The sequence below is a fragment of the Bacillus sp. TE8-1 genome, from assembly GCF_008368855.1.
In the GTDB taxonomy this organism is placed as follows: Bacteria; Bacillota; Bacilli; order Bacillales; family Bacillaceae_G; genus Bacillus_A; species Bacillus_A cereus.
Genome location: NZ_QPET01000005.1, coordinates 1 through 57671, shown reverse-complemented (window position 1 = coordinate 57671; position 57671 = coordinate 1). Strand labels below are relative to the sequence as shown.

Here is a 57671-nt window from a genome sequence, read left to right as displayed (position 1 = left end):
GATGGACCATAGAGCACCGACAAATGTATATAACGAAATATACGATGTATTTAATAGGAACAGAACGATAGATACAATTGTAAATATTAATAGTAATTGAACGATAGGCTTCTTCATTTCTATATAATTCCCCTAATCTTTTTTCAATATAGACTTCTTAAATAGAAGATGTAATATGACATCTTTATTATAAGGTGTTTTGCTTTTTTTACAAAATATAGACATTTCACCTATACTTTCCGCATTTGTCCTACATACAGTGTACTATCCCATTTTTTATCCCACTCTTAACGTATATGAAAATGAAAAAATCGAAAAGGAGCGGAGAAACATGAATTATATAGAAAATAATGGATTGTATTATCGAAATCATCATGGTGGGCACAATCATAACGGTGGACATCATCACCATGGAGGACACAATCACTATGATCACCATCACCATCATCATCACGGAGGCGGATGGGGCTGGGGTGGTGATAGTTCATGGGGAGGCGGATTTTTCCCTGGAAGCTTTGCAGGAGGAGTGTTAGGCGGACTGACAGCTGGTGCATTAACAGGTGCAACAAGTGGAGGGTATTATCCCGCTCCATATCCAGTAGCTTATCCATCACCATACCCTGTAACGTATCCAATGCCATACCCAGGTTATCAGCAAATACCATATTCGTATTAAACTAAAAAAGAGGCTATCCTCTTTTTTAGTTTAATACGGTATTTATTTATAAAATACTTCCAAAATTAAGGTGAAAATATGTTAATATTTTGTTATTGTAATTCAAAAACATATACATTGATGTAGAGTTTTATATTATTATTCGTGAATAGTTATGTAGTATGCTCTAATTTCTATTTCGTTATTAAAAACAAAGAGATCAGATGTGAGTGGTATTAGTTGGAAACAAGGCTTGCATAGAGACACTTAAAGGGATTGCAGTATAATAAGGCGCGAAATAATTAGGGAGATGAGAAGCTACTATTTATAATTAGAACGGTATAATATTGCTTTTTATTACAAATAATATTATGTTATTTTAATCGGTCTATTCAAAAAGATAATTTATGTAATGGGCTAGTATTAGAAAATGAAATATCTCTATTTCTATGAAGAGAAACAGGTTGTGTTTTAGTCAGATAGAAGCAAGGAGAGATGCGCATGCTAGAACAGAGAGGTCATGCATTATATGACTCTTCATTGCGAGATTTAAAGTTAGCATTAGATGAGTCTTCAATTGTTGCAATTACAGATCGAAAAGGTCTTATTACATATGTAAATGATAAATTTTGTGAAATCTCTAAATACAAAAGAGAAGAATTAATTGGAAAAGATCACCGTATTTTAAATTCAGGACATCATCCAAAAACCTTTTTTCAAGATTTATGGAAACGTATTTTGAATGGGAAAGTATGGACAGGTGAGATTCGGAATCGAGCAAAAGATGGTACATATTATTGGGTCAAAACAACAATTGTTCCATTTTTAAATGAAAAAGGAGAGCCATACCAATTTATCGCAATTCGAAATGATATTAGTAGTAGAAAAGAAGCGGAACATAGATTGCGGCTAAGTGAAAGTCGTTATAGGGAACTTGCCTATCATGATGCTTTAACGAGTTTGCCTAACCGTTTACAATTAATAACGACCGTTAACGAATTGATTGCAGATAAAAAAGAATTTGGTATGATTTACTTTGATTTGGACCGTTTTAAATTAGTAAATGATACATTAGGTCATATGATAGGGGATTTACTTTTAAGTGAAGTTGCTTCAAGGTTGCATTATGTACTAGGAGAGAAAGATGTTCTGGCTAGGCTAGGTGGCGACGAATTTGTGCTGTTAACAAAAAATCATAGACAAGATGATATGAGTCAGTTAGCGACATCTGTGTTGTCATGTTTTCAGGCACCATTTATGCTGGAAGGCCATGAAGTATACATTTCAGCTAGTCTAGGACTTTGTTCTTATCCACAAGACGGACAAGATGTGGAAACGTTATTGAAAAACTCTGACTTAGCTATGTATAGTGCAAAAGAACAGGGGAGAAACGCTGCGTGTTTCTTTACAGATGAGCTACGCGCGAAAATAAATCGTAGAATGAAAGTTGAGTTTGCTTTGCAAAAGGCAATTCGTGATGAAGAGTTAGATGTAGCATTGCAGCCTATTATTGATTTGAAAACGAAGAGATATTCTGGTATAGAAGCTCTAGTACGTTGTATGACAGAAGACGGACCTATTTCACCAAGCGAATTTATCCCTGTAGCTGAAGAGTCTGGACTTATTATAAAACTAGGAGACTGGGTATTAGAAAAATCATGTCGCTTGTTTAAAACATTGCCGAATTATCAAGAAGGACTAAAGTTATCTGTGAATTTATCTATACAACAATTAATGCAGAAACGTTTTATTTTATCAGTACGTAGCATTTTAAAGAGAACTGGCTTTCCTCCGAACCGTTTAATATTAGAAATAACGGAAAGCATTGCAGTCCGTCATTTTGATTATATTATTGCTACATTACAAGAATTAAGAAATATGGGTGTTTTAATTGCTTTGGATGATTTCGGGACTGGCTATTCTTCCTTATATTATTTAAAACAACTACCACTGGATATTGTAAAAATTGATCGTAATTTTATTCGTGAATTTCATTATGATCACGCACAACCAGAACGAACGATTGTAAAATCCGTTATTGAAATTGCTCATAGTTTAAATTTAGCAGTAGTTGCTGAAGGAGTAGAAACAGTAGAGCAAGAGAGTTTGTTACAATCAATGAGCTGTGATTATGTACAGGGATTTTATTATGCGAAACCTTTATCTGTAGGAGAGCTAAAAGAAAAGTTAATTACAGATTTTTAATAAAAAAGAGAAGCCAGCAGCTTCTCTTTATTTAATCCGTTTTTTGTGAGTCTTTCATTAGTACTGGATAAAGAATAAGACCTAATACGAACAATCCAATTCCTAAGAAGAATGTTTTTAAATCAGCAGTTCCCGTTTTGATAACCCAAATGGAGTATATCAACGCTAATGTCGTAATGATTCCATCTTTTACTCGAGATCCTGGCAGTATATCATACGTTTCTCCTGTAATAACTAATTTTAATTGGTACAAGGTAGAAACAAGGTATGGAATTAAATAGGCTAATGTTGCTACGACGATAGCGAAACTATACGCTTCTGAAACAGTACCAGAAATCGTTGAAAATAAGAAAATTTGCGTCATTACATTTGTAATCAATAGTGATTTTGAAGGACTACCTTTTTTATTTGTTTTCCCGAAAAACTTAGGGAAAAGTCCATTTTTTGCTGCCTGGTAAGGTACTTCTGAACTAACAACAATCCAGCCAACTGTAGATCCAAATAAAGATATAAGAGCGAGTAAAGCCATTATATATGCACCTTTATTTCCAATTGCTAAATTTAATGCGTCTACTAATGGTTTTTGAGACTCTTTTAAAGCATCTTGCGGAAGAGCTCCCATTGTAAGTAAAGTAATTGACATGTAAATAAGAAGAGCGATAATTAATCCGAAAATCGTAGCTTTTTTTACATCGCGCTGTGATTTTGCACGATTAGAAAGCATAACTGCTGATTCAATACCGATAAATGCCCAGAGTGTTGCAATAGCAGCTGAATTGATTTGTCCACCTAATGAGATTGATTGTCCTGCTTCATTCATAAAGGTTTGACCGTCTCCGAAATTAGAGGCGTTGAAAATGAACAATGTAATTACAATAAACATTGTAAATCCGATAATTTTTGCAATAGTAGCAAGTAGATTCATATTTCCAGCTCGATCAATATTTTGCGAAAGAATATATTGAATTCCCCACAGCATAAGGCTACATACGAGGAAAGTTAATCCTTTTCCGAGCTCCAGTGAAAATCCATTTATTGAAAAAAGAATTTGCTTACTTTGTAAAACTGGAAAGAATGTTGATAAATATCCAGCAAAGGAAATAATAACAGATGCTGTTGCAGCCCAGTTAGCAGCCCAATATCCCCATGCCATACTATATCCTGCAACTTTACCAGCTTTTTTTGAAGGAAACATCGCTTGAGCATAGCTTTGTGGTCCAGCTTTTAATTCTGGTTTCCGAATCGCTAAATTTCCAAATACAAGTGCAATCATAAATACTCCAAGGCCTGTAATACTCCATGCGAGTGTAGAACCCATTGGACCTGATACTTGTGCTAAATTTGCTGGAAGCATAAATACGCCACCGCCAACCATATTCCCGATAACAAATGCTGTTAAAACCCATAATCCCCACTTTTTCGTTTCCATTTTTGTTAACTCCTTTGTAGTAAGTTTTGCTTAAACATCATTTTTTACTAGCTTTTTGACAATAAAAAAAGAGCCATGTAGATAAAAAAATACCTACATGGCTCTTTTGCCAAAGCGTAGGTACAACGGGAATAACCCTTGTACCTACGCGTAATTTTTCCGCTAGGTTTCAAGGGTTACGTATGATGATGATGTTTTTGTGCAAATGTAACTACAGTTGTTGTATAAGTAAGCATAGTTCTTTGCTCCCTTTCTCCTCTGATTTTGAAGTTAGTATACTACATGTTTTTTTGAATGAAAAGAAAAATATAAAAATTTTTATAAAAATACGTTTTAAAGATTAAATATTTACCTATATTTTTCTTGTACTGGAAAATAAGTGAGAGATTGGCAGAAGAGTGAAGCATGTTATAATACATATAGAATTAGAAGGTGACAAGGGGCTATTGTAGATGATGAGTAAGTATGAACAAATTTATACAGAAATCAGTAAATCTATTGATAATAAACAATTAAAAGAGGGATGCAAAATCCCATCAGAAACAGAATTAATGAAGCAGTATGAGGCAAGCCGAGGCACGGTGAGAAAAGCTGTAGATTTACTGCAAGAGCGTGGATATGTGCAAAAAATTCATGGAAAAGGTGTTTTTGTTTTAAAGCGAAAAAATATTGAATTTAATTTTGGCGGTATTGTAAGTTTCCAAGAAGAAAATGAACGTTTGGGACGTCATTGTATTACGGAAGTTGTGGAAATGGACAAAGAAAAAGCCACAAAAGAAATTGCAAAATTATTAAATGTAAAAGAAAAAACAGAGATTGATCATATTAAACGTGTACGAAATATTGATGGAGAAAAAGTAATTTTAGATATAAATCATTTTGTATCTGAGTTTATTCCAGGATTAACGAAAGAAATTGCAACTGCATCGATTTATAAATACATCGAGAAAGAGCTTGGGCTACATATTAGTTATTCGCAGAGGGTAATTGAAGTACAGCCATGTACAGAGGATGACAGAAAGTATTTAGATTTAAATGGAACAGACTATGTTGTCGTTGTGAAAAACTTTACACATTTGTATGATGGAAGTCAGTTTGAATATACAGAATCACGCCACCGTTTAGATATTTTTCACTTTTCGGATGTGGCACGCAGGAAGTAAAGAGGTGGAACAAAATATTGTTTCATCTCTTTTTTTTATAAAAAAAAAACACAAACTCGTATATACGAGTGTTGACTAACTTATATATACGAGTTAATATGTAATTGTAAACGGTATCAAAAAAAGAAAAGAGGGACGGGAATATGGGGAAAGACTATCGTAAAACAGCAGAGGAAGTGTTGCAGTATATTGGTGGGAAAGACAATATTGAACAAGCTGCACATTGTGTGACGAGGCTCCGTATCGCTTTAAAAGATGAAAGTAAAATAGATAATGATAAATTACAGTCTGTTTCATTAGTGAAAGGAGCGTTTCATAACGCTGGTATATTTCAAGTTGTAATTGGTCCAGGGGATGTAGATCGTGTTTACGCTGAATTGATAACGCTTGCAGGTATGAAAGAATCGACTGTAGCTGACGTAAAAGACTCTGGAAATCAGAAGTTAAATCCAGCTCAAAAGTTTGTAAAAATATTTTCGGATGTATTTATGCCGATATTACCAGCGATCGTAACAGCTGGTTTACTAATGGGTATTAACAATCTATTAGGCGCAAAGGACTTATTTTTTGATGGGAAAAATTTATTAGATGTTTATCCGAACTTAGGCGGGCTTTGGGATTTAATTAATATGATGGCCAATACAGCATTCGTATTCTTACCAGCACTTGTCGGTTGGTCAGCAACGAAGCGTTTTGGTGGTAGTCCAATACTAGGGATTGTTATGGGATTAATGCTTGTGCACCCGGCCTTATTAAACGCTTGGGACTATGGAAAAGCAGCGACTGGTTTAGAGGGTCAAAAGATTGAGTACTTCAATATTTTAGGACTATTCCAAATTGAGAAGGTAGGATATCAAGGACAAATTTTACCCGTTTTAGTAGCAGCATTTGTATTAAGTAAAGTGGAAATTTTCTTAAAGAAACATGTACCAAATGCAATTCAATTATTAGTTGTACCAATTACAACAATCGTTGTGACAGGTGTGTTAGCACTAGGAATTATCGGTCCGGTTACACGTCATATTGGAGATTTATTAACAGTAGGATTAGTAGGTGTATATGAAACAGTACCAGTAGTTGGAGCAGTATTATTTGGAGCGTTATATGCACCGCTTGTAATTACAGGTATGCATCATATGTTTATTGCAATTGATTTACAATTGATTGCACAACATGGCGGGACATTTATTTGGCCGATGATCGCTCTTTCTAACATTGCGCAAGGTAGTGCGGCACTTGCGATGTTCTGGATTTCTAAAAATCAAAATGATAAAAGTATGGCATCAACATCAGCCATTTCAGCATACTTCGGTATTACAGAACCAGCGATGTTTGGGGTGAATTTACGAAATAAGTTCCCGTTCTATGCAGCGATTATAGGGTCTGCTGTGGCAGCGATATTCATTACATTAAATGGTGTATTAGCGCCTGCTATCGGAATTGGCGGATTGCCAGCATTTATTTCTATCATTCCGAAATCGATTCCAATGTTTATTGTAGGAATGATTATTGCAGTTGTAATCCCGTTTACTTTAACATGGTTATTTGCAAAAAGAGTCAAACAGAAGTAGGAGGAAGTTAAACATGAAGGATTGGCATAAAAGTGTAGTCTATCAAATTTATCCGAAGAGCTTTAATAGTTATTACAATAGAGAAACCGGGGATATAAAAGGTGTTACAGAGAAACTAGATTATTTAAAAGAACTCGGAGTGGATTATATATGGTTAACACCGATATACCAATCACCACAAAATGATAATGGATATGATGTAAGTGATTACTACAGCATTGATCCATCTTACGGAACGATGGAAGAGTTTGAAGAACTTTTAGCAGAAGCGAAAGTACGTAACATTGAGATTATGCTTGATATTGTTGTAAATCATAGTTCGACTGAACATAAGTGGTTTAAAGAAGCGAAGGAAGATAAAAATAGTCCATATCGTAATTACTATATTTGGCGTGATGAAAAAAATAATTGGCAGTCTAAGTTTGGTGGATCTGCTTGGAAATATGATGAGAAGACGGAGCAATATTATTTACATTTATTTGATGAAACACAAGCTGATTTAAATTGGGAAAATGAAAAACTTCGTGAAGAAGTATATGATATGATGCGTTTTTGGCTGGATAAAGGAGTAACAGGATTCCGATTAGATGTCATTAACTTAATTTCAAAAGACCAATGTTTCTTAAACGATGAAGGTAGTACTGCGACAAGTGATGGACGCAAGTATTATACAGATGGTCCGCGTGTTCATGAATATTTACAAGAGATGAACCGAAATGTTTTTGCAGGAAAAGATGTCATTACAGTTGGAGAAATGTCATCTACGACAATTGATAATTGTATTAAATATTCTAATCCTGAGCGTAATGAATTAAGCATGACGTTTAGTTTCCATCATTTAAAAGTAGATTATCCGAATGGTGATAAGTGGACGAAAGCAGAGTTTGATTTTATTAAATTAAAAGAGATTATGTCTAGCTGGCAAATTGAAATGCAAAAGGGCGGAGGATGGAATGCGTTATTTTGGTGTAATCATGATCAGCCTCGCATCGTGTCACGCTTTGGTGATGATGGAAAGTACCGAAACGAATCTGCAAAAATGTTAGCGACAGCCATGCACATGCTGCAAGGAACGCCTTATATTTATCAAGGGGAAGAAATCGGTATGACGAATCCTAAATTTGAGTCCATCGAGCAATATCGTGATGTGGAATCGTTAAATATATACGATATAAAGCTAAAAGAAGGGCTATCAAAAGAAGAGATTATAGGGATTTTAAAGCAAAAATCTCGTGACAACTCCCGTACTCCAATGCAGTGGAATGAAGAGATGAACAGTGGCTTTACAACAAGTACACCTTGGATTTCAGTGGCTGAAAACTTTAAAGAAATAAACGTAGAGAAGGCATTAGAAGATAAAGAGTCCGTATTTTATCATTATAAAAAGTTAATAGAACTTAGAAAAACGTATGATGTTCTTACAGAAGGAGAATATGCTATTTTGGATGAAAATCATCCTAAGATTTGGGCATATACACGTACTGTAAATGATGAGGTATTACTTGTTATCAATAACTTCTATGGAGAAGAAATAACGTACTCTGTACAAGCGCACGTTCAATTAGATGGAATGAAACAAGAAGTACTACTGTCGAATTATAAAGATGCCAGCAAGGATATTGCAAAACTTAACTTAAGACCATATGAATCAATTGTGTATCGATATACGAAATAAAAGGTTGTATGCCTATGCGGCATACAACCTTTTATTTTAGTACACCACTATACAAAATGTTTACCTCTACCTCAGGTTTGAATTTTACTTTTGCATAATCTTTATTCCAATTTTTCTTCTTCCATAAGTCAGGGTGGTAGGCGATAAGGTGTCTGCCGATACCGAAAGCATCACAGTTTGCTTTTTGTAACTTTTTCGTTATCTTTTTAGCTTCTTTCGTAAGTTGTTTAGACAATTCTTTATTTAGTTTTTTTCTTTCATCCATTTTGTAAAGATTATCTCTCGGAGCTTCAAGCGCTATAACTTTTAGTTGGAGCTTAATGTGAGCATAAACATTTCCTTTTTTATCTGTTGTTATTTTTAAGTCGCGTTTTAACTTTCGATTGCTAATTTCCATTGTTAAATAATCAGATGTTTTCTCTGATTCATCGCTAGTAAGCTTTTGGGTTATACGGGCACTTGTTCCCATTTTTCCAGTTAATAATACGAATAAAACAGATTGTTTCAAAGATAAATGCCCAGTTAATTTATCATTATTAAATAAAGCTAGACCGTTTGTAATCACTTCTTTTCCTTTTATTTTTATAGAAGGGAGGGTAAAGTCTTTACCGGGATCTAACATTTTTGTAGCAGCTGTTTCTAAAGTTTCTTTTGGAAACACACTCATATCTTCTAAACTTTTCACTTTTTTCTTTAGAAAATCTCCAATTAGTAAATTTCCTACTTTCTTTTTTTCTAGTATCTCGGATGTTTCACCATCTACTGCAATAAGTTTTACTAAAGCAGTTGGGTTTGTTGGGTCCCGAAAGCTGACATCTAAATAAGGTAATATACCTTTTTTTAGAATTTTGGTTCCAAGTAATTGAACACCATATTTAAAATAACGAATATTTCCGGTTACATTTTTTTTTAGGGCATCGCTTGTATCCCTTATGTTATGCCCGGTGGCTGAATGTATTTCATTCTCGAATGAAGATTGTTCGCCGCTTGAACTTTTTACGAGCTCAATTGTTTGCTGGAGTTTATTCTTTTCTGTAATATCAGATCCAATACTATAAGCTAATCTCGCTTCTCTTAATGGTTCTTGATCCCAACAGCCAGAAAGGAGGGAACTAGTACATAATATAAAAAGTAATTTAACTCTTTTTTGGAACATACTGTTCTCCTTTCTTATTTCTTATTACTGAATAAAGTAGAAATAAAAGAGGGAGGACAACGATGAAAATATACGTGAACTTATCAGTGAAAGTTGAAATTACTTTTAATTCTTCAGGTGTATCTATAAATAAGGCTACACTAAAAGCAATAATACCGACGATTGGAACAGCTTTTTTATGATTAGCAAGATTGAATATATGCCCAACTCCGATTGAAGCAGCGCAATAATAACTAGCAATAGAAGCCACAACTGTTATCATCCATATTGGTATAAATAGTAAATCAGTCCGGTCTATAATCCCGATATGTAAGGAGCGTAATAAGTAAGCAACTGGTTCTGGAATAAGCTCGATTTGTTTTGGACTAAATACGATAAAGCAAATCCAAACAGTAAAAGTATAAAAAAGTGTTACAAATCCATTAGCGATAGAAATGGCCTTCAGTTTTGCGACAGAACTGCCATTTACTTTTGGAAAAGCGATAAGAATGATTTCAAAACCATACATAGCTGTAATTGTTTCCTTGGATGCTTGAATTATATTCCACCAGCCGGCTTCTGTAATCGGAAAAATATAAGAAAAATCAGCTCGTGAAAACCCTAGTGCAATTAAAAGAGCCATGGGCAAAATGAGAATAGAAGCCATGACATAAAATCGTACGATGACTTTAAATGTATTATAGGCTATATAGCAGCAAGCTATCGTAAATAGTAAGAGAATTGCGTACCAAGGGGTCGCTTGCAAAACCCACACTTTAATGACATTACAAGCATTTAACATAACTGTCATACCGATAAGAGTAAAATAAAAAACATAAGCAAAGCCTAATAGTTTTCCAAACTTATTACCAAATAGCATACAAACACTTTCATACATATCTGCATCAGGGAATCGTTTTAAGAAAAGCCACATTAGTAAAATAATAAGCTGAATCGCAAGCCCGGCGATGAGCGCGGAAATCCATCCACCACCTTTTGCTATTGGGTGAAGACGGTTAGGCAGGGAAAGTATACCCACTCCAATTTGGCATTGAATAACGAAAAAGGTAAATTGAACTAGCGAAATTTTACTTTGCGTGTTTGTCACCGTTCTCATCCTCTCTCGTTACATGTTGGCGCTGCATTTTTTTCGGTTTTGGATCATGTGGTCGTTCCCAAAATGACCAAATTGGTAGTCTTACAAAAGAATCTTTCATATCTTTAATCCGCATTGGTGCAACAGGAGAAAGATATGGTGTATGAAAAGAATGAAGCTGACATAGGTGAACGAAAGTTATAATTAGACCGAATGATATTCCTACATATCCAAATATGGCAGCAAGGAGCATTAATGGAAAACGAAGAATTCGAACAGCTGAACTCATATCGTTTGATGGAACGAGAAAAGATGAGATTGCAGTTAAAGCTACAACGATAATCATCGTATAAGAAACAAGTCCGGCTTTTACAATTGCATCACCAATTACTAAACCGCCTACAATACCGATTGTTTGTCCAACTCTGCTTGGCAAACGAATACCAGCTTCCCGTAATAACTCGAAAATTAGCTCCATTAAGAGAGCTTCAAAAATAGGAGGAAGTGGTACTTTCTCTAATGAAGCTTTAATTGTATACACAAGTTCAAGCGGCAATACATCAGGATGAAAGGCTACGGTTGCGATATATATAGCTGGTAAGAGAAAAGCAATCAAGAAACTCACTAAGCGAATCATTCGGACGAAAGAACCGACAATCCAGCGGTTATTATAATCGTCTGGTGATTGATAGAAGGCAAATAACGTAACAGGAACGATAAGCGCTGTTGGGTCTCCATCAGATAAAATAGCAACTCGTCCTTCCATTAAATTTGCTGCGACTCTATCTGGACGCTCTGTATTTAATTGCTGTGGAAATGGTGAGAAAGATGTATCCTCTATAAATTCTTGTATATATCCCGGAGGCATAAGTGCATCTGTCTTAATCGTTTCTAACCTTCTTTTTACTTCTGTAACTAAATCGTCATTCGCTATGTTTTGCATATAAGCAATTGCCACTTTCGTATGCATTTCTTCACCAAGTGTGAAATATTTAACGACGATATTTGGACTTTTTATGAGTTTACGAATGGAAGCTAAATTGGTTGCTAAATCTTCTACAAAACCAGTATGTGGTCCACGTACAATGCCTTCATTATCAGGCTCAGCTATATCTCTCTTTAAAGATAAAGCTGTTTCAAAAATACAAAAACTGTCGACTTGTTCATGAAAATATAATGATTTTCCTTGTAATAAAAGTTGCACACCGTAATTTAAATTTGTTTCTTTTTTCATATTTAATGTGGCAAAAGCTTTATCTAAAGACAAATCCGACCGAGTTAATAAAGGCTCAAGAGCTAATTGATGGATTAAATTGGGGTCTGCTAAAGATTCGATATATAAGATTATTCCTTTTCCGTTTTGAAAAGGGAGATCTAATTTTTTTATATCATCAGAATGAGAAAGTTTATTTTCAATGTAACTAATGTTCTCCGGAAGTGATGGAAACATATGCTTTTGTTTTTTACTCTCTTGTTGTTCTTTTTTCTCTGTCATAATTTCCACCTCTTTTAAAGTGCAATTGTTTCTGTTAATTTTTGTCGTTTGTGAGAAATTTATGCTTGAATTATTTTTTTAAAAGAGGGTTGAAGGTTACGTTACATTGTCTTTTGTGCATTATTCAATTTCATAGCAGTACTTCTAACATTTGTGTCGAATTAAGAAGATATATAGGAGGGATATATATGGAAATAGCTGTAGAACGTGTTTTTACGAAAGAGATTTTAAAAAGAGCAGCGAATTTGTTTCATGTAACAGTAGAAGAAAAGCCACTTGGAGATTTTGAGAATTATATTTTTAAGGCGAAGGGTGATAATGATGAAGATTACGTATTACGTTTAACACATTCTTCTCATCGTTCTAAACAAGAGGTAGAGGCTGAACTAGATTTTTTACGATATGTTGCGGAGAATGGGGCAAAGGTAGCAGGACCTCTTTATTCAACGTCTCGAAATCTCGTAGAAGAAATCGTAGCAGAGGATGGGACTTTCTTTTTCGCTTCTTTATTTATATATGCAAAAGGTGAGCAAGTAAAAGGAGCAGAATCGCCTTATTGGGGAGATGCTTATTTTGAAGCGTGGGGAAAAGCGATTGGGCAACTGCATCGCCTTACAATGGATTATCCTAAAACAGACTACCGTGATACGTGGGAAGAAGACGAAAGTGGAATTGTTAATGAATTAGAAGATGGTCAAGTGAAAGAGATTGCAGCGGTATTAATGGATGAAATTAAGGCTCTTCCAGTTGAAAGAGAAACGTTCGGTCTTATGCACGGTGATATTCATCAAGGTAATTTTCATTATGATGGTAAAGAGCTAACAATCTTTGATTTTGATGATGCTGCTTATAATTACTTTATACATGATTTAGCGATGGTTTTATACTACTCTGTTCTATTTACACCGTGGACAGCAGAAGAGAAGACAGATTTTGCTCGTAAACAGTTACAAGTGTTACGAAAAGGATATGAGTATGAGCACAGGCTGGCGGATAGTTGGTATGAATCGTTACCACTATTTTTACGTTTACGTGATATAGGTTTATATGGAACGCTTCAAAAGAAGTTTAAAGGGAAAGATATGCCTGATAACTTCTTGAAATTATCAGAAGAGCTATACGAAAGAATTATTAAAAGAGAAGCAATTGTGAATATATAATACATTTAGTTCAAAACAAAGTATATAAAACAAATATATACTTTGTTTTTTTATACAAAAATATGTTTACTTTATTAAAATAATATTGTCCTAGATTCGGTATGCACTTATAATTTTATATATATTCTGAATATTCTTTATAAAAAAGGAGGGGGAATGTTGGAAACTTTCGTAAATTGGTTAAATAATATTGTTTGGAGTCCAGCACTTGTTTATTTATGTTTAGGAGTAGGTTTATATTTTTCTATTCGAACGAAGTTTTTACAAGTAAGGCACGTAGGAGAAATGGTGAAGCTGACATTTCAAGGAGAAAAATCAGAGGCTGGTGTTTCTTCATTCCAAGCGTTAGCACTTTCGTTATCAGGACGTGTTGGAACAGGAAATATCGCTGGGGTAGCAACAGCCGTTGCATTCGGTGGACCAGGAGCTGTATTTTGGATGTGGGCAGTAGCCTTTTTAGGAGCAGGATCAGCTTATGTAGAATCAACACTCGCGCAAATATATAAGACGAAACATCAAGGACAATTTCGTGGTGGACCTGCTTATTACATTGAAAAAGGTTTAGGTGTGAAATGGTATGCTTTAGTATTCGTTGCAGCGACAATTCTTGCAACGGGGCTTTTACTACCAGGTGTGCAAGCAAATAGTATTGCTGTAAGTTTAGAAACTGCTTTTGGTATTAATACTACCGCATCAGGGGCTATATTAGTTGTCGTATTAGCTCTTATCATTTTCGGTGGAGTAAAGCGAATTGTTAACGTAGCGCAAGTTGTCGTACCGTTTATGGCAATAGGCTATATTTTAGTAGCTTGCGTCATTGTTGCTATGAATATTGAAAAATTGCCAGAAGCATTTATGTTAATTATAAGAAGTGCATTTGCATTAGAAGCTGCTTTCGGTGGTATTATCGGTTTAGCAATCTCTTGGGGGGTAAAACGTGGTATTTATTCCAATGAAGCAGGACAAGGGACTGGACCACACGCAGCAGCAGCAGCCGAAGTATCACATCCAGCTAAGCAAGGTTTAGTGCAAGCATTTTCCGTTTACATTGATACATTATTTGTTTGTTCAGCAACAGCATTTATGATGATTATTACAGGCATGTATAACGTATTTGATGCAAGCGGAAAAAACTTTATCGTTAATAAACTAAATGGTGCTCAGCCAGGACCAGGATATACACAGGCGGCGGTAGAATCTGTTTTTCCTGGATTTGGAAACGGTTTCGTTGCAATCTCGTTATTATTCTTCGCGTTTACAACAATTATGGCGTATTACTACATTGCAGAAACGAATATTGCATACTTAAATCGTGATAAAGACCGTCCTTGGATGTCTATGGTACTAAAGTTTGTATTTTTAGGAGCTGTATTCTATGGCTGTATAAAAACAGCAGCAACAGCTTGGGCTTTAGGCGACATTGGGGTAGGAATTATGGCATGGGTAAATATCATTGCGATTTTACTATTACAAAAACCTGCATTAGTCGCATTAAAGGATTATGAAAAACAGAAAAAAGAAGGAAAAGATCCAGTATTCGATCCAGGGCCATTAGGAATTAAAAATGCTGATTTTTGGGAGCATGAATACGGGAAAGATAAGAAAGAAGAAGTATCTTAACAGAATAGAAATGAAGAAGCAAAGGGGAAACCCTTTGCTTTTTTTTATGGACAAATTGAAGCTAAAAGTTATTTTTGGGACTATTTTTGAATATAAAAAGAATGTACATGCATTGTTAGGGGAAGGGGGAGTATGTTGATAGAATTTCGTAATGTAAATAAATATTATGGTAACTTTCAAGTTTTGAAAAATATTAATGTGCAAGTGAAAAAAGGGGAAGTGGTAGTAGTTGTCGGGCCTTCAGGATCAGGAAAAAGTACATTGCTTCGATGTATAAATCAATTAGAGGCAATTACAGATGGAGAATTAATTGTACAAAATACAGAGGTACACAATAAAAAAACGGACATGAATGAATTGCGGCGAAATATTGGGATGGTCTTTCAACATTTTTATTTATATCCACATAAAACGGTTCTTCAAAATATTACATTAGCACCGATTAAAGTAAATAAAGTTTCCAAAGAAGAAGCAGAGAAAACAGCAATGTTTTATTTAGAGAAAGTAGGAATCCCGGAGAAGGCTAACGTATATCCGCATCAATTATCCGGAGGACAACAGCAAAGGGTAGCAATTGCTAGAGGACTTGCAATGCAGCCGGAAATTATGCTATTCGATGAGCCTACGTCTGCTCTTGATCCAGAGATGATTGGAGAGGTACTTGATGTTATGAAAGCACTGGCTAAAGAAGGGATGACAATGGTCGTTGTCACGCATGAAATGGGATTTGCTAGAGAGGTAGCAGATCGGATTTTATTTATGGATGATGGTCAAATTATTGAAGATACAACACCGGCGCACTTTTTTGCAAACCCTGAACAAGAAAGAGCTCGTTTATTTTTAAGTCGGGTGCTAAATCATTAGAGGAGGAATTTCATGCTTAAAATGAAAAAGTTATTTATTTTAATCGTATTTTCATGTTTATTCGTGCTTGTTGTTGCTGGATGCGGAAGTAAGAAAGATGAGACAAAGGAAACAAATACGAAGCAAGGCGGGGCTGTTGAGCAAATTAAGAAACGAGGGAAATTAGTAGTTGGGGTGAAGAATGATACGAATTTATTTGGATTAAAAAATCCTTCAACAGGGCAGGTAGAAGGATTCGATGTTGATGTCGCGAAGGCACTTGCGAAAAAGATTCTTGGAGATGAAAAGAAGCTAGAGCTGAAAGAAGTAACGTCTAAAACACGTATTCCAATGCTGAAAAATGGTGATATTGATGCAATTATTGCAACAATGACAATTACGGAAGAACGCAAAAAAGAAGTGGATTTTTCAGATGTATATTTTAAAGCAGGACAATCGTTACTTGTGAAAAAAGGAAGCAATATTAAGAGCGTTGATGATATAAAACAAGGCGTTAAAGTATTAGCTGTAAAAGGGTCAACATCTACAAATAACATTCGTCAAAAGTCACCAGAAGCGACTGTATTAGAGTTTGAAAATTATAGTGAGGCATTTACAGCGTTAAAGGCAGGTAAAGGTGATGTGTTAACGACAGATAATGCGATCCTTTACGGAATGGCAAAACAAGATTCTAATTATGAAGTAGTAGGAAAAATTTTCACAGATGAACCGTATGGAATTGCAGTGCAAAAAGGGGCAGATGATTTAACGAAAGAGATTAATACTTTAATTAAAGACATGAAAGCAAGCGGAGAGTATGACAAATTATATGAGAAGTGGATTGGACAAAAACCAGAAAAGTAGATAGTAAAAGTGAGAGGATGAGAGTACTCATCCTCTTCTTGTAAAGAAAGAGGGGAGAATATGTGCCTGATTTTTCTATATTAACGAATAACATTGATATGTATTTAGAAGGGTTTAAATATACAGTTATGTCTAGTGTAATTGCATTGATAGGTAGTTTTATTTTAGGAGTAATTTTGGCAGTAATGCGTATTGCACCTATTCGTATTTTAAATTGGATAGGATCAGCTTTTGTGGAGTTTGTAAGAAATATTCCACTCGTATTAATTGCATTTATATTCTATTTTGCTTTACCTGTAATAGGAATTACTTTAAATGGTTTTGTAGCAGGAACAGTTACGCTTACGGTATATACGGCAGCTTTTATTGCAGAAGTAATTCGCGCTGGTATTTTATCAGTTGCGAAAGGGCAGATGGAAGCTGCTCGCTCTTCAGGGCTAACGTATGTGCAGGCGATGTATTATGTTGTCTTACCCCAAGCAGTGAAAATTGTAATTCCCCCTTTAGGAAACCAGTTTCTCAATTTAGTTAAAAACTCCTCAATACTTGGAATTATTGCTGGTGCTGATTTAATGTATCAAGGAGATTTAATTTCAACGAAGACGTTTGTTACGTTTGATGTTTATATATTTGTCGGGATGTTTTATTTAATATTAACAATTCCGCTCAGTATGCTAGTGCGTTATTTAGAAAAACGCTTGGCAAAGGAGGCGGTGTAAATGGATTTCAAGGGAGCAATTACAGGAGATCATATTCTATTTTTATTAAAAGGATTACTTATAACATTAGAGGTAGCGCTCATAGCAATTGTACTTAGTTTTATTATTGGAAGTGTAATCGGTATATTGCGCTACACGAAAATACCTGTCGTCTCACAAGTATTAGGAGTTATAGTTGAAGTGATTCGAAACTTACCACTACTGTTAATTATATTTTTCACGTATTTTGCACTTCCAGAAGCAGGCTTGAAATTAGAAATTATAACAGCTGCAATTGTTGCTTTAACAATATTTGAGGCAGCAATGATATCTGAAATTGTTAGAAGTGGTCTATTGTCTATTGAAAAAGGGCAGGTTGAAGCCGCAAGATCTTCGGGATTAACGTATGTTCAAGCGCTGTGGCATATTATTTTGCCACAAGCATTAAGGAGAATGGTTCCGCCGCTTGTCAGTCAATTTATTTCATTGCTGAAGGATACGTCGCTAGCGGTTGTTATATCACTCCCTGAGCTTATGCATAATGCTCAAATTATTAGCGGGCAAAATGTGAATTACATGATTCCAACATTTATATTAGTAGCTTGTATGTACTTTATCGTAAATTATAGTTTATCAATTTTATCCAGAAGATTAGAACTTCGTTAACCCTTACAATATATGTAAGGGTTTTTTCCTTGTTTCTCCTTATTTTCCTCTAAATAGAATCTAAATCTTACGATAATTAGATTTTTTATATTATTTTATCAGAAAAGTTTTAATTTTATATAGAAAATGTAATCGCTTTCGTGTATATTTTTATTATCAGAAAATTTTAACAAGATATAGGGGTATGGTAGGGGGAGGATTTAGATGCAGCAACCAACGAATGAGAAATTACATCGCACGATGAAGAGTAGACATTTATTTATGATCGCACTTGGTGGTGTAATCGGAACTGGTTTTTTCTTAGGTTCAGGTTACACTATTAATCAGGCTGGACCAGGGGGGGCCATCCTTTCATATTTAGTAGGCGGATTTATTATGTATTTAACAATGCTTTGTCTTGGAGAGTTAACGGTAGCGATGCCGGTTTCAGGATCTTTCCAAAAGTATGCGACGAAGTTTATTGGACCAGGAACAGGCTTTATGATTGGCTGGTTATACTGGCTCGGCTGGGCAGTAACAGTGGGTCTAGAATTAACGTCAATCGGTTTAATGATGAAAAGATGGTTTCCAAATGTTGATGTTTGGGTATGGTGCCTTGTATTCGGTGTTATTTTATATGCTTCAAACGCAATTTCGGCGAAAAGTTATGCCGAATTAGAATTTTGGTTCTCTAGTATTAAAGTAATTACAATTCTTGCATTTGTTGTGCTTGGTGGTAGTGCGTTATTAGGATTTATATCATATGACGGAAAAGAAGCAGCACCTCTTTTCTCTAACTTTGTAAGCGATGGTGGACTTTTCCCGAATGGACTAGCTGCCGTATTACTTACAATGATTACAGTTAACTTCTCGTTCCAAGGAACAGAGTTAATTGGAATTGCAGCGGGAGAAAGTGAAAATCCAGAAAAAACAATTCCACGTGCAATCCGTAATACAGTATGGCGCATTATGTTATTCTTCATTTTAACAATGACGATTTTAGTAGGATTAATTTCTTGGAAAGAAGCAGGCGTAATTGAAAGTCCATTCGTAGTCGTATTTGATAAAATTGGTATTCCATACGCAGCTGATATTATGAACTTCGTTATTATTACTGCGTTATTATCTGTAGCGAACTCTGGATTATATGCAGCGACGCGTATACTATGGTCACTTGCAAATGAGGGAATGGCACCAACTTCCTTCCAGAAAGTAAATAAGCGTGGTATTCCAATTACAGCGCTAGTCGTAACGATTGCGGTAGCTGGATTATCTCTATTCACAAGTTTCCTTGCAGAAGATACAGTATACATGTATTTATTATCGATAGCTGGTTTATCGGCTGTTTCAAGTTGGATCATTATTGCTCTATCGCAACTTCGCTTTAGAAGTCAGTATATAAAAGGCGGAGGAAAGTTAGAGGACTTAAAGTATAGAACACCACTATACCCAATTGTCCCGATTTTAGCCTTAATTACAAATAGCATTGTTGTTATTAGTTTAGCGTTTATTCCTGAACAAAGAATGGCGTTATACTGTGGTATTCCATTTATCATTTTCTGCTATATATATTATTATATTAGTAAGAAACGGCAGAAACCGATGAAAGTGGAGATGGAAAAAACAAATGAAACTAACAATCAAACACGATGATATAAAGGCAGATTTATCGTACGCTCAATTAGCGATTGGAAAAGAAAACGGGTATTCACCGTTACAATTACTCATTTCTTCTATCGCAGGATGTAGTGCAATTGTCTTTCGAACAATTTTAGAAAAGAAACGTATTACATACGATACGTTTACAATCGAAACTGAAATTGGTAGAAGTGAAGCGTTATCGAAGCCAGTTGAAAGTGTTCATTTGCACTATAAAATTAAAGCGCAAAACATTACAGAAGAGCAACTGGACAAGGCGCTGCAACTTGCAGTGAAAAATTGTACGATTGTTCAATCTGTAAAAGATAGTATAAAGGTTACGGAAACAATTGAATTAATAAAGTGAAACTGTAATCAGTGGGAGTGTTTATCCCCCACTGATTACTAGTTGAACCAATCGGGCTTTTACGGGCAGTTGATCTCCTATTTCACTTCTTTGCTTTACAGCAGAATTTTGAGATAGGGATCTTACTGCCCGTTAATGCGGGATAAAATGAAACATAAAAACGTGAGAATACGGCTCTCACGTTTTTATGTTTTTAATAAAGGGGGAAATATGATGGAATGTTTAGGGTGTAAATTAGCAAACGAAGAGGAAAAAATATATAAAATATATGAAGATGACTATGTAACATGTTTTTTAGATCATGCGCCTTTCTACCTAGGACATACTTTAATTGTGCCAAAGCAACATGTTGTAGAAGTAGATGAATTAAATGATGTTGTAGCAAAATCCGTTATGGATGCTTCTAAGCTTATTGCAAAAGCGATTAAGGTATTATATAAACCTGACGGAATTACGATTTGTCAAAATGGTGGAATCTTTAATGAACTTACGCACTATCATATGCATGTTGTACCGAGATATAAAGAGCGTTCATTTGCTGAGTTTTATACGGTAAAGCCGGGAGAAAAGAAGAATCATAATTTGGAAGAAATAAAGACGTTGTTAAAAGAAGAGATAGAGAAAATACTGCACACTAAAAAGGCGTAAGAGAATTTCTCTTACGCCTTTTTAGTCTTCATACATACTTAAAACTTCTTTCGCACGCATACGTAAACCATCTATCAATTCTGTCGGTTCTAAAACTTTTGCATCTTTTCCGAGTCTATAAAATAAAGGGGTAATAAAATTGATTTCTCCTTTATCAATTGTTGAATTTATATATCCTGTCCCATCCTCGTTTATTATAACGAATTCCTCAAGATAAGGGACGCTTTTACATTGGCGTACGCCTTCTGTTGTCAGTAAAACATGTAACTGAGTAGGGATGTGTACTACGTTAGAGTTAGAGGCAAACCACTCTTCTAAATTCATGAATGTATCCTCATTTTCTTCCGTTGATAATATGGAAAGAATACGATCGATGCGATACAGTAATACTTTTTTTCTACTGAAGTCATAGGACGGTAAGTACCATAACCCGTCGTGAGCATATACACCAATCGGATGAACATGTTTTGTTTTTATCCCTGATTTAGATTCGTATTGAAAGTGTAAATTTTTATTTTCAATAGCCGCTGTTAACACTTCGTTTAAAAGTGGGGTCTCAATTGTTCTCTTCGGATTCCAAAAGGCGATATAAGAACGTATTTTATCAACTTTCACTTTCGCATCATGTTGTAGAGAGCTATATAGTTTATGAGTGACAGAATTGATTTCTGTATTAAAAGGCAAGTCTCTGTAGTAGCTTAAAGATTGAAAGGCAAAAAAGATGGAGACTGCTTCTTCTTCCGTAAATAAGATAGGTGGAATGACCCTAGTTGTTAATACTTTATAGCCGCCGTTACGACCTTGTTCTGCGTAAATGGGCAACCCCATATCACTTAAATCTAAAATGTATCTATGGACAGTACGAACGGAGATATTAAATTCATCAGCTATTTCTTGCGCTGTAAATGTCTTTTTGGCAGAAGCAAATATAAGAATATCTAATAAGCGTTTAGCTTTTGACAAATGTATCACCTTTTTTCTTTTTAACATGACATAAATTGTCATGTTTTATTGTTAGTATATTGTTTACATCATATGTTATCAAGATGAGATGCAAGGAGGAAAAGATATGTCACGTGAAATAGTTTTATTTATTGCGGCGAGCTTAGATGGATATATTGCGAAAGAAAATGATGATTTAGAGTGGTTAATGGAAACAGAAGGAGAGGGAGATAACGGTTATACAGAAATGTATGAAACAATTGATACAATAATTATGGGAAAGAAAACGTACGACTATGTAGTAGAGCATACGGAAACATTCCCGTACTTAGATAAATCATGTTATGTTTTTTCTCGTTCAGAAAAAGGTTCAGACGGAAACGTAGAGTTTGTAAATGAAGATGTAGTGGAGTTTACAAAAAGGTTAAAAGCAAAAGAAGGATCTAAAATATGGATGGTTGGTGGAGGAGAGCTACTGAGAGAATTCTTTAAGAATAATCTAATTGATGAATATGTTGTTACGATTACACCGCATATATTAGGTTCTGGAGTTCCGTTATTTCAAGACAAGAATCCGCAAATTAATTTAACTTTAACGGATACGAAACGTTTTGGGCAATTTGTAAATTTATATTATAAAGTAAAATGATAAAGTGAAACTTTAATCAGTGGGGGGTTTTGTTCATCTCCCACTGATTATTAGTTGAACCAATCGGGCTTTTACGGGCAGTTGATCCCCCACCTAACTTCTTTGCTTCCGCTGAATTTTGATGTAGGGGTCTTACTGCCCGTTAATGCGGGATAAAGAAACACGACTACTGATGGTAGTCGTGTTTCTTTACAGATGGTAATGAAATGATAAAACAAGATCCATGATCAACTTCACTCGTGACAGTAATCGTCCCGCCGTGTAGCTCTACAATTTCTTTCACGATAGATAGTCCTAAACCAGTTCCACCTGTAGCTCGTGATCTTGCTTTATCAACTCGATAAAAGCGGTCAAAAATGTGAGGGAGGTCTTCAGGTGGAATACCTTCGCCTTCATCTTCAATTGCAATGGAAATATGTTTATGTTCTTCTGTAACAGAAATGTTTATATGAGAATGCTCTTTTGAATGTCTATAAGCGTTATTTAAAATATTCACCACAACTTGTTCGAATCGTTGTTCATCTAAGTTTACTAGCAGTGTAGGAGGACAAGAGAAAGAAACTTTACTGTACCTTTCTTTATACATGGCGTTTACTTTTTCACATATACGCGTAAGGAAGGTGTGTAAATGCACTTCCTTTACTTGAATAGAAAAGTTATGTTGTTCCATTTGTGCAAGTGAAAATAAATCTTGAACTAAGTTTGTAATGTAATCAGACTCATCTTTTATAATTGATAAATATCGCAAACGTTGTTCAGAAGGGGTGCTTTCTTTTAAAGCAATGTCAGCATAACCTCTTACGTATGTTAACGGTGTTCGTAATTCGTGAGCAACACTTGCTAGAAATTCACTTCGCTCTGTTTTCATATAATGCAAATCATTTGCGAGCGTTTGAATAGATGATGCCAGTTCACCAATTTCATCATTACGAGTAGTCGTTAACGAAACGGACAAATCGCCTTTACTCATTTTTTCAGTTGCATGTTTCATGTGTAACAATGGTTTTGTTAATAAACGTGATAATAGGAAAATTGTGATGACTGTGAGTAGAAATGTGATGGCACCAGCAATAATGAATTGTTTCGTTAATCCATTAACTAACTTTTCAATTGATTCTGTTCCAAGAAACATGTACACATAGCCTTCATGTTTTCCATCTACTACAATGGGGCTAACTGTACATATATAATTAGATGTTTTCCAATGATTTTCTATAATCGCTCCATTATGGTCTGTTCGAGTTTGCATTTTACTAATATGATCGTTTATAGTCGTGTTTATTTCGTTAGATTTAGCTAGTATTTCTTTATTTGCATTTGTAATAACGACAGTTGTTTCAGCTTCAGATTCCATTAATGCTACGTGAGAGATGGTTTGCTCATCGTAATATTTTTCAAGTACATCTCGATGACTATTTCCTCGCTTTAATAAAGCTGTCATTTCTTCATTTACTCTAGTGTTTACAAGACTATAATAGAGCAAAATAAAGAGAACACTTTCAATTAAAAGTGTAACAATTAAAAAATAAAATCCGAATTGAATTGAAATTCGTTTCATCGTTTTGCCCCTTACTGTTCAGTATCAATCCATCGATAACCTATTCCATACACGGTTTTTAAATGATGATCAATAGGAAAATTTGCTTTTCGCAATTTATCACGTAAATTACGAATATGTGAATCGACTGTGCGATCTTCTGTATTTGTGTTTAATCCCCAAATTCGTTCGATGAGCTGATCACGGTTTAATACGTAGTTCACATGGCGTAAAAATAATCCGAGTAAAGAAAATTCAATTGGTGTGAGAAGGAGTTCTTCATTATGGACAGAAACGAAGTGTTTTGTTTCATCCCATACAATACCGTGATATTGGATTTGTTTATGTTCATTTGTACGTCTTAAAACGGCTTCAATTCTTGCGAAAAGTTCTTCTTCATGGAAAGGTTTCGTTACGTAATCATCGGCTCCAATTTTTAATCCTTGAACGACATCTACTGTTTGATCACGAGCTGTAACCATAATAATAGGAATGTTACTAAAAGATCGGATTTTTTTGCACGTTTCCCATCCGTCCATCTTTGGCATCATAATATCGAGTAAAACAAATTTAAAGTTTCGATTTTCTATATGTAAAATAGCTTCTTCTCCTGAAGTCGCACATACGCAGTTATATCCAATTGGTGTAAGATAAAGCGTTAATAATTCAAGCATTCTCGGTTCATCGTCTACGAGCAGTATATCAATCATAGAGAGCCCTCCATATTTATAATCGTTACTTAAAGTGTAATGCAAAATCATGAAGAAATGGTGCAGATTATGATGTGTCTGCATAATTTCTTCAGAATTGCTTGTTATTGTGGAGTTGAAATTACATTTTAGGTAATCATATTGGCTCAAAAATGATTAATACGGAGGCGGTATAGTGAAAAAAATGACCCGAATTTTTGGGATAACAATAATTACAGCAGTTGGTCTTGCTGCATGCGGACAAACGAATACAGACCATAAAAACCATGAATCTACAAAAGAGAAGAAAACAGAGCAAAAGGAAATGAAAATGAATCAGGAGGTAACGGCGCCAAAAGAAATGAACCAAGGTGCATCTAATGATTTATTAACGACAAGTTTAAAAAATGTAACGAGATTAAACACAAACGACCCTTTGCAAATGGCAGTATTAACTTCGCAAACGATATGGCCAGCAACTCATAAGGAGAAGCAGCCAGGTGCTGTTATTTTAGTACCAGCAAGCGAGTGGCAATTAGGTATTGCGAGTGCAGATCTTATTCATCATCCGAATAACGGGCCGATTTTATTTATAGAAAAAGAAAAGATACCGGAAATGACGTTAAAAGAAATAAAACGATTAAATCCAATCGGAACGAAAGATGGAACACAAATTATGGTGATGGGGGATGTAGGTACTAGCGCGCTTGAACAATTAAAAGGTTATAAAGTAAAACAAATAAAAGAAACGGACCCAGCTATATTTGCGAAGGATGTTGATAAGGAGTATGCCGATATAACAGGAAGCTACCCAAATAGTGTTATTATCGGTTCGTCTGAAGAAGAAGGACGTTTATATACAACACCAGCTGTAAACTGGATTTCTCATATGCCAGAACCGCTTTTATATACAGAAAAAGATAAGGTGCCAGAAGCGACAATAGAGTCATTAAAAATGAGAAAAGATAAAGCAAATATATATGTATTAGGGCCAGAAAAAATTGTTTCAAAAGAAGTAGAAAAAGAGCTAAGCAAATACGGGAAAGTAACGCGTATTAGTGGAGAGGCCCCTACAGAAAACTCGATTGCGTTCGCTAAGTTTAAAGATGAAAAAACAAAATTTGGCTGGGGATTCACAAAACCTGGTCACGGTTTATCATTTGTTTCAAGTAAAACACCAGATTTAGCAGTTGCTGGGGCACCTTTTTCACATATGGGTAAACATGCACCTGTTGTATTATTAGAAGAAGGTAAAGCTTCACAACCAGTGTATGACTTCCTTGCAAGCATTCAGCCGAAGTTCAAAGATGATCCAACACTTGGACCATATAATCACGGTTTCTTATTAGGAAGTACGAGTGATATTTCATTTGAAACACAAGGAATACTAGATGAGAGGTTAGAAATTGTTCAGGAAAGTGGTCAAGGACACGGTGGACATTAATGAAATGAGAAAAGATGCTACTGATATAGCGTCTTTTTTTATTTTCCTCGACAAAATATGACAAAAAAGTTGTAACTGTTTCTGTTATGATAGTTTCGGAAATCTTACATTTTACATAATCGGAGGAAAAGAAATGTATAAAAAATTGGGTACTATTGCTTTAACAGGTGCACTTGCTTTTAGTTTAGCTGCTTGTGGTGAAACTGAAGTTAAAGAAGTGAGTAAAAACGATGCTCCTAAACAGGCTGAAAAGAAAGATAAAAAGGAAAAAGCTGAAAGCAAGATTTATAAAATTGGAGATACTGTAGAAGTTAATGGTCTACAACTTACTTTCAGTTCAGCTAAATTCGTTGAGCCTAACGAATACGTAAAAGCTGAAAAAGGGAAAGTACTAGAAATCGCTTTTAACGCTAAAAATAATGGCAAAAAAGATATATATTTTGGAACTTCTGAATTAAAAATTGCTGATACTAACGGCAACCAATTCAAAGAGTACTTTGGTGGGGAAAATACGTTTATAAATGAAAATATTGCGTCAGGTAACCAAATTACAAACAAAATGTTATTTGATGTACCAGAAGGCGATAAGTTTGTTGGTACATTTAAACCTACATTTACATTTGACGAGAAATCAGTGAAATTTGAATTTGAAGTTGCTAAATAAGGAGAGATTGAAATGAAAAGAACAGCTGAATTTGTATTAGGTCTTATTGGAGGTATTTTTGGTATTATTTGTGCATTTGTTGCTTTATTGATCGGCGGTATGGGAGCTGCTTTTGAAGCTGATGGAGCGAATACTGTTATTGGTTTAGGTTGGGGAGCTGTGGCTCTATCAATCTTAGGAATTGTTGGATCTGTTATGGTAAGAAGTAAAGCGAAGGTTGGCGGTATTATGATGACTGTGGCTGCTATCGGTGGATTTATTTGTATTTCTATAATTTACTTATTACCAGGCGTATTACTATTAATCGGTGGGTTAATGGGTATATTCCGTAAGGATAAAGCAACTGTATCTGCATAAAATGAGCACTCGAAAGAGTGCTCTTACTATTTTCATTAAATTAGTATAAACTCCTCTAACCCTAAACTATCCAAACTAAACCTCATATATGAAGTGGAAATATCTATAGAACTTTAAATGAATTCCCTTGGTAGCTAATATCTTGATCCGTGGATTATTCAATTAAATGAACTAAATTACATGTGCATTTTTCATCCATCCAAACAAAGTTCTCTTCATTTGACATACTGTAGAATCCGAAATCATTGTACGTTAAATCAACAATAGGTGATAGTATATTTAAAGTTTCCTAAAAAAGAAGCTACGAAGGTGACATCATTTTTAGGAAACTTTTACATAGCAAAAAATCTTCTACTCGTTATATAATAGCTTTCGTGCAGTCGGCTAGATTTTCTTATGGAGAAAATCAAATTATAAAGGAGTAGAGGAGTGGTATTTTGTTTCAAACGATAAAAAATGACTGGTTTTCTAATGTGAGAGGGGACGTGTTATCAGGAATTGTCGTTGCTTTAGCGTTAATCCCTGAAGCGATAGCCTTCTCTGTTATTGCAGGCGTGGATCCGACAGTTGGACTATACGCAGCCTTTTGTATTGCAGTTACCATTTCATTTGTTGGCGGGAGAACTGGAATGATTTCAGCTGCAACAGGTGCAATGGCATTATTAATGGTAACGCTTGTTAAAGATCATGGTTTGCAATATTTATTTGCTACAACAATATTAACAGGTATTGTCCAAATTATTTTTGGCGTGTTCAAACTGAGCTCATTTATGAAGTTTGTTCCGAAATCTGTTATGAGTGGTTTTTTAAATTCACTTGGAATTTTAGTTTTTACAGCGCAATTGCCACATTTTAAAAATGCAACTTGGCAAATGTATGCACTCGTTGTATTAGGACTTGCAATTATATATTTATTTCCACGTATTACAACGGTTGTACCTTCTACGCTTATTTCAATTATTATTGTGACGAGTATTGCACTTATGAGCGGATTACAGTTGAAAACAGTAGGAGATATGGGAAGCCTGCCGAAAGAATTACCGTTCTTTAGTATTCCTGACGTGCCTTTTACACTTGAGACATTAGGGATTATTTTACCGTATGCAGTTATGCTTGCAATTATCGGTTTACTAGAATCATTATTAACAGCTTCAGTTTTAGATGATATGACGCATACGGAAAGTAATAAGCATAAAGAGGCACGCGGACAAGGGATCGCAAACATTGTTGCTGGTTTCTTCGGAGGAATGGCAGGTTGTGCAATGATCGGTCAATCTGTTATTAATATTAAATCAGGTGGACGAGGTCGCCTATCAACATTTGTAGCGGGCGGATTTTTAATCGTATTACTATTCGTTTTAGGAGATTATGTCGTTCATATTCCGATGGCAGCTTTAGTTGCAGTTATGATTATGGTTTCAATCGGAACGTTTGATTGGAACTCTGTAACAACAATTCATAAAGTACCAAAAGGAAACTCATTTGTTATGATCGTAACAGTTGTGATTGTCCTAATTACACATAATTTAGCATTAGGTGTAATTATCGGAACAGTAATTAGTGCGGTTTTATTTGCATTCAATATGGCAAAGATTCACGTGAAACATTTATATATTGAAAATAAGAAAATATACGAAATTCACGGTCAACTTTTCTTTGCATCTACAGCCGATTTCATAACTAATTTTTCATTTAATGAAGATGTAAAAGAAATTGAAATGAATTTTACTCATGCGCACGTATGGGATGATTCAGCAGTGGCATCAATTGATAAAGTTATCATGAAGTATGAACAAAGTGGTGTGAAAGTAAGTATAACAGGATTAAATGAACGTAGCTCAAAACTTGTTGCAAATTTAGCTACTTATAATAAAAGAATTGCTAGTTAAAAGCCTCCTTTTTAGGGGGCTTTATTATATAATACGAGTAGGATAACGAAAAGGGGATTCAGCATATGTACAAACAAATTATATTAGCATGTGACGGTTCTGAACATGCACTTCGAGCAGCGGAACATGCAACATATATTGCAAAATGTAGCGAAGAAACAAATGTTGAAGTTGTGTACGTAGTAGATAATAGAACGGCAAAATCAGATATTATACAAGGTCAAACAGATTTAGAAACAATATCAGCTAGTCGAAAAGATAAATTAAAAGAGATTGAAGGTTTATTAAAGAAAGAGAACATTTCTTATACAATTACGATATTACATGGTGATCCTGGAGATACAATTGTTCAATATGTAAATACAGGAGATATAGATCTTGTCATTGCTGGAAGTAGAGGGCTCAATACACTGCAAGAAATGGTGCTGGGAAGTGTAAGTCATAAAATAGCAAAGCGTGTGAAATGTCCAGTGATGATTGTAAAATGAAATAGAATGTAACGAAGATCTTAGTATAACTGAGGTCTTTTTTTATGTATAAATGACTCTTATTTGTGGAAATACTAGATATATAAGTTGAAAAGATGTTAACTTACAAATTTGTAAGTTAGTTGTTAGAGAAATCGATGTTATGAAATTTTTCCCATTGGTAAAATAAAAGTATCAAAGGGGAGATAGGGAGGATGGAAGCAATGAAATCATTTCAAAATTTGTCATATAGCCAAGGTGTCAGTCTTATTTGTTTAGGGGGATTTGCTGCATCTGTTACGTTAGCTGTTTTAATAAAGGTGTTTCATCAAATCTTTTAATCTTATAGTAGGGAAGGAATTGGTTGTTATCATTAGTAGGAACAGCAATGAAAATAAAAAATAGCTCTTAGCATGTATGTAAATGCTAAGAGCTATTTTTATGGTTGTTATATATTATTTAAGCTTGTTTTGATTTTACTGACCCTGTATTTAAAGTAAGAGCAAGGAAGAACATTGCAAGTACGCAAGATGCAAGTAATAAGATGAATCCGCCATCCCATCCGAATGCATCTACGATAAAGCCCATAGCTGCACTAGCGAAAGCTGCTCCGCCTAAGTAACCGAAGAATCCAGTTAAGCCTGCTGCAGTTCCAGCAGCTTTCTTTGGTGCTAAATCTAGAGCGTGTAGACCAATTAACATAACCGGTCCGTAAATTAAAAATCCAATTGCGACAAGTGCGATACTATCAACCATTGGATTACCAGGAGGGTTTAACCAGTAAACAAGAACTGCGATAAATACACCAACCATAAATAAAATACCAGCAGGTGCACGACGTCCTTTAAATAGTTTATCACTCATCCATCCGCAAAGAAGTGTACCTGGAATACCAGCCCATTCATATAGAGCGTAAGCAGTACGTGAGCTACTATGAGTAAAGCTTTTTTCTTCTACTAAATAAGTAGGAGCCCAGTCTACAACGCCGTAACGTACGAAATATACGAAAACGTTCGCAATAGCGATGTACCATAAAAACTTATTGTTTAATACGTATTTAAATAAAATTTCCTTTACTGAAAGCTCGCGTTCGCGATCTTTTACTTTTTCATCTGGTGGATATTCCCCAGTATGTTCTTCAATAGAAGGTAGTCCGCAAGATTGAGGCGTATCTTTCATCGTAATTAATACATAAATACCAACTAAAATTGAAAGAATACCTGGGAAGTAAAAAATACTTTTCCAGTCATCTGCGAAGAAGTATAAGCCTAATGTTACAAGGGAAGGCATAAGCGCTCCGCCAACATTATGAGCGACGTTCCAAATGGACATTTTTGTACCACGTTCGCTAATAGAGAACCAGTGAACCATCGTACGACCACAAGGAGGCCATCCCATACCTTGTACCCATCCATTTAAAAACTGAAGTACAAACATAAGTATAATGCTCGTTGTAATGAAAGAAAATGAGCCGAAAATAATATTAATGATACCTGATAAAAATAGCCCAGCTGCTAAAAAGTAGCGAGGATTACAACGATCGGATACGATACCCATAAGAAATTTACTTAATCCGTAAGCAATAGAAACTGCTGAAAGGATAACCCCAAGTTCCCCTTTACTAAAGCCTTGCTCGATTAAGTATGGCATTGCTAGTGAAAAGTTTTTTCGAACAAAGTAGTAACCTGCATAACCGATGAAGATACCTAAGAATACTTGTAAACGTAATTTACGGTATTCGCTATCAACGCGATCAGCTGGTAAGCGTTCCGCGTGGGGCGCAGGTTTAAATAATTGTGTGAAAAACATAAAATGAAAATCCTCCCCTAATTAATTCGAAGCGTTTTAAGACAGAGAACATAAAAAGGCCATGAAATATAAAAAAGTTTCCTTTTTTATGATTCATAGCCGTGTACTCCGTTTCTCCGTGACTGTCAATATTAACTTCGTCGAAAATTATACAACTTTGTGACAAAAATGTAAACGTTTTTATGAATAAAAGTATTGACGGATTTTATTCGTGGGATTAATATTTAAATACATTAAATATTTTATTGTTTAAATAAGAGGTGGATAACATGCCAAATGATATGACGCATATCGATAAAATTCAAGCTCTTGCCTTTTCGATTGGAAAGAAAATGCAAACGGAGTTATTAGAACAAATGCAAGCGACAGGACTTACACCACCGCAGTTTTATATTTTAAAGATTCTAGATCATTATGGGGCTTCAAGAGCGACAACATTAGCGAAAAAGATGTATGTGAAGCCTAGCGCGATTACAGTGATGATTGATCGTCTAATCGATCAAGAACTTGTAGAACGCTATCACGACAAAGATGACCGTCGCGTTGTCATCATCGAGTTAACGAAAAAGGGGAAAGCTAGAGTAGAAGAGGCAATGACAGCTCGTAACGAGCATATTGCAAAATACTTTTCACATTTAGAGTTGCAAGAAAGAGAAGATTTATTACGTCTCTTTGAGAAGTTAGAAACCATTATTTGCGGGACACAAGAGAAAAAAGAGAATAACTAAGAGGAATTGAGGAGATTACATGGAGCAACAAGAAAATCAAAATAGAAAGTTGTTGTTAATCGGTTTAATTATCGCGATGCTATTTGCTGCATTAGATGGAACAATTGTCGGTACAGCAATGCCACGTATCGTCGGTGACCTAGGTGGATTAAGCTTAATGACATGGTTAACAACAGCTTATATGTTAACATCAACGACAGTTGTACCAATTGCAGGTAAATTAGCTGATTTACTTGGTCGTCGTAACGTATATATAACAGGGCTAGTTATTTTCATGATTGGTTCGGCGTTATGTGGTATGGCAAATGGTATGACAGAATTAATTATTTTCCGTGGTATTCAAGGTCTTGGTGGCGGTATTATGATGCCAATGGCTATGATTATTATTGGAGATATGTTCACGGGAAAAGAACGTGCGAAATGGCAAGGTATTTTTGGGGCGTTATACGGCCTTGCTTCTGTAATTGGACCACAAGTTGGTGGTTGGATTGTAGATGCAGTGAACTGGAGATGGGTATTCTACATTAACTTACCGGTTGGTATTTTAGCAACAATCTTTATTGCAATGGGATTAAAATCACATAAACAAACAGGACCAATTAAAATTGATATCGCTGGAATCTTTACGATGATTCTCGGTGTTGTAAGTTTATTACTTGCGCTAACGTTTGGCGGAAAAGATTATGCATGGGATTCTTGGCAAATTATCGGTTTATTTGCACTAGCTGTAATTGGTATCGTTAGCTTTGTTATCGTTGAAACGAAAGCTGAAGAGCCAATTTTACCAATGCACTTCTTTAAAAATCGCACATTTACAATACTGAATGCGATTGGATTCTTTATGAGTATTGGAATGTTCGGTGCGATTATGTTCGTACCATTCTTCATGCAAGGGATTGTAGGAGTAAGTGCTGCTGAATCAGGAACAATTATGACTCCAATGATGATTACAATGATTGTGATGAGTATTATCGGTGGGCAACTTGTATTAAAAGTTGGTGTAAAACCACAAATTATCGCAGGTATGCTTATTATGGCCGGTGGTTTCTGGTTATTAACAACGATGGATATGCACACAACGAAGCTTACAGCTACTTCTTATATGATGGTTATCGGTTTAGGAATGGGTCTTGTAATGCCTACATTAACATTAGCGTTACAAGAAAGCTTCCCGAAAAAAGACCTTGGTGTCGTAACGTCATCAAGTCAATTCTTCCGACAAATCGGTGGTACATTTGGTATTACAATTTTAGGGTCAATTATGAATAACACTTCAGGTACGACATTAACAAAAAATTTAGTACCTGTATTAGATACATTCCCGAAAGAAGCGGGACAAATGGTAACGAAATTTAAAGATATGATTCACACAGATCCACAAGGTTTATATTCAATGCTATTTAGCCCAGAGGCATTAAAACAAATGCCAGAAGCGTTCGCTAACAGCATTGTACCTATTTTGAAAAACTCTTTAGTAGACTCGCTTCATACTGTATTCTTAACAGGATTAGTATTTATCGTAGTAGGTGCCATCTTTACGATTTTCTTACAAAAAATTAAATTATCAGATCGTAAAAAAGATGCTAAAGAGCCTGTTGTAGAAGAAAAAGAAAAAACTGTATCATACTCGTAATGAAGAAGCATCGCCTTATGGCGGTGCTTTTTTGAGTATAACCTTAAAAGCTTTTTAGTGAGAAATGATTGACGTATTTTTAGAAATACGTTATATTATTTTCTGTAAACGGTTACATGAAATGAGGAGAAAAGAGAATGAGTACGATCAAAGACGTTGCGAAATTAGCGGGAGTATCTGTTGCGACCGTTTCCAGAGTTCTAAATAAAAATGGATATGTTCACGAAGATACATTAAAAAAGGTAGAACGTGCAATTGAGATGTTAGATTATAAGCCTAGTACAGTAGCGCGTTCACTGTATAATAAAAAGTCTCGTTTAATTGGCTTAGTTGTTCCAAATATCGTGAATCCATTCTTTCCGGAAGTTGCACGTGCCGTAGAAGATGTAGCACATAAACAAGGTTACACAGTTGTCCTTTGTAACTCTGATGAAAGTTTAGAAAAAGAGAAACAATATATTGATGTACTTAGACAAAATAATGTAGATGGATTTATTGTAGCAACGAATCCACAAAATAGTGTTAATTACATGAATTTATCTGTTCCAGTTGTTGCGATTGACCGTATGTTTAATGAGCGTATTCCTACTGTATATGCAGATAACTATGCAGGAAGTCAGGCTGCGACAAAGTTGTTACTAGATAAAGGATGTAAACATATTGCACATATTCGCGGTCCACGTGATGTGAGTACTGCAAATGAACGTTTTGAAGGTTTTGTAGACGTTATTACGCAAAATAATCTTTCTTATATGATTGCAGAGAGTACGTTTGATCCAGCAAATAGTGAGCGTGTAGCGATGGAATTATTAGAAGAATACCCGCATATTGATGGTATTGTCGCTGGGAATGATTTAATTGCGATCGGTATTGTAAAGGCGGCACTTCAAAAGGGGATTGCCATTCCAGATGATTTACAAATTATCGGATTTGATGGCATTTCTTTAACGGAAATGATGTATCCATCTATTACGACAGTTGCACAACCGATATATGAAATGGGGAAAATTGCAACAGAGTTGTTGTTAGAGCAAATGGAAGGAAATACATTAGAAGAGAAACATTATCGTTTGCCGATTGAAATTATAGAACGAAATACAACGAAGTAAGGAGATGAAACAGATGCCAAATATTGCAGTAGTAGGAAGCATTTCAATGGACTTAGTGGCTGTTTCAAAAAAACGCCCGAAAGCAGGAGAAACAGTAATTGGTGAAGCGTTTCATACAATCCCAGGAGGGAAAGGGGCAAACCAAGCAGTTGCTGCAGCTAGGTTAGGAGCAAATGTAGCAATGGTTGGAGCGGTAGGAAATGATGATTATGGAACAGTAGTTAGAAAAAATCTAGAGAACGAACGCATTTTTATCGATTATGTGGTACCGGTTACAGATGGAACGACAGGAATTGCTCATATCGTTTTAGCAGAAGAAGATAACAGTATTGTTGTCGTACAAGGGGCAAATGCTCTTGTAAATAAGTCAGTTGTAGATCGCTCCAAAGACCTTATTGTAAAAGCGGATATGGTTGTTCTTCAACTAGAAATTCCACTTGAAACAGTAAAATATGTATTGGCTATTTGTGAGGAACATAATATTCCTGTTATGTTAAATCCAGCGCCAGCACAAGTTTTATCAGAAGACATTTTAGAAAAGGCAACTTATATTACGCCAAATGAACATGAGTGCCGCATCGTATTAGATGATTTTACATCACCAATTGAAGATTTATTGGCGAAGTATCCCAATAAATTATTGATGACAGAAGGTTCTAACGGTGTTCGTTTCCATAATGGCACGGAGATTGTACATGTTCCTAGCATTGCTGTTGATGTAGTGGATACAACTGGAGCTGGTGATACATTTAATGGTGCGTTAGCAGTTGCACTTTCTGAAGGAGAGACACTTCAAAAAGCAATTCGTTTCGCGAATATTGCCGGTGGTCTTTCTGTAACGAAACTTGGAGCACAGGGCGGTATGCCAACGAGAGATCGAGTACGTGAAGTGCAGGTGATTGTTGGATGAAAAAGCATGGTGTATTAAATAGTGAAATCGCAGCAGTCCTTGCTTCACTTGGGCATACAGATACGATTGTAATTGCTGATTGCGGGTTACCGATTCCGGATGGAGTAAAACGAATTGATTTAGCTGTTGAGATTGGAAAACCTAGCTTTTTAGATGTATTGCAAGTGGTAGCTGATGATATGGCAATCGAAAAAGTGACGTTAGCAGAAGAAGTCATTATAAATAATGCGGAAGTAAATAAAGAGATCGAACAGAAATTAATAGAGCCAGCATTTGAGTATGTATCTCATGAACAATTTAAAGAGCATACAAAGAAAGCGAAGGCAATTATTCGTACAGGCGAGGCTACGCCTTATGCAAATGTAATTTTACATGCAGGCGTGATTTTTTAATAAAGGGAAGTGATGGGAATGCATATTGAAATGAAAAACATTTCAAAGGCGTTCAATGGCAATCCTGTTTTGAAGAATGCACAGTTTATGATTGAAACAGGAGAAGTCCATGCATTGATGGGGGAAAATGGAGCGGGTAAATCAACGCTCATGAAGATTTTAACAGGTGTATACAAAAAAGATGGTGGGACAATCACAATTGATGGGCAAGAGCGCACCTTTAAAAATGCGAAAGAAGCTGAAGAGTACGGCATCGCATTTATACATCAAGAACTAAACATATTGCCGAATTTAACAGTAGCTGAAAATATGTTTCTCGGTAAAGAGTTAATGTATGGGAAAACAGGTATTTTACGCACTCGACAAATGAACGCGATTGCGCAGCAGCAACTAGCGGAGTTAGGGTTGCATGTAAGAGGCGCTATGTTAGCAGAGGAATTATCGGTTGGACAACAGCAAATTATCGAAATTGCGAAAGCATTAATGACAAACGCGAGCGTTATTATTATGGATGAACCTACTGCGGCACTGACGGATCGTGAAATCGAAACGCTCTTTACAGTAATCAATAAGTTACGTAAAGAAGGTGTTTCATTCGTGTACATTTCGCATCGTATGGAAGAGATTTTCTCAATATGTGATGCTATTACGATTTTGCGTGATGGAGAATACGTGGGAAAGAGATTAATTCCAGAAACATCATTTGATGAAGTAGTGAGTATGATGGTGGGGCGCAGCATTGGTGAACGTTACCCAGAGCGAAATAGTCAAATTGGTGATGTCATTTTTGAAATGCGTAACGGAACGAAGAAAGGGAAATTTGAAAATGTTTCGTTTCAAGTGAGGAAAGGTGAAATCCTTGGTGTAGCTGGTTTGATGGGGGCTGGTCGCACTGATATTATGAAAGCGATATTTGGTTATGAACCTTTAGACTCTGGACAAATTTTTATAAATGGACAAGAAGTAAAGATTGATAGTCCAATAGATGCAATTAGACAAAGAATTGCTTTCATTACAGAAGATAGAAAGTCTGAAGGATTAGTGTTAGATTTTTCAATTCGAGAAAATTTAGCTTTACCGAATTTAGAAAGTCTTTCAAAGGGAAGTGTTCTAAGCAACGAGCTAGAACAACAGTTTACAGAGGATATGATGAAGCTTCTTAATGTGAAAGCATCTAGCGGAGAGCAGGCAGTGAAATCTCTTTCTGGTGGAAATCAGCAAAAGATTGTAATCGCAAAATGGCTAGGCATTCATCCGCAATTACTCATTTTAGATGAGCCAACAAGGGGTGTTGATGTTGGAGCGAAAAAAGAAATTTACTCTATTATGAATAAGCTTACAGAGCAAGGCGATGCCGTTATTATGGTATCATCTGAGCTTCCGGAAGTTTTAGGGATGAGTGATCGAGTTCTTGTTATTCATGAAGGAAAAGTCGGCGGAGTTTTAGGGGAAGATGAGGCATCACAAGAGTCTATTATGGCACTAGCTACAGGGGGAGAGTAAGGATGGCTAAGAAGGGGAATGTATTACAACAACTCGGTTCTTTAATCGGTTTAGTATTAATTATCGTCGTAATTACAGCTTTAAATCCAGCGTTTATTGAAATTCCAAATTTATTTAATATACTGCGTCAAGTATCGATTAATGCGCTTATTGCATTCGGAATGACCTTCGTAATTTTAACAGGGGGTATTGACTTATCGGTAGGTTCTATTTTAGCATTATCAAGTGCACTTGTTGCTGGAATGATGGCAAGTGGCATGGATCCGTTCCTTGCAATGGCAGTTGGACTATTAGCAGGTCTTGTAATGGGAATTGTAAACGGTATCATCATTGCGAAAGGAAAAGTAGCTCCATTTATTGCAACTTTAGCAACAATGACTATTTTTCGTGGGTTGACGCTTGTTTATATGGACGGACGTCCGATCACTGGTCTTGGTGATCATTTAATGTTCCAAATGTTTGGCCGCGGTTATTTTCTTGGTATTCCGGTACCAGCTGTTACAATGATGATCGCTTTCGCAGTACTGTACTTCATTTTGAAGAAAACGACATTTGGCCGTCGTACATTTGCAATTGGTGGAAATGAAGAAGCAGCAGCACTATCAGGTATTAATGTTACGAGAATTAAAGTAATGATTTACGGTCTTTCCGGAATTTTGGCAGCGCTTGCAGGTATTGTCTTAACATCACGACTAGATTCTGCACAGCCGACTGCAGGTACTTCTTACGAATTAGATGCAATTGCAGCAGTTGTATTAGGTGGAACAAGTCTTTCTGGGGGAAGAGGATGGATTGTTGGTACATTCATCGGTGTACTTATTATCGGTGTACTAAATAACGGTTTAAATTTATTAGGTGTATCTTCTTTCTTCCAACAAGTTGTAAAAGGACTTGTAATCTTATTAGCTGTATTAATTGATCGTAGAAAAGAAGCGTAATGGAGGGACAGTTCATGAAGAAATGGTTACTTATACTCGTTGCATGTATTATGGTCATTACTGCTGGTTGTTCAATGGAACCGCCAGAATGGGCAAAGGATTCTAGCGATAAAGGTCGAAATAAAACTATTAAAGTTGGATTCTCTGTTTCAACTTTAAATAATCCCTTCTTTGTAACTTTGAAAAAGGGGGCAGAAAAGAAAGCGAAAGATAGTGGCATCGAATTGATTGCTGTTGATGCGCAAAATGATGCAGCAAAGCAAACGAACGATGTTGAAGATTTAATTCAAAAGGGTGTCGATGTAGTTGTTATTAATCCGACCGATTCAGATGCTGTTGCTTCAGCAGTAAGTGCGGCAAATGCAGCAAATGTTCCTGTTATTACAGTAGACCGCGTTGCGAATTCAGGTAAGGTTGTTTCTCACATTGCATCTAATAATATTGAAGGTGGTCAAATGGCTAGTGATTACATTCGTGAATTAGTCGGCGAAGGAGCAAACGTTGCTGAGTTAGAAGGAATCCCTGGATCGTCTGCTGCTCGTGAACGTGGGAAAGGATTCCATAACGTAGCCGATAAGTCTTTAAAAGTAGTTGCCAAACAAGCGGCTGATTTTGATAGAGCGAAAGGATTATCTGTTATGGAAAATATTTTGCAAGCAAATAGCGATATTAAAGCCGTGTTTGCTCATAACGACGAGATGGCATTAGGTGCACTTGAAGCATTGAAGTCTGCTGGAAAAACAGATGTAGTAGTTGTTGGATTTGATGCAACAGAAGATGCTGTGAAAGCGGTTAACGATGGGCGTATGGCTGCAACAGTCGCTCAAAAACCAGAATTAATCGGAGAGAAGGCGATGCAAACAGCAAAAGAGATAACACAAGGTAAAAAAGTGGACAAATCTATTCCGATTGAATTAGAGCTTATTAAGAAAAATAAATAAATATAAAATGAAAATTAGGAAGGAAGAATAACAAATGAAATTCTTTATTGATACAGCAAACATTAACGAAATTAAAGAGGCAAATGCATTAGGCGTATTAGCTGGAGTAACGACAAATCCATCACTTGTAGCAAAAGAAGGCGTAGATTTCCACGAACGCATTCGTGAAATTTGCAACGTTGTAGAAGGACCTGTAAGTGCAGAAGTAATTAGCTTAGAAGCTGATAAAATGATCGAAGAAGGAAAAGAATTAGCGAAAATTGCTCCAAACGTTGTTGTAAAAGTTCCAATGACAACAGAAGGTTTAAAAGCAGTAAAAGCATTCTCTGACTTAGGAATTCGTACAAACGTTACATTAGTATTCTCAGCAGTTCAAGCGTTACTTGCAGCTCGTGCTGGTGCAACATACGTTTCACCATTCTTAGGTCGCTTAGACGATATCGGTCATAACGGTATGGACTTAATTCGTCAAATCGCAGAAATCTTTGCGATTCATGGCATCGAAACAGAAATCATTGCAGCATCTGTACGTCACAGTGTTCACGTAACTGACGCAGCATTAAACGGTGCACATATTGCAACAATCCCAGCAAACGTAATTGCTTCATTAGTGAAGCACCCATTAACAGATCAAGGAATTGAGAAATTCTTAGCTGATTGGGAAAAAACACAAGAGAAATAATAGAAAAGCAAGAATCCTAGTTTAATTGACTAGGATTCTTTTTTATTTAAAAGAATTTTCATGCAATTTTGCATATTGTCTTTTAAATTTATTATATAAGATATTTAATATATATCACATAACTCTTTATTTTTCATATTTCGATATAAAGTGAAACTTTAATCAGTGGGGGCTTTGTTCATTCCCACACTGATTATTAATTGAACCAAGGGATAAAAAGATAGAGGGTCTGACCAGAAAACTGGAGGGCATGATTCTATAACAGAAAGCTTAACGTTTATAGAATTATGCCTTTTTATATAGGGAGGGTAGTAAACGGGGATTTCGACAAAAATGTACTTATTTATCTGAATTTTAAGTTTTATAAAAGGAGAGAAATGGAATGAGAAGAAAAGCGCCATTTAAAGTGTTATCGTCATTAGCAATTGCGGCAATTATCGGATGCACATCTGTAATGAGTGCTCCATTAACATACGCAGAAACGCCAGCAAAAGAGAAAGATAATGTATCTACAACACCAATTGATTACAATTTAATTCAAGAAGATCGTTTAGCGGAAGCACTGAAAGAAAGAGGAACAATTAATCCAGCATCTTCTAAAGAAGAGACGAAAAAAGCTGTTGAGCAATATATTGAAAAGAAACAAGGAGATCAGGCGAATAAAGAAATTCTTCCAGATGCTCACTCACAAGAAACGTCTGATTTCACAAAAAAAGTAAAAGAGAAAAAGATGGAAGAAAAGGAAAATGTAAAAAAGGCTGAAAAAAATGTTAGCCTTGAGCAAAAGCCAGAACCAAATAAAAAGCAATTGAATGGGCAAGTTCCAACTTCAAAAGCAAAGCAAGCTCCATATAAGGGATCTGTTCGATCGGATAAAGTATTAGTGTTACTCGTTGAATTTAGTGATTATAAACATAATAATATTGATCAAACACCAGGTTATATGTATTCGAAAGACTTTAGTAGAGAACATTATCAAAAGATGTTGTTCGGTAATGAGCCGTATACTTTATTTGATGGTTCAAAAGTAAAAACGTTTAAACAATACTATGAAGAGCAGTCTGGTGGTAGTTATACGACAGATGGATATGTAACGGAGTGGCTAACTGTTCCAGGAAAAGCATCTGATTATGGAGCTGATGGTAGCAGTGGTCACGATAATAAAGGTCCAAAGGGTGCACGTGATTTAGTGAAAGAAGCTTTGCATGCAGCTGCTGAGAAAGGACTAGATTTATCCCAGTTTGATCAATTTGATAGATATGATACAAACGGGGACGGGAATCAAAATGAACCTGATGGTGTAATTGATCATTTAATGGTAATCCATGCTGGTGTTGGTCAAGAAGCTGGTGGCGGTAAATTAGGTGATGATGCGATCTGGTCACATCGTTCAAAATTAGCAGTAGATCCAGTAGCGATTGAAGGTACGAAATCAAAGGTAGATTACTTTGGTGGTAAAGTAGCAGCACATGATTACACAATTGAACCAGAAGATGGAGCTGTAGGTGTGTTTGCACATGAATTTGGACATGATCTTGGATTACCAGATGAATATGACACGAAATATACTGGAAATGGTTCACCAGTCGAAGCTTGGTCATTAATGAGTGGAGGTAGTTGGACAGGGAAAATCGCAGGAACAGAGCCGACTAGTTTTTCACCACAAAATAAAGATTTCTTACAAAAGAATATGGGTGGCAACTGGGCAAAAATATTAGAAGTAGATTACGATAAAATTAAGAGTGGTGTGGGAGTTCCTACCTATATTGATCAAAGTGTTACGAAATCAAATCGTCCAGGAGTTGTACGTGTTAACTTACCAGGTAAAAGTGTTGAAACGATTAAACCGGAGTTTGGAAAGCATGCATATTATAGTACAAGAGGCGATGATATGCATACAACGTTAGAGACACCATTCTTTGATTTAACGAAAGGAACAAATGCAAAATTCGATTATAAAGCAAATTATGAGTTAGAAGCAGAGTGCGATTTCGTCGAAGTACATGCAGTAACAGAAGATGGAACGAAAACATTAATTGATAGACTTGGGGAAAAAGTAGTCCAAGGAGATAAAGATACAACAGATGGGAAATGGATTGATAAATCATATGATTTAAGTCAATTTAAAGGCAAAAAAGTGAAACTACAATTCGACTATATTACAGATCCGGCTGTAACATATAAAGGTTTTGCGATGGATAATGTAAATGTAACTGTTGATGGACAAGTTGTATTTTCTGATGATGTAGAAGGACAGTCTAAAATGAATTTAAATGGTTTTGTTGTTTCTGATGGGACAGAGAAGAAAGCTCATTATTACTACTTAGAGTGGAGAAACTATGCGGGATCAGATAATGGTTTAAAAGCAGGAAAAGGTCCAGTGTATAATACAGGCCTTGTCGTTTGGTATGCAGATGATAGTTTCAAAGATAACTGGGTTGGGATGCATCCAGGTGAAGGATTCCTGGGTGTTGTAGATTCTCATCCAGAAGCGCTAGTTGGTAATTTAAACGGAAAACCAGCATACGGTAATACGGGCATGCAAATTGCAGATGCTGCATTTTCATTTGATAAAACACCAGCATGGAGTGTAAATTCATTAACACGTGGTCAGTTTAACTATTCTGGATTACAAGGTGTTACAACTTTTGATGATTCAAAAGTATATAGTAACAAGCAAATTGCAGACGCAGGAAGAAAAGTTCCAAACCTTGGACTTAAATTCCAAGTTGTTGGACAGGCAGAAGATAAATCGGCAGGCGCTGTTTGGATTAAACGTTAATAACATAAAAGCACATTCTTCATATGAAGAGTGTGCTTTTTGATTTGTACAGTAAGTTATTATTTTAGTTTATCCCGCATTAACGGTCAGTAAGATCCCCACCTCAAAATTCAGTGGAAGTAAAGAAGTTAGTTGGGAGATCAACTGCCCGTAAAATCCCGATTGGTTCAACTAATAATCAGTGGGGAGGAACAAAACCCCCACTGATTAAAGTTTCACTTTATGTAATACAAGTGTTTATTCATGTGTACTGTATCAAATTATGTGGGGAAAGGAAATATTTCCGAGGAAATTGTCGAAGTATCGTCAGTATTTATAAAATTTCTGTTTAAAAGAAGAGATGTATTATTGCCTCTACGGCTCAATTTATTTACATTGTTATTTGGTTATACACAAAAGTAATATATTGGGCAAAAAGAGTTCTATTCGATAGGGCTCTTTGGTTTTGTATTTGATATACAAATATTAACCTCAATTGTTTGGAAATGTATCTTCTTGTTTAGCGTCATTTGGACTTTAACTACAGTTTTTGTTTTTCGTTTATATGAAGAAGGAGATGAGCGGTTACCTTTTATATTTAAATTAATTGGCATTATTCCAACGCTTCCATTATATTACGAGTTATATCAATATGCATTTAAAAAAAGACAACGATGGATTATCCCATCATTGTCTTTTTTACTTTGCTTCTTACATAAATCATCCCAGCAAATGTTAATAAAAATGCTGTCCCGATAATGAAGCTGACGCTAGGTGATGCTCCGATTGCGCCGACTGTAAAGGAGCCAGCAACAACTCCTAATGAGAAGAAGGCATAAAATAATCCGAATGCCTTTCCGCGATTATCGTCTGTAGTATTTTCAACGAGTAAAGCGTTAATAGATGGAAAGAGGATTGCGAATCCAATTCCATAAATCATCATTACGATAAAGAGCATACCTTTTGTAGCAAATAATCCGAGTAAAGATAATGCGAATGCCATAACTGCAATTCCGATTAGCATTAGTTTCGAACGATTAAATCGATCATAAATACGATTTGTTGGAAGTAAGAAGAAGAGGATAGCAGTTATACCAAATACACTTAACATCATGCCTGTTGTGGATGCTTTAAGCGCTAATGCCTCAACTTTTACTGGTAACATGTAAGTGACAATTCCTTGTGAAAACATTAATGTGAAAGCACCAATATATGCTTGTAATAACGGTTCTGATTTTAAAAGTTCAACCATATCTTCTTTGTTCATCATTTGTGTTCTTGATGTATCTTTTCTTGATACGTTATTTGGTAAGAAGAATAGAGATACGATCGTACCAAGAGCCATTAAAATAGAAATAGTAATGAAGACCCATTCTACGCCAGCTGTTGCTTTCATAATACCGCTGAAAGCAGGTCCTACGATTGCCGCTGTTCCAACAGCAGCACCAGATAGAGCCATTGCTTTTCCTTGTCTTTTTGTATTTGTTTGTTTTGATAAAAATGTAAAGGCAGCAGGAATTAAAAAGCCATCACTAAATCCATGCATAAAGCGAACAACTAATAGTTGTTCACCACTTTGAACAACGGTGTATAACAAGACTATGAAACTCGTAATTCCCATGCTTATATAAAGGATTTTTTTTGCACCAAATTTATCGACAGCGGCTCCAGCAATAATATTACCGATCATATTAGCGAATGAGTACATACCGACAACTAGCCCGATAATAAGAGGGGTTCCTCCAAGGCTTTGAGCGAAAGTACTCATAATAGGTAATTGTGAAAATGTATCTAAAAATGCCACGATAACGATAAAGTAAATAAAATATTTCAAGCGATATTCACCTCTCCTATGCTATTATGGCATAATGCTAATTTCACCTGCAATGAAATTGAATTAACAGATGTGGAAAAAAGCACAAAGTGACAAAATATTGAACGTTATTTGTAAAAAATTAGTAGGAATGTGATTGTTTTTTTGAAATATATGGATAGAAGTATTATAATAGAATTGTAAACTTCACCAGGTTAAGTATATACATAGAGAGGGATGTATAAAATGAAAGCACTACTTTGGCGTAATCAACGTGATGTACGAGTAGAAGAAGTACCAGAACCAACAGTAAAACCAGGAACAGTGAAAATCAAAGTTAAATGGTGTGGTATTTGTGGGACAGACTTGCATGAATATTTAGCAGGGCCTATTTTTATTCCAACAGAAGAACATCCATTAACACATGTGAAAGCACCTGTTATTTTAGGTCATGAGTTTAGTGGTGAGGTAATAGAGATTGGTGAAGGAGTTACATCTCATAAAGTGGGAGACCGCGTTGTTGTAGAACCAATTTATTCTTGTGGTAAATGTGAAGCTTGTAAACATGGACATTACAATGTTTGTGAACAACTTGTTTTCCACGGTCTTGGCGGAGAAGGCGGCGGTTTCTCTGAATATACAGTAGTACCAGAAGATATGGTTCATCACATTCCAGATGAAATGACGTATGAACAAGGTGCGCTTGTAGAACCAGCAGCAGTAGCAGTTCATGCAGTACGTCAAAGTAAATTAAAAGAAGGGGAAGCTGTAGCAGTATTTGGTTGCGGTCCAATTGGACTTCTTGTTATCCAAGCAGCTAAAGCAGCAGGAGCAACTCCTGTTATTGCAGTTGAACTTTCTAAAGAACGTCAAGAGTTAGCGAAATTAGCAGGTGCGGATTATGTATTAAATCCAGCAACTCAAGATGTGTTAGCTGAAATTCGTAACTTAACAAATGGTTTAGGGGTAAATGTTAGCTTTGAAGTAACAGGTGTTGAAGTTGTACTACGTCAAGCGATTGAAAGTACAAGCTTTGAAGGACAAACTGTAATTGTTAGTGTATGGGAAAAAGACGCAACAATTACTCCAAATAATTTAGTATTAAAAGAAAAAGAAGTTATTGGTATTTTAGGATACCGTCACATCTTCCCAGCCGTTATTAAATTAATTAGCTCTGGTCAAATTCAAGCAGAGAAATTAATTACGAAAAAAATTACAGTGGATCAAGTTGTTGAAGAAGGATTTGAAGCACTTGTAAAAGATAAAACACAAGTGAAAATTCTTGTTTCACCTAAATAAGATAGAATCGAATAAAGTAGCCCTTTTCTAGAAATAGAAGAGGGCTACTTTTTTTCTATACTGAAAGGTGATAGACTTTCCTTTGACTCAATGTATTTTTGTTTGGAAGGGAGAATCTAATGCTTTCATTTTTGTTAACTTTAAAGCGAATGTTAAGAGCCTGTTTACGAGCGTGGAAAGATAAAGAATTTCAAGTATTATTTGTATTAACAATTCTGACTTTAATATCGGGTACGATTTTTTATAGTACAGTTGAAGGATTACGTCCTATTGACGCTTTATATTTTAGTGTGGTCACGTTGACGACTGTCGGTGATGGGAATTTTAGTCCGCAAACTGATTTCGGAAAGATATTTACAATCTTATACATATTTATTGGGATTGGACTAGTGTTTGGATTTATTCATAAGTTAGCAGTTAATGTACAATTGCCAAGTATATTATCGAATAGAAAAAAAGAGTAAAGCATTCAGATGCTTTACTTTTTTTTTACATTAGTTTAGACAAGCCTTAATAATAGTTTATTAAAATGAAAGTGTATTCATTCATTATATTCACTGTGTATAAAGTTATAATGATATGAACATTTGCATATTTTAATTTAGTGATAGAAATTTCGTGAAAGGTGGGATATTCTAGTCATAGGTTAACCGGACGACATCATAGGATCCTAACAAAATGTTTACAATAATTCAATTATAAAATGGAGGATTTTATATGAAAAAGAAAGTACTTGCTTTAGCAGCAGCTATTACATTAGTTGCTCCATTACAAAGTGTTGCATTTGCTCATGAAAATGATGGGGCACAGAGATTTGGAGTTATTCCGCGCTGGTCTGCTGAAGATAAACATAAAGAAGGCGTGAATTCTCATTTATGGATTGTAAACCGTGCAATTGATATTATGTCTCGTAATACAACACTTGTAAAACAAGATCGAGTTGCACTATTAAATGAATGGCGTACGGAGTTAGAGAACGGTATTTATGCTGCTGACTATGAAAATCCTTATTATGATAATAGCACATTTGCTTCACATTTCTATGACCCTGACAATGGGAAAACTTATATTCCGTATGCAAAGCAAGCAAAGGAAACAGGAGCTAAATATTTTAAATTAGCTGGTGAGTCTTATAAAAATAAAGATATGAAACAAGCGTTCTTCTATTTAGGATTATCTCTTCATTATTTAGGGGATGTAAACCAACCGATGCATGCGGCAAACTTTACGAATCTATCGTATCCACAAGGATTCCATTCTAAATATGAAAACTTTGTAGATACGATAAAAGATAATTATAAAGTAACGGATGGAAATGGATATTGGAACTGGAAAGGTACGAATCCAGAAGATTGGATTCATGGAGCAGCAGTAGTTGCGAAACAAGATTACGCTGGCATTGTAAATGATAATACGAAAGATTGGTTCGTGAGAGCTGCTGTATCACAAGAATATGCAGATAAATGGCGCGCTGAAGTTACACCAATGACAGGTAAGCGTTTAATGGATGCACAACGTGTTACTGCTGGATATATTCAGCTTTGGTTTGATACGTACGGAAATCGTTAAGTATTTAAAAAAGGTCAAATCTCAGAATAGAGTATTTGGCCTTTTTATCACTATACAATACATGGGGGTATGAAACGTGAAATGTAAATTGCTAAAAGGTGTACTTAGCTTAGGTGTTGGTTTAGGAGCTTTATATAGCGGAACGTCAGCTCAAGCAGAAGTGTCTACAAATCAAAATGATACATTAAAAGTGATGACGCATAATGTATATATGCTATCAACAAACTTATATCCGAACTGGGGACAAACTGAGCGTGCTGATTTAATCGGGGCGGCAGATTATATAAAGAATCAAGATGTAGTTATATTAAATGAAGTGTTTGATAATAGCGCTTCAGATCGTTTATTAGGGAATTTGAAGAAAGAATATCCAAATCAAACAGCAGTATTAGGTCGTAGTAGTGGAAGTGAATGGGATAAAACGTTAGGAAACTATTCATCTTCAACTCCTGAAGATGGTGGCGTTGCGATTGTGAGCAAATGGCCAATCGCTGAAAAGATTCAATATGTATTTGCAAAAGGATGCGGGCCAGATAATTTATCGAATAAAGGATTTGTATACACGAAAATTAAGAAAAATGATCGTTTCATTCACGTGATTGGGACGCATTTGCAGGCTGAAGATAGTATGTGCGGAAAAACTTCACCAGCATCTGTACGTACAGACCAATTAAAAGAAATTCAAGACTTTATTAAAAATAAAAATATACCAAATAATGAGTATGTGTTAATTGGTGGTGATATGAACGTAAATAAAATTAATGCAGAGAACAAGAATGATTCAGAGTATGCATCTATGTTTAAAACATTGAACGCTTCTGTACCATCTTATACTGGACATACAGCGACTTGGGACGCAACGACAAACAGTATTGCAAAATATAATTTCCCTGATAGTCCTGCTGAGTATTTAGATTATATTATTGCAAGTAAAGACCATGCGAACCCATCATATATAGAGAATAAGGTGTTACAGCCGAAATCTCCACAATGGACTGTTACATCATGGTTCCAAAAATATACGTATAATGATTACTCTGATCATTATCCAGTAGAGGCGACTATTTCTATGAAGTAGTTTCAAAAAGTTTCTTCGTAAAGAAGAAACTTTTTTTATTTGCAAACAGGAAAATCACACTTTCTTTCCAATATGTATAAGACATATTGAGAAGAGGAGAGAAAAATGTGGATAGAGGAATTTTTAAAGAAGTTCCATTACCGTGTGCATTTTTGGATGAAATGGCTTTAGATAGAAATATTCAATCGATTATAGAGTTAAGTGGAAATAAAAAGATTCGTATAGCGAGTAAATCGTTACGTTCTGTTCCGATTATGCAAAAGATACTAGCTGCAAATGATCGATTTCAAGGTATTATGTGCTTTTCACCTAGAGAGATTTTATTTTTAATAGAACAAGGATTTAATGATTTATTGCTTGGATATCCTGCTTACGATGAAAGAGCTCTGTATGAAATTAGTTTGTTAACAAAGAAAGGTTTCATTATAACTTGTATGGTGGATTGTGAAGAGCATATTGTGTATTTAGAAAGCATTGCTGAGAAATCTAAAGGATGTTTTCGTGTTTGTTTGGATATTGATATGAGTAGTCGTTTCTTTCAATTTCATTTTGGTGTACAAAGGTCCCCAGTAAAAAATGTGCAGGATGCGTTGAAAGTAGTAGAAAAGGTGAGAAGGTCATCATATTTAATGTTAGATGGTGTAATGGGTTATGAAGCTCAAATTGCTGGGGTGGGAGATCATATACCGAATCAATGGTTGAAAAGTAAAATAATTTCATATTTAAAGCAGAAATCAGTGCTAGAAGTGAAAGAAAGAAGAGAACATATTGTAAAAGCAATACAAAACCTTGGTATTGAGCTAAGGTTTGTAAATGGAGGCGGAACAGGAAGTATAAAAACAACCGAGAAAGATAATTCAGTTTCAGAGATTACAATAGGTTCTGCTTTTTATTCTCCGAAGCTGTTTGATTATTATAAAGAGGTGAAATTTTATCCAGCGGTCGGATTTGCCTTACCAGTTGTGCGTAAACCAGTCCCGTTTATTTACACTTGCCTAGGTGGTGGATATATTGCTTCAGGAGCAGTTGGAAAAGATAAAGAGCCTGAAGTTTGGAGACCGAAGGGTGCAAAACTATTAGCTTTAGAAGGTGCTGGCGAGGTACAAACGCCAATTTTTTATAAAGGTGAGGAACGAGTGGATATAGGAGAGTCCATTTTGTTTCGCCATAGTAAAGCTGGTGAGTTATGTGAGCGTTTTCCCTTTTTGTATCGTGTTAAAAAAGGAGAGATTGTTGGGGAGTATTCAACATATCGGGGGGATGGCCAATGCTTTCTATAGAGGGACAAAAGTGGAGAAATTGGACAGGGAATGTAGAAGGAACGCCGCATTATACGATGTATCCAGAAAGTATACAAGATGTAGTAGAAGTTGTGGGACTTGCGCGAAAAAAGGGGAAGAAAATTCGTGTTGTCGGTTCAGGACATTCGTTTACACCCCTTGTGCAAACGGAAGAAGTTTTAGTTTCTTTAGATGAATTGAAGGGTATTGTGAATATTGATGCAGAGAAGATGGTTGCTGAAGTATGGGCAGGAACAAAGTTATATGATTTAGGGAAGTTACTTGAGGAAAAAGGTTATGCGCAAGAAAATTTAGGGGATATTGATTCGCAATCTATTGCAGGAGCGATTAGTACGGGGACTCATGGAACGGGTATTACCTTTGGGAGCTTATCAACACAAGTTATAGAGATTACGGCAGTTCTATCTAATGGTGAGAGTATAGTTTGTTCGGAAGCTGAGAACGTAGAATATTGGAGAGCGTTTCAGTTGTCACTTGGAATGTTAGGTATCATTGTAAAGATAAAATTGAAGGTTATTCCAGCGTATTCACTCGTTTATGAAAGTGAAAAACAGTCATTATCCACTGTAATGAACAAACTAGAAGAATATAAGAAGCATCGTCATTTTGAATTTTTCGTTTTTCCTTATTCTGATGAAGTACAAGTAAAACTTACGAACGAAACAACGAATCAAGGCAGTGATTTGAAATGGCATAAACTAAAGGTGGAGTTACTTGAAAATAGGATGTTCTCTTTACTATCTAAAGGGTGTAAATGGTTTCCTTCTATAAGTAAAGGAGTGAGTCGATTATCAGCTAAAGCTGTACCAAACACAAAAATAATTGGCCCGAGCTATGAAGTATTTGCTACATCACGTACGGTACCATTTTATGAAATGGAGTATAGCATTCCTTCAAAGTATATGAGGACGGTTGTAGAAGAAATCTCAAATCTTATTGAAAAGAAAAAGTATAAGGTGCACTTCCCGATCGAATGCCGCTATGTAAAAGGGGATGATATATGGCTTAGTCCAGCCTATGGAAGAGATTCAGCGTATATCGCTGTTCATATGTATAAAGGTATGAAATATGCTGCTTACTTTGGCGAAGTGGAAAAAATTTTTCTGAAGTATGAAGGGCGTCCGCATTGGGGGAAAATGCATACATTATCATATGAGCAATTACAAGATATATATCCAGAGTTTCATTCGTTTTTACAGGTGAGGAAATCTCTAGATGAACTTGGAATGTTTTTTAATCCTTATGCAGAAAAGTTATTTATCCCGCTATTTGTCGGGCAGTAAGACCCCCGCTGATTAAGGTTTCACATTATGTATATGAAAAAGCTGACAAATAATTATTTGTCAGCTTTTTTTAGTGTAATTGCATTTCTTGTATGACTAATATGTTCATAAAATAGTAGTTTATCACGGCTAAATACATGCAGTAAAACATGAATAATGAATAGGCCGTTAATGATAAATAGGAATAACAATGTAACGAGTAATACTAAAGGCTCTGTGTGATTTAAAATAGAGCTACTAGAAAGAATATAATTGATTCCGCCTAGCGCAAAATAAAATATACCGTAGCGAATAAATAGTTCTTTTAATGTAATACGATTTGATTTTCCTTTCACGTGAATGCGAAGCAATGCTTTCCCAATTGTTTTTCCATTCGTAAAGTATGGAATAATAATAAAGTAAATAAGGATTGAACACGTAATGAAAATGAGTTCATACATATTGGTGTAAGATTGCATATTAGAAACGAAGAAAGAATTTCCTTTGTTTTTAACGACAGGTACGACGATAGATAAGAAAATCCAATCAATTTGCATCGCGATAAGGCGACGAATGAATCCGACTGGTTTCGTTTCCAAATTAATATGACTATCTAACTCGTTTGTCTTCGGAAGGAAGTACGTAAATATTGGTGCAATGATAAAACCAATTACGCCACCTAATGTATTTAAAAACAAATCATCGATATCAAATAATCGGTATGCACAATTGTATATACCGTATAATCCAGTCACTTGTGTTAGCTCAAAAAATAGTGAAAGGAAAAAGGAAATGCAAATTGTTTGTAAGAAACTACGTCGGAAATAATAACGTAAGTAAATGCCGAATGGAACAGTTAATAGAACATTAAAGGCAACTTGTAAAAACGCAGACTCTTTTAATAAGTAGAAATAAGTAGTTGGTTTCGTTAAAACTGCCGATGTATGACTACTAATCTCTTGTATGAAATAAAATGGTGAGAGTTGCATGTGTTGTGTATTAGCCGGTTGTAGGCTACAAGTATCAAACGTTTGTGGCAACGGCAAAATAACAAGAAAATAGGCATTTAATAAGTAAAGTAATAATGAGTATAAAATAAATGAGCGCCATTTATTTAAATAACCGTATTTTCGATAATTAAATATTAAAAAAGGAATTAAAAGAAACATTGCTAAAAAGGGAAATAAAATAAATGCTGTTTTCACTGGAAATAAATATGCAGTCAAAGTAAAACTCCTTTCAATAAAAATTCGTTTATCATTATAGCGCTAAAAATATTTAAATACAAAGTTAAAATCTTTCGAAATAGAAATAATTACTAATTTTATAGGAATTAAGTTATAATAAATTTAATATAAGGATATTATGATTATATAAGTTGAGAGAGGGTACAAGAGATGCGATATGAACTTTTTTCTGTAAGTGGGGATCATATTACGACTTTTGAAAGTGCATGGCGTTTTCAGGAGGGAGAACAGATTTTTGTTCATGATGATCAAACAAAACGAAACTTTATTATTATTCGGCTGACGCATGATGTATTTCAACAAAATAAACATGTTATTCGTTTGTATTGTCAAGAGAAGAAAGTGTATGCATAAGAGAAGCCCTCTTACAGTATGAAAAGTAAGAGGGTCCTTACCTCGTTATTTGTGAACAGCCCAATTGATGAGGGCTGATTAAAGTTTCACTTTATCATTTTGTCCCTCGTAAGGAATAAAAAGAGAAGGGTTAATGCACATAGGTAGCATTTGATTTGGAAGAAAGGATATAGCCTTGTATTTTGTGCTTCAAAGTTTCATTGCCTTCTTTTTGAGAAAGCCATGTATGGTAATCTTGTTGTGTTTTCCATAACATACGAATCATATATTCTGCCTTATCATTTGTACGATGAACATGTGAAAACTCTATGTTAATACAACCGTTCGTTCCAGGGGAAGGATAATATTGTTTAAGCCCATAAAATAGCTCATTTTCATATCCGTACTTAATGTGAATGAGTTTAGTAACTATAAACATATAAACACCTCTTTTACGATAATAGTAGGAAAGATAGAATTACTGTAATAGTGAACTTAAATAATATTATACTATTCAGAAAATTCAAAGTAAATGATAGGTTTTAACTTAATAAAGGTATAAAAAAGCGAGTCATTCTATTACACTAGATGACTCGCTTTCAATTTGTAAGTTTTACTTTATAAGAAAATAAGAGTAAGTACACCTACGATAATACAATAGAAAGAGAAATATTTTAAATTTCCTTTTGCCATAATGTTCATAAACCATTTTAGTGAAATATACGTCATGATAAATGTTGCGATGAATGCAACGACATATGGTACGAATAATGTGTCTAGATTTGGATCATTTGCAATGTCTGTAATGCTTAACAACAAGCCACCTAAGCTAACAGGAATGTATAGTAAGAATGAGAAGCGAAGAGCTGTTTCTTGCTTCATACCAAGTAACATTGCTGCTACGATTGTGGCACCAGATCGGCTTATTCCGGGAATCAGTGCGCAAGCTTGTGCTAATCCGACGATGATTGCATCTTTCATAGAAAGGTCGCCATCATTTTTACGACCGCGTAAATTTCTAATAATCCAAAGGCCGACAGCAGTAATAAGAAGGGAAATCCCAACCATCTTCACACCTTTTAAGTACTGATCGATGTAATCTTTAAATAAAACACCAATAACACCTGCTGGAATGGTTGCAATAACAAGATAAATAATAAAGAAGAAATCTGATTTTGCGTCTTCTGCTCTTGTAAATATATAAGAGAGACCATTCTTCGTTAGACGAATTAAATCATTTCTATAAATAAGTAATACAGCTAATAATGAAGCTGAATTAACAAGTAGTTCGAAGCTAAACCCTTCTATTTTTAGTCCTAGCAAATGTTGTGCTAAAACGAGATGACCACTTGAAGAAATCGGAATTGGTTCTGTTAGTCCTTGGAACAGACCGAGAATTAAATATTTTAAAACGTAGTAAAATTGTTCCATAATAACCTCCTTGTTTATTAGTTGAAAGAAACAACTTTTCCATTATAACAAAGATATGGATGAATATTGAAAAGAAATAAATATTCAAAATAAAATAAAAATCCCTTATAGCAGTATAAGGGATTTTTATTTTTAATTAAGAAGTTACTGTTTCTTGAAGACTTTTAGACAATTGAACATCGACTTTTTCAGCATCATGAATATGATTCATAATAGTAGTATTTAATTTTTGGAACATTTGTTGTGTGTTAGCGAATTCTCGTAATATGTCATCATTACAAGACTTTTGGTTTTCGATAGCCTTAATAACATTTGTAGCACCATTTTGTAACGTTTGAATCATAACTAAAATATTTTCAATTCTAGCATTTGTATCGGCGCTCATTTCTACACCTTCATCGACTAAATGTAAATTATCTTTTGTGTTATCATATGCTTTTTCAATTTCTTCTTGAATTTTTTTCGTTAAGTTGCCGATGTTTTTTGTACTTTCTGCTGTACTTTCCGCTAGTTTTCTTACCTCATTGGCAACGACAGCGAATCCTTTACCGTGCTCCCCAGCACGTGCGGCTTCAATACTCGCATTTAATGCAAGTAAATTTGTTTGTGCTGCAATGTTTTGAATGACTTCTACAATTTGCTCGATTTCCTTTGAGCGTTCGCTTAGATGATTCATACTATTAGACGTGCGTTGAGATTGTTCACCTAATTTATTAATTACAATAAGTAAGCGGTGAACGGATTCTTTTCCTTCATTAGAGCAGTCAATAATTTCTGCAATAGACTGAATTAAGCTTTGTTCCTTTTGTAACATTTCATTATTTAACTCATTGGAATGTGTCGTACGTGTTGAAACATTTTCGAAACATGAACTTAATTGTTGAACTAAATTTTGAAGTGTATTGTGTTGGTTATTTACAAGTTGATGCTCTTGGACAACGCTTTGTACACGATCGTGGATAGTAGAAATAGTCTCTTGCTTTTCAATATCCTTTTGTTTTAATTCTAATTCTAATTCTTGTATACGCTCTTCTAATTGAGCAATTGTATGTTGGAGTGATTTTTTTTGAGTAAACATGTATTTATTTCAACCGCCTTCGAAAGTTATATTTTCTCTATATTTGGATTTTAGCATCTTTTGTATTTTTTAAATATAGGAATTGTTAAATATTTAAGAATCTATTACATTTTATTCATAATTCTCTTTTTTTCGTCACGAAAAATAAACTGTATTTAATCGTTTTGTAAACAAACTGTAAAATAAATCATGTATAACTGTATAAGAAGGGAGTCGGATTATGAACTATTTTAAGCGAATCAGCTGTCTAGTATTAGCAGGAATTATCGGTCTTTCTAGTACAGTCGCTGTTAAAGCAGAGTCAAACGACGAGAAACTTAACAACATGCAACAGCAATTGCAACAAAACGATGCAGAAATGCAAAAGAAAGAGCAAGAAAAGCAAGCTGTTAGTAAAGAAATTAAAGGTATCGAAAACGAACTACATAATTTAAATAATACAATTGCAAAAAATAAAGAGGATCAAGCTGCTATTCAACGTAAAATTGATGAAACACATAAGCAGATTGAACAAAAAAAGGAAGAAATTATCGTTTTAGAGGATAAAGTCCTTGCTCGTAAAGATATTATGAGAAAACGTATGGTTTCTGTTCAAAACAGTTCAAATACAAGTTTAGTAGTAGAAGTTGTAGTAGAGTCAAAAAACTTTGCAGACTTCTTACAACGTATGAACGCAGTTTCTACTATTCTAGAAGCTGATAAAGAAATTTTACGTCTACAAGAACAAGATCTTCGTCAAATTGAAGAGGACAAGAAAACAATTGACGAAAAAGAAGCATCTTTAGTAGTAGACAAACAAAAATTAGCAAAAGCGCAAGCTGAACTGCAAGATAACCTGAAAAAACGTCAAGATAACTTGCAAACAGTTCAAGCTAAATATAATGAAGTTGCAAGCCAACTTAATTTAGCAGCGGAAGAGAAAGCTAAAATTGAATCAAATATGAAGGCAGTACAAGAAACAATTGCTCGTGAACAAGAAGCAGCAAGAATCGCAGCGGAAGAGCGTGCAAAAGCAGAAGCGGCTGCAAAAGCAGAGCAAGAAGCTTTAGTGAAAGCACAAGCAGAAATTGCTGAAAAGCAAAAACAAGAAAAAGCTAATAAACCAGCTGAACCAGTTGCTAATAATAATTCGAAGGTAGAACCTACAAAACCTGCACAACCTGAACCACCTTCTAAGCCAACTGCTGGTGGGAAAGAAATTTATGTAGAAGCTACAGCTTATACAGCTGATCCAGCGGAAAATGGTTATGCACCAGGTCAACAAGTATTTTCTGCATGGGGACACTATAACTTAACTGCAAACCCAGGAATGAAATTAATTGCTGTAGATCCAAATGTTATTCCATTAGGAAAGACTGTAAATGTTGAAGGTTATGGAGTAGCAATTGCAGCCGATACTGGTGGAGCTATTAAGGGGCATAGAATTGATGTTTTAATGCCAGATAAAGGTTCATCAAGTAGTTGGGGCAGAAGAACAGTTAAAGTTACAATTTTAAACTAAAGCGTAATCCAACTTTACAATACGTAAAGTTGGATTTTTTTATAATAATAATGTTAAGTTGAGTTTACATTTTGTTAAGGATAGCATACAATAATGGTGAGAGGTGGTAAATTTGACCATTTTAAATAGAGTAAAAGAATTAAGAGCTCGTTTTAACTTTACGCAAAGTGTATTAGCAGAAAAGGTTGGAGTAACGAGACAAACAATTGCTGCAATTGAAAAAGGGGATTACGTTCCTTCGTTGTTATTAGCACTTACAATTTGTGATGTGTTTCAGTTAAAGATGGAAGATGTGTTTGTTTTAAATAAGGAGGGGGAAGAGGATGAATAGAATTGTTTTTTCTTATATCATAAACGTGCTTTATACTGCTTTAGCATGCTGGACATTTGTTGAATTTTATAGTGTCATTACAGAGTTAGCAGATATAATTAAAAACGAGAAATTCCCATTTGAAGTATGGTTTAATGGAGTACCATTCATTTTATTATTTATTGGAGCAATTATAGTTACAATTTTTTATAGAATTCAAAAGAAAAAATATAAGAATTTATCTTTTTGGATGTATCCATTATTATTTCCGCTAGAAGATGAACGTGAAAAAGCGATTACGGATAAAGCTTGTCGAACAACATTTGTATCGTTATGGTTTGTGTTACCTTGTGCAGTTGGATTTTTAACTTTTTCGCCTATTATTAATGAATATCTTCCTGGATACCCATTATATATTCTATTTTCTATTTTCTTTATTCAAATGACAGTATTTCACGTATCACTATACAGAAATAAATTAGCTTAAAAAGAAACCTT

At 35.2% G+C, this 57671-nt stretch carries 55 protein-coding genes and 1 pseudogene (1 of these 56 running past the window's edge); 42 read left to right on the top strand and 14 right to left on the bottom strand.

The window, feature by feature from the left end:
- Positions 1 to 117, bottom strand: the beginning of a protein-coding gene (locus DN404_RS05390; protein WP_000743031.1) for a cardiolipin synthase. It extends 1413 nt beyond the left edge of the window; the window shows 117 of its 1530 coding nt (coding positions 1-117); it begins with the start codon at positions 115 to 117; its stop codon lies off the left edge, out of view.
- 214 nt (positions 118 to 331) lie between these two features.
- Here DN404_RS05390 and DN404_RS05385 point away from each other — a divergent pair, with 214 nt between their 5' ends.
- On the top strand, positions 332 to 676 hold the full coding sequence (locus DN404_RS05385; protein ID WP_149214802.1) for a cobalt transporter: 345 nt from the start codon (positions 332 to 334) through the stop codon (positions 674 to 676).
- A 480-nt stretch (positions 677 to 1156) separates the two neighbouring features.
- A complete protein-coding gene (locus DN404_RS05380) occupies positions 1157 to 2860 on the top strand; it encodes a putative bifunctional diguanylate cyclase/phosphodiesterase (RefSeq protein ID WP_000893345.1) in 1704 nt (567 codons plus the stop codon).
- Positions 2861 to 2891: 31 nt separating this feature from the next.
- Here the strand turns inward: DN404_RS05380 and DN404_RS05375 are convergent, their stop codons facing one another.
- A complete protein-coding gene (locus tag DN404_RS05375) occupies positions 2892 to 4289 on the bottom strand; it encodes an amino acid permease (protein ID WP_000448447.1) in 1398 nt (465 codons plus the stop codon).
- 452 nt (positions 4290 to 4741) lie between these two features.
- Here DN404_RS05375 and treR point away from each other — a divergent pair, with 452 nt between their 5' ends.
- From treR to treC, 3 genes are all read left to right on the top strand, one after another.
- Positions 4742 to 5452, top strand: a complete 711-nt coding sequence (gene treR / locus DN404_RS05370) for a trehalose operon repressor (RefSeq protein ID WP_000987242.1) — start codon at positions 4742 to 4744, stop codon at positions 5450 to 5452.
- A 143-nt stretch (positions 5453 to 5595) separates the two neighbouring features.
- Positions 5596 to 7023, top strand: coding sequence for a PTS system trehalose-specific EIIBC component (treP, locus tag DN404_RS05365; protein ID WP_000513942.1), 1428 nt, complete (start codon positions 5596 to 5598; stop codon positions 7021 to 7023).
- Positions 7024 to 7036: 13 nt separating this feature from the next.
- The gene (gene treC / locus DN404_RS05360) at positions 7037 to 8698 is read left to right on the top strand and encodes an alpha,alpha-phosphotrehalase (RefSeq protein ID WP_061113572.1); all 1662 of its coding nucleotides are present in this window, start codon (positions 7037 to 7039) and stop codon (positions 8696 to 8698) included.
- Between the two features lie 31 nt (positions 8699 to 8729).
- Here the strand turns inward: treC and gerKC are convergent, their stop codons facing one another.
- From gerKC to gerKA, 3 genes are read right to left on the bottom strand one after another with little or no spacing between them, the layout of a single operon-like run.
- Positions 8730 to 9854 carry a spore germination protein GerKC gene (gerKC, locus tag DN404_RS05355; protein WP_102956300.1) on the bottom strand — a complete coding sequence of 375 codons (1125 nt, stop codon included), beginning with the start codon at positions 9852 to 9854 and terminating at the stop codon, positions 8730 to 8732.
- Complete coding sequence (locus tag DN404_RS05350) at positions 9835 to 10941, bottom strand: GerAB/ArcD/ProY family transporter (protein ID WP_102956302.1); 1107 nt, start codon at positions 10939 to 10941, stop codon at positions 9835 to 9837. Before DN404_RS05350 ends, gerKC begins: the two co-directional genes overlap by 20 nt.
- The gene (gene gerKA / locus DN404_RS05345) at positions 10922 to 12424 is read right to left on the bottom strand and encodes a spore germination protein GerKA (RefSeq protein WP_102956304.1); all 1503 of its coding nucleotides are present in this window, start codon (positions 12422 to 12424) and stop codon (positions 10922 to 10924) included. Before gerKA ends, DN404_RS05350 begins: the two co-directional genes overlap by 20 nt.
- A gap of 188 nt (positions 12425 to 12612) precedes the next feature.
- On the opposite strand from gerKA, the gene DN404_RS05340 reads away from it, so the two are divergent.
- From DN404_RS05340 to DN404_RS05295, 9 genes are all read left to right on the top strand, one after another.
- Positions 12613 to 13584, top strand: coding sequence for a phosphotransferase enzyme family protein (locus tag DN404_RS05340; RefSeq protein ID WP_000401644.1), 972 nt, complete (start codon positions 12613 to 12615; stop codon positions 13582 to 13584).
- 159 nt (positions 13585 to 13743) lie between these two features.
- Complete coding sequence (locus DN404_RS05335) at positions 13744 to 15204, top strand: alanine/glycine:cation symporter family protein (RefSeq protein ID WP_000447396.1); 1461 nt, start codon at positions 13744 to 13746, stop codon at positions 15202 to 15204.
- Positions 15205 to 15336: 132 nt separating this feature from the next.
- Entirely contained in the window at positions 15337 to 16068 is a 732-nt protein-coding gene (locus tag DN404_RS05325; protein WP_050552230.1) for an amino acid ABC transporter ATP-binding protein, read from the top strand.
- A gap of 12 nt (positions 16069 to 16080) precedes the next feature.
- Positions 16081 to 16911 (top strand): glutamine ABC transporter substrate-binding protein GlnH, encoded by an 831-nt coding sequence (gene glnH, locus DN404_RS05320; RefSeq protein WP_113303370.1) that lies wholly within the window; start codon positions 16081 to 16083, stop codon positions 16909 to 16911.
- A gap of 62 nt (positions 16912 to 16973) precedes the next feature.
- Positions 16974 to 17630 (top strand): amino acid ABC transporter permease, encoded by a 657-nt coding sequence (locus DN404_RS05315; protein ID WP_001112667.1) that lies wholly within the window; start codon positions 16974 to 16976, stop codon positions 17628 to 17630.
- Positions 17631 to 18275, top strand: a complete 645-nt coding sequence (locus DN404_RS05310; protein ID WP_000345958.1) for an amino acid ABC transporter permease — start codon at positions 17631 to 17633, stop codon at positions 18273 to 18275.
- Positions 18276 to 18479: 204 nt separating this feature from the next.
- Positions 18480 to 19907 (top strand): amino acid permease, encoded by a 1428-nt coding sequence (locus DN404_RS05305; protein WP_001187097.1) that lies wholly within the window; start codon positions 18480 to 18482, stop codon positions 19905 to 19907.
- A complete protein-coding gene (locus DN404_RS05300; protein WP_149214801.1) occupies positions 19882 to 20259 on the top strand; it encodes an OsmC family protein in 378 nt (125 codons plus the stop codon). The genes DN404_RS05305 and DN404_RS05300 overlap by 26 nt, the downstream gene beginning before the upstream one ends.
- A 147-nt stretch (positions 20260 to 20406) precedes the next feature.
- Entirely contained in the window at positions 20407 to 20907 is a 501-nt protein-coding gene (locus DN404_RS05295; protein ID WP_149214800.1) for an HIT family protein, read from the top strand.
- Between the two features lie 21 nt (positions 20908 to 20928).
- On the opposite strand, the gene DN404_RS05290 is transcribed toward DN404_RS05295, so the two are convergent.
- Entirely contained in the window at positions 20929 to 21912 is a 984-nt protein-coding gene (locus tag DN404_RS05290; protein WP_179951857.1) for a helix-turn-helix transcriptional regulator, read from the bottom strand.
- A 64-nt stretch (positions 21913 to 21976) separates the two neighbouring features.
- Here DN404_RS05290 and DN404_RS05285 point away from each other — a divergent pair, with 64 nt between their 5' ends.
- Entirely contained in the window at positions 21977 to 22498 is a 522-nt protein-coding gene (locus DN404_RS05285; RefSeq protein WP_103621728.1) for a dihydrofolate reductase family protein, read from the top strand.
- A gap of 166 nt (positions 22499 to 22664) precedes the next feature.
- On the opposite strand, the gene DN404_RS05280 is transcribed toward DN404_RS05285, so the two are convergent.
- Positions 22665 to 24056, bottom strand: a complete 1392-nt coding sequence (locus DN404_RS05280; RefSeq protein WP_006918010.1) for a sensor histidine kinase — start codon at positions 24054 to 24056, stop codon at positions 22665 to 22667.
- 11 nt (positions 24057 to 24067) lie between these two features.
- Positions 24068 to 24745, bottom strand: coding sequence for a response regulator transcription factor (locus DN404_RS05275; RefSeq protein WP_006918011.1), 678 nt, complete (start codon positions 24743 to 24745; stop codon positions 24068 to 24070).
- Positions 24746 to 24920: 175 nt separating this feature from the next.
- Between DN404_RS05275 and DN404_RS05270 the strand changes: the two genes are divergently transcribed.
- The 6 genes from DN404_RS05270 (at position 24921) to DN404_RS05245 (ending at position 29886) form a co-directional block, all read left to right on the top strand.
- Positions 24921 to 26168 carry a cell wall-binding repeat-containing protein gene (locus DN404_RS05270; protein ID WP_149214798.1) on the top strand — a complete coding sequence of 416 codons (1248 nt, stop codon included), beginning with the start codon at positions 24921 to 24923 and terminating at the stop codon, positions 26166 to 26168.
- A gap of 133 nt (positions 26169 to 26301) precedes the next feature.
- A complete protein-coding gene (locus DN404_RS05265) occupies positions 26302 to 26832 on the top strand; it encodes a DUF4352 domain-containing protein (protein WP_000277058.1) in 531 nt (176 codons plus the stop codon).
- A 12-nt stretch (positions 26833 to 26844) separates the two neighbouring features.
- Positions 26845 to 27189: a DUF4064 domain-containing protein gene (locus DN404_RS05260; protein ID WP_000831286.1), complete on the top strand. Its 345-nt coding sequence runs from the start codon at positions 26845 to 26847 to the stop codon at positions 27187 to 27189.
- A 437-nt stretch (positions 27190 to 27626) separates the two neighbouring features.
- Entirely contained in the window at positions 27627 to 29078 is a 1452-nt protein-coding gene (locus DN404_RS05255) for a SulP family inorganic anion transporter (RefSeq protein WP_000487920.1), read from the top strand.
- Between the two features lie 65 nt (positions 29079 to 29143).
- Complete coding sequence (locus DN404_RS05250) at positions 29144 to 29566, top strand: universal stress protein (protein WP_000277999.1); 423 nt, start codon at positions 29144 to 29146, stop codon at positions 29564 to 29566.
- 203 nt (positions 29567 to 29769) lie between these two features.
- Positions 29770 to 29886, top strand: a complete 117-nt coding sequence (locus DN404_RS05245) for a DUF4027 family protein (RefSeq protein ID WP_000834733.1) — start codon at positions 29770 to 29772, stop codon at positions 29884 to 29886.
- Between the two features lie 118 nt (positions 29887 to 30004).
- Here the strand turns inward: DN404_RS05245 and glpT are convergent, their stop codons facing one another.
- Positions 30005 to 31354 (bottom strand): glycerol-3-phosphate transporter, encoded by a 1350-nt coding sequence (gene glpT, locus DN404_RS05240; protein ID WP_000466385.1) that lies wholly within the window; start codon positions 31352 to 31354, stop codon positions 30005 to 30007.
- Between the two features lie 269 nt (positions 31355 to 31623).
- On the opposite strand from glpT, the gene DN404_RS05235 reads away from it, so the two are divergent.
- The 11 genes and pseudogenes from DN404_RS05235 to DN404_RS30885 form a co-directional block, all read left to right on the top strand.
- On the top strand, positions 31624 to 32082 hold the full coding sequence (locus tag DN404_RS05235; RefSeq protein ID WP_001132365.1) for a MarR family winged helix-turn-helix transcriptional regulator: 459 nt from the start codon (positions 31624 to 31626) through the stop codon (positions 32080 to 32082).
- A gap of 19 nt (positions 32083 to 32101) precedes the next feature.
- The gene (locus tag DN404_RS05230; RefSeq protein ID WP_000437641.1) at positions 32102 to 33715 is read left to right on the top strand and encodes an MDR family MFS transporter; all 1614 of its coding nucleotides are present in this window, start codon (positions 32102 to 32104) and stop codon (positions 33713 to 33715) included.
- Positions 33716 to 33852: 137 nt separating this feature from the next.
- Entirely contained in the window at positions 33853 to 34824 is a 972-nt protein-coding gene (gene rbsR / locus DN404_RS05225; protein WP_000104047.1) for a ribose operon transcriptional repressor RbsR, read from the top strand.
- Between the two features lie 13 nt (positions 34825 to 34837).
- Entirely contained in the window at positions 34838 to 35734 is an 897-nt protein-coding gene (rbsK, locus tag DN404_RS05220) for a ribokinase (protein WP_149214797.1), read from the top strand.
- Positions 35731 to 36126 (top strand): D-ribose pyranase, encoded by a 396-nt coding sequence (rbsD, locus tag DN404_RS05215; protein WP_000716137.1) that lies wholly within the window; start codon positions 35731 to 35733, stop codon positions 36124 to 36126. Before rbsK ends, rbsD begins: the two co-directional genes overlap by 4 nt.
- An 18-nt stretch (positions 36127 to 36144) precedes the next feature.
- Positions 36145 to 37629: a ribose ABC transporter ATP-binding protein RbsA gene (rbsA, locus tag DN404_RS05210; protein WP_149214796.1), complete on the top strand. Its 1485-nt coding sequence runs from the start codon at positions 36145 to 36147 to the stop codon at positions 37627 to 37629.
- A gap of 2 nt (positions 37630 to 37631) precedes the next feature.
- On the top strand, positions 37632 to 38567 hold the full coding sequence (locus tag DN404_RS05205) for an ABC transporter permease subunit (RefSeq protein ID WP_001074641.1): 936 nt from the start codon (positions 37632 to 37634) through the stop codon (positions 38565 to 38567).
- A 14-nt stretch (positions 38568 to 38581) separates the two neighbouring features.
- Positions 38582 to 39508 (top strand): ribose ABC transporter substrate-binding protein RbsB, encoded by a 927-nt coding sequence (gene rbsB / locus DN404_RS05200; protein WP_000758976.1) that lies wholly within the window; start codon positions 38582 to 38584, stop codon positions 39506 to 39508.
- Positions 39509 to 39542: 34 nt separating this feature from the next.
- Complete coding sequence (fsa, locus tag DN404_RS05195; protein WP_000667661.1) at positions 39543 to 40190, top strand: fructose-6-phosphate aldolase; 648 nt, start codon at positions 39543 to 39545, stop codon at positions 40188 to 40190.
- A gap of 382 nt (positions 40191 to 40572) precedes the next feature.
- Positions 40573 to 42972, top strand: a complete 2400-nt coding sequence (inhA2, locus tag DN404_RS05190) for a M6 family metalloprotease immune inhibitor InhA2 (protein ID WP_001252990.1) — start codon at positions 40573 to 40575, stop codon at positions 42970 to 42972.
- Positions 42973 to 43401: 429 nt separating this feature from the next.
- Positions 43402 to 43611, top strand: a pseudogene (locus tag DN404_RS30885) (hypothetical protein); the annotation flags it as partial.
- Positions 43612 to 43630: 19 nt separating this feature from the next.
- Here DN404_RS30885 and DN404_RS05180 read toward each other — a convergent pair.
- Positions 43631 to 44785 (bottom strand): MFS transporter, encoded by a 1155-nt coding sequence (locus tag DN404_RS05180; protein WP_086388464.1) that lies wholly within the window; start codon positions 44783 to 44785, stop codon positions 43631 to 43633.
- A gap of 225 nt (positions 44786 to 45010) precedes the next feature.
- Here DN404_RS05180 and bdhA point away from each other — a divergent pair, with 225 nt between their 5' ends.
- The 6 genes from bdhA (at position 45011) to DN404_RS05150 (ending at position 51294) form a co-directional block, all read left to right on the top strand.
- Entirely contained in the window at positions 45011 to 46063 is a 1053-nt protein-coding gene (bdhA, locus tag DN404_RS05175) for a (R,R)-butanediol dehydrogenase (RefSeq protein ID WP_149214795.1), read from the top strand.
- 119 nt (positions 46064 to 46182) lie between these two features.
- Positions 46183 to 46527 (top strand): potassium channel family protein, encoded by a 345-nt coding sequence (locus DN404_RS05170; protein ID WP_000948210.1) that lies wholly within the window; start codon positions 46183 to 46185, stop codon positions 46525 to 46527.
- 253 nt (positions 46528 to 46780) lie between these two features.
- A complete protein-coding gene (gene cerA / locus DN404_RS05165) occupies positions 46781 to 47632 on the top strand; it encodes a phospholipase CerA (protein WP_000730995.1) in 852 nt (283 codons plus the stop codon).
- A 76-nt stretch (positions 47633 to 47708) separates the two neighbouring features.
- Positions 47709 to 48710 (top strand): sphingomyelinase C, encoded by a 1002-nt coding sequence (gene sph, locus DN404_RS05160; protein ID WP_086388463.1) that lies wholly within the window; start codon positions 47709 to 47711, stop codon positions 48708 to 48710.
- A gap of 107 nt (positions 48711 to 48817) precedes the next feature.
- The gene (locus DN404_RS05155; RefSeq protein WP_000373736.1) at positions 48818 to 49990 is read left to right on the top strand and encodes an amino acid deaminase/aldolase; all 1173 of its coding nucleotides are present in this window, start codon (positions 48818 to 48820) and stop codon (positions 49988 to 49990) included.
- On the top strand, positions 49978 to 51294 hold the full coding sequence (locus tag DN404_RS05150; protein WP_006920836.1) for a D-arabinono-1,4-lactone oxidase: 1317 nt from the start codon (positions 49978 to 49980) through the stop codon (positions 51292 to 51294). The genes DN404_RS05155 and DN404_RS05150 overlap by 13 nt, the downstream gene beginning before the upstream one ends.
- 53 nt (positions 51295 to 51347) lie before the next feature.
- On the opposite strand, the gene DN404_RS05145 is transcribed toward DN404_RS05150, so the two are convergent.
- On the bottom strand, positions 51348 to 52499 hold the full coding sequence (locus DN404_RS05145; protein WP_000128028.1) for a VanZ family protein: 1152 nt from the start codon (positions 52497 to 52499) through the stop codon (positions 51348 to 51350).
- Between the two features lie 171 nt (positions 52500 to 52670).
- Between DN404_RS05145 and DN404_RS05140 the strand changes: the two genes are divergently transcribed.
- Positions 52671 to 52874, top strand: coding sequence for a hypothetical protein (locus DN404_RS05140; protein WP_001268332.1), 204 nt, complete (start codon positions 52671 to 52673; stop codon positions 52872 to 52874).
- A 130-nt stretch (positions 52875 to 53004) separates the two neighbouring features.
- Here DN404_RS05140 and DN404_RS05135 read toward each other — a convergent pair whose 3' ends face one another.
- The 3 genes from DN404_RS05135 to DN404_RS05125 form a co-directional block, all read right to left on the bottom strand.
- Positions 53005 to 53292 carry a hypothetical protein gene (locus DN404_RS05135; protein WP_000471249.1) on the bottom strand — a complete coding sequence of 96 codons (288 nt, stop codon included), beginning with the start codon at positions 53290 to 53292 and terminating at the stop codon, positions 53005 to 53007.
- Between the two features lie 179 nt (positions 53293 to 53471).
- Complete coding sequence (locus DN404_RS05130; protein WP_000434794.1) at positions 53472 to 54284, bottom strand: undecaprenyl-diphosphate phosphatase; 813 nt, start codon at positions 54282 to 54284, stop codon at positions 53472 to 53474.
- A gap of 136 nt (positions 54285 to 54420) precedes the next feature.
- Positions 54421 to 55098, bottom strand: a complete 678-nt coding sequence (locus tag DN404_RS05125) for a methyl-accepting chemotaxis protein (RefSeq protein ID WP_000939456.1) — start codon at positions 55096 to 55098, stop codon at positions 54421 to 54423.
- A gap of 484 nt (positions 55099 to 55582) precedes the next feature.
- Here DN404_RS05125 and DN404_RS05120 point away from each other — a divergent pair, with 484 nt between their 5' ends.
- From DN404_RS05120 to DN404_RS05110, 3 genes are all read left to right on the top strand, one after another.
- On the top strand, positions 55583 to 56863 hold the full coding sequence (locus tag DN404_RS05120) for a 3D domain-containing protein (RefSeq protein WP_149214794.1): 1281 nt from the start codon (positions 55583 to 55585) through the stop codon (positions 56861 to 56863).
- Positions 56864 to 56975: 112 nt separating this feature from the next.
- Positions 56976 to 57194 carry a helix-turn-helix transcriptional regulator gene (locus DN404_RS05115; protein WP_000154019.1) on the top strand — a complete coding sequence of 73 codons (219 nt, stop codon included), beginning with the start codon at positions 56976 to 56978 and terminating at the stop codon, positions 57192 to 57194.
- On the top strand, positions 57187 to 57660 hold the full coding sequence (locus tag DN404_RS05110) for a DUF2178 domain-containing protein (protein ID WP_001080043.1): 474 nt from the start codon (positions 57187 to 57189) through the stop codon (positions 57658 to 57660). Before DN404_RS05115 ends, DN404_RS05110 begins: the two co-directional genes overlap by 8 nt.
- Positions 57661 to 57671 lie beyond the last annotated feature (11 nt).

Bases quoted from the DNA above. Each gene is read 5' to 3' on its own strand.
- DN404_RS05260 (WP_000831286.1), top strand. From the start codon at position 26,845: ATGAAAAGAACAGCTGAATTTGTATTAGGTCTTATTGGAGGTATTTTT.
- DN404_RS05375 (WP_000448447.1), bottom strand. From the start codon at position 4,289: ATGGAAACGAAAAAGTGGGGATTATGGGTTTTAACAGCATTTGTTATC.
- DN404_RS05295 (WP_149214800.1), top strand. From the start codon at position 20,407: ATGAAACATAAAAACGTGAGAATACGGCTCTCACGTTTTTATGTTTTT.
- DN404_RS05380 (WP_000893345.1), top strand. From the start codon at position 1,157: ATGCTAGAACAGAGAGGTCATGCATTATATGACTCTTCATTGCGAGAT.
- glnH (WP_113303370.1), top strand. From the start codon at position 16,081: ATGCTTAAAATGAAAAAGTTATTTATTTTAATCGTATTTTCATGTTTA.
- rbsD (WP_000716137.1), top strand. From the start codon at position 35,731: ATGAAAAAGCATGGTGTATTAAATAGTGAAATCGCAGCAGTCCTTGCT.
- DN404_RS05140 (WP_001268332.1), top strand. From the start codon at position 52,671: ATGCGATATGAACTTTTTTCTGTAAGTGGGGATCATATTACGACTTTT.
- DN404_RS05265 (WP_000277058.1), top strand. From the start codon at position 26,302: ATGTATAAAAAATTGGGTACTATTGCTTTAACAGGTGCACTTGCTTTT.
- DN404_RS05120 (WP_149214794.1), top strand. From the start codon at position 55,583: ATGAACTATTTTAAGCGAATCAGCTGTCTAGTATTAGCAGGAATTATC.
- DN404_RS05325 (WP_050552230.1), top strand. From the start codon at position 15,337: ATGTTGATAGAATTTCGTAATGTAAATAAATATTATGGTAACTTTCAA.
- DN404_RS05305 (WP_001187097.1), top strand. From the start codon at position 18,480: ATGCAGCAACCAACGAATGAGAAATTACATCGCACGATGAAGAGTAGA.
- rbsR (WP_000104047.1), top strand. From the start codon at position 33,853: ATGAGTACGATCAAAGACGTTGCGAAATTAGCGGGAGTATCTGTTGCG.
- gerKC (WP_102956300.1), bottom strand. From the start codon at position 9,854: ATGTTCCAAAAAAGAGTTAAATTACTTTTTATATTATGTACTAGTTCC.
- DN404_RS05150 (WP_006920836.1), top strand. From the start codon at position 49,978: ATGCTTTCTATAGAGGGACAAAAGTGGAGAAATTGGACAGGGAATGTA.
- inhA2 (WP_001252990.1), top strand. From the start codon at position 40,573: ATGAGAAGAAAAGCGCCATTTAAAGTGTTATCGTCATTAGCAATTGCG.
- treR (WP_000987242.1), top strand. From the start codon at position 4,742: ATGATGAGTAAGTATGAACAAATTTATACAGAAATCAGTAAATCTATT.
- rbsB (WP_000758976.1), top strand. From the start codon at position 38,582: ATGAAGAAATGGTTACTTATACTCGTTGCATGTATTATGGTCATTACT.
- treP (WP_000513942.1), top strand. From the start codon at position 5,596: ATGGGGAAAGACTATCGTAAAACAGCAGAGGAAGTGTTGCAGTATATT.
- bdhA (WP_149214795.1), top strand. From the start codon at position 45,011: ATGAAAGCACTACTTTGGCGTAATCAACGTGATGTACGAGTAGAAGAA.
- DN404_RS05230 (WP_000437641.1), top strand. From the start codon at position 32,102: ATGGAGCAACAAGAAAATCAAAATAGAAAGTTGTTGTTAATCGGTTTA.
- DN404_RS05125 (WP_000939456.1), bottom strand. From the start codon at position 55,098: ATGTTACAAAAGGAACAAAGCTTAATTCAGTCTATTGCAGAAATTATT.
- DN404_RS05235 (WP_001132365.1), top strand. From the start codon at position 31,624: ATGCCAAATGATATGACGCATATCGATAAAATTCAAGCTCTTGCCTTT.
- DN404_RS05280 (WP_006918010.1), bottom strand. From the start codon at position 24,056: ATGAAACGAATTTCAATTCAATTCGGATTTTATTTTTTAATTGTTACA.
- rbsK (WP_149214797.1), top strand. From the start codon at position 34,838: ATGCCAAATATTGCAGTAGTAGGAAGCATTTCAATGGACTTAGTGGCT.
- DN404_RS05285 (WP_103621728.1), top strand. From the start codon at position 21,977: ATGTCACGTGAAATAGTTTTATTTATTGCGGCGAGCTTAGATGGATAT.
- DN404_RS05275 (WP_006918011.1), bottom strand. From the start codon at position 24,745: ATGATTGATATACTGCTCGTAGACGATGAACCGAGAATGCTTGAATTA.
- rbsA (WP_149214796.1), top strand. From the start codon at position 36,145: ATGCATATTGAAATGAAAAACATTTCAAAGGCGTTCAATGGCAATCCT.
- cerA (WP_000730995.1), top strand. From the start codon at position 46,781: ATGAAAAAGAAAGTACTTGCTTTAGCAGCAGCTATTACATTAGTTGCT.
- DN404_RS05300 (WP_149214801.1), top strand. From the start codon at position 19,882: ATGAAACTAACAATCAAACACGATGATATAAAGGCAGATTTATCGTAC.
- DN404_RS05110 (WP_001080043.1), top strand. From the start codon at position 57,187: ATGAATAGAATTGTTTTTTCTTATATCATAAACGTGCTTTATACTGCT.
- glpT (WP_000466385.1), bottom strand. From the start codon at position 31,354: ATGTTTTTCACACAATTATTTAAACCTGCGCCCCACGCGGAACGCTTA.
- DN404_RS05290 (WP_179951857.1), bottom strand. From the start codon at position 21,912: ATGACAATTTATGTCATGTTAAAAAGAAAAAAGGTGATACATTTGTCA.
- DN404_RS05310 (WP_000345958.1), top strand. From the start codon at position 17,631: ATGGATTTCAAGGGAGCAATTACAGGAGATCATATTCTATTTTTATTA.
- DN404_RS05245 (WP_000834733.1), top strand. From the start codon at position 29,770: ATGAAATCATTTCAAAATTTGTCATATAGCCAAGGTGTCAGTCTTATT.
- DN404_RS05340 (WP_000401644.1), top strand. From the start codon at position 12,613: ATGGAAATAGCTGTAGAACGTGTTTTTACGAAAGAGATTTTAAAAAGA.
- DN404_RS05205 (WP_001074641.1), top strand. From the start codon at position 37,632: ATGGCTAAGAAGGGGAATGTATTACAACAACTCGGTTCTTTAATCGGT.
- gerKA (WP_102956304.1), bottom strand. From the start codon at position 12,424: ATGACAGAGAAAAAAGAACAACAAGAGAGTAAAAAACAAAAGCATATG.
- DN404_RS05170 (WP_000948210.1), top strand. From the start codon at position 46,183: ATGCTTTCATTTTTGTTAACTTTAAAGCGAATGTTAAGAGCCTGTTTA.
- DN404_RS05250 (WP_000277999.1), top strand. From the start codon at position 29,144: ATGTACAAACAAATTATATTAGCATGTGACGGTTCTGAACATGCACTT.
- DN404_RS05135 (WP_000471249.1), bottom strand. From the start codon at position 53,292: ATGTTTATAGTTACTAAACTCATTCACATTAAGTACGGATATGAAAAT.
- treC (WP_061113572.1), top strand. From the start codon at position 7,037: ATGAAGGATTGGCATAAAAGTGTAGTCTATCAAATTTATCCGAAGAGC.
- DN404_RS05130 (WP_000434794.1), bottom strand. From the start codon at position 54,284: ATGGAACAATTTTACTACGTTTTAAAATATTTAATTCTCGGTCTGTTC.
- DN404_RS05385 (WP_149214802.1), top strand. From the start codon at position 332: ATGAATTATATAGAAAATAATGGATTGTATTATCGAAATCATCATGGT.
- fsa (WP_000667661.1), top strand. From the start codon at position 39,543: ATGAAATTCTTTATTGATACAGCAAACATTAACGAAATTAAAGAGGCA.